The following is a 57,671-nucleotide window of genomic DNA, read 5'->3' as shown; positions in this document are numbered from 1 at the left end:
TATCATCACTGGCGGGATGACATAAGCTAGAATGCCAAATGCAGAAAACAGCGTATCGGCCAGCCATGCACCCACACCACCACCCAAATTATGCACTGGCTCATGCCATGCAGTCTGAGACCAACTGGGATCAGAAGGGTTAAAACTGACAAGTGCGACCAGCAGATAAACCGCTAGGATAACAATGACAAGCAACACAGCTTCTAACAGCCTGCGCCCACTATTCAGTCTCTTTAATTTAATATCTTTATCTTCTGTATATTCCTGGCTCAAGAAAGGCTCTCCAGGTTTCCTGTTAATTTAACGGAACAACGCCGAGATAGCTCAGCGTTGAAACTGTATGCATAAACAGGAGTGTACCTAAGTTTTTCCAGTTTTGCACCTGTACATTTTTGGTAAGATTTTAGCGAGTCTTAATGACCAAACGATTGCTCTGCTTAACTTCTTCCATCACAACATATGTGCGGGTGTCATTAACACCTGGCAAACGCAACAAAGTTTCGCCTAGCAACTTACGATAAGCTGACATGTCTGGTACGCGAGTTTTCAATAGATAGTCGAAATCACCGGAAACTAAGTGGCATTCCTGAATCTCTTCCAATTTTTGTACAGCAGCGTTGAATTGTTCAAAAACATCTGGAGCACCACGGTTTAAGGTAATTTCAACAAATACCAGCAAAGATGCATCCAAATAGTGAGGATTCAGCAATGCCGTGTATCCAGTAATAAACCCTTGGCGTTCCAGACGACGAACACGCTCCAAACACGGGGTTGGAGACAAACCTACCCGTTTAGACAGTTCTACATTAGAAATTCGCCCATCTTTCTGTAGCTCATTTAGGATATTACGATCTATGCGATCAAGATCTTTTCCCGGACGTTTTTTATTATCTATCATTTTGTTGATCTCTCTTTATTTTCCTACACCCATAACATTTTCCCCTATCTCTTGAGTTTGAGTTGGAAAAGATGTCTTAAAGTTAAAGCCTCGCTCTATCAGCGTGCAACTCACAGGCCATTTTTTTAATGCTACACTAGAGGGAATTATCCGCATGTCGATTTTTATAGAAACGAATTTAGCGAGGTGGATAATTATCTCTTACAGTGATGTTTTCGCAAATGCACAGCCGATTGTCAAAGTAAATGAGCAAAAATCAGAACAACCTGTGGAACAAATTTTCAGTTAATCGTTTCGATAGTCTATCATTAATTGAAAACGAGCAAATAAAATCCAAACAGCACTAAAAGGACACTTTTCTCAGGTTAAAATCATTGTTAGTTAATATCTATCGGTAAAATCGTTAGTAACATGAGTCTTTTAACTTTTTTTACCCTCCTATTTCTCCTACAATCGTTCGATATTCGATAGGTGATAAATGGAAATGAGGTATTCATGAGCGCCGCCAAACACCACAAACTCATTATTCTTGGCTCCGGTCCAGCAGGCTATACCGCTGCGGTTTATGCTGCCCGAGCAAATTTAAATCCGGTTCTTATTACCGGGGTTGAAAAAGGCGGTCAATTGACTACAACCACCGAGGTCGAAAACTGGCCAGGCGATCCTGAAGATTTGACCGGCCCAGGGTTAATGGAGCGCATGCACCAACATGCTGAAAAATTCCAAACTGAAATCATTTCTGACCATATTCAAAAAGTTGATCTACAAAACTGGCCTTTACGCCTTTATGGTGATGAACAAGAATATACCTGTGACGCACTGATTATCGCAACAGGTGCTTCTGCCCGTTACTTAGGTTTACCTTCTGAAGAGGCATTCAAAGGGCGTGGTATTTCAGCCTGTGCAACTTGTGATGGTTTCTTTTATCGTAACCAGAAAGTCGCCGTTGTTGGCGGTGGTAATACTGCGGTAGAAGAGGCCTTATATCTGGCAAATATTGCAGCGGAAGTTCATCTAATTCATCGCCGTGATACCTTCCGTTCAGAGAAGATCTTGATTAATCGCCTGATGGATAAAGTCAAAAATGGCAATATCATCCTGCACACCGATCGTATTCTAGATGAAGTACTCGGTGATGATATGGGTGTTACCGGTGTTCGCCTACGCGATACCCAAAGTGGCGCTACAGAAGAATTGGCGGTTACCGGCACCTTCATTGCTATCGGCCATACTCCCAATACCACTATCTTTGAAGGCCAATTAGAACTGGATAATGGTTACATCAAAGTTCAATCCGGTTTACAGGGTAACGCCACTCAGACCTCTATTCCCAGTGTATTCGCCGCCGGTGATGTCATGGATCATACCTACCGACAGGCAATTACGTCCGCCGGTACAGGTTGTATGGCAGCCCTTGACGCAGAACGTTTCCTGGATGGGCTAGCCGCTAAATAAATTCTTTTTCTTTCAAGGCGCTATTTCGGTAGCGCTTTTTAACATGTAACATATCAGCAGGATGTTGACACATAGGATATGTCCAGCCTTTTGGTACACCATTACTCTCACCTGTTAAATTAGAATTTTTCCTTATGGACAAAACAAGACAGTATGAATTGGTTCGCTGGCTGAAACAGCAAAGTGCCCCGGCCCAACGCTGGCTCCGCCTGTCCATGTTATTTGGCTTAATCAATGGATTATTGATTATTGCTCAAGCCTGGCTACTGGCCTCAATTCTGCAAGCTTTAATCATGGATAATCTTCCACGCGAGCACATTACGAACGAATTTTGGTTGCTAGCAGCCACCTTTGTGTTACGAGCTATCATCAGTGCCATTCGGGAACGAATCGGTTTTATCTGTGGCAAAGTCGTGCGTCAGAAAATCCGCGCTATGGTATTGGATAAGCTGGAACAACTTGGCCCAATGTGGGTTAAGGGTAAACCAGCCGGTAGCTGGGCAACCATTATTCTTGAGCAGATAGAAGATATGCAGGATTATTATTCCCGCTATCTGCCACAGATGTCTCTCGCCGTCATAATCCCTATTCTTATTCTGATCACCCTATTCCCTGTTAACTGGGCTGCCGGGCTAATTTTATTCGCTACTGCTCCCCTGATCCCGCTATTTATGGCGCTGGTTGGTTTAGGCGCCGCAGACGCTAATCGGCGTAATTTTGTCGCATTAGGGCGGTTAAGCGGTAATTTTCTTGATAGGTTACGTGGGTTAGAAACGTTGCGCTTGTTTTATCGCGGCAAAGTAGAAATACAACAAATCAACGAATCCACCGAAAACTTCCGTTGCAGAACGATGGAAGTGCTGAGATTAGCGTTCCTTTCCTCTGCGGTGCTGGAGTTCTTTGCAGCCATTTCTATTGCCGTTGTCGCTGTTTATTTCGGTTTCTCCTATTTGGGGGAGCTTAATTTTGGCAGTTACGGGATGGGTGTTACCCTGTTTGCCGGTTTTCTGGTGTTAACCCTCGCCCCAGAATTTTTTCAGCCATTACGCGATCTGGGTACTTATTATCACGCTAAAGCACAGGCGATTGGGGCCGCCGAAGCATTAGTGACTTTATTGAGCAGTGATGGTGAATATGCACCTGCCGGTGGTGATAAAACACTTCCCCCCCAAGATCCGTTGACCATCATTGCTAATAATCTGGAAATTTTGGCCCACGACGGCAACCGGCTTGCTGGCCCGTTGAATTTTACTATAGAGAAAAATCAACGGGTGGCATTAATTGGTCAAAGTGGAGCAGGTAAAAGTTCCCTCTTGAATTTACTGTTAGGGTTCCTGCCCTATCGTGGTTCAATACAAATTAATGGCACCGAACTGTGTGAGTTGGATCAACAGAGATGGCGTAATCAACTGAGCTGGGTTGGACAAAATCCACATCTGCCTGAGCAGACTTTGCTTGATAATATTCGTCTGAACCAACCTAATGCCAATCAACAACAAATCCATCAGGTTATGGAACAAGCATACGTCATCGAATTTATTCACGATTTACCCGATAGGCTGAATACCATCATCGGTGATAATGCAGCACGATTATCCGTTGGTCAGGCCCAACGTATCGCTGTTGCCCGTGCCCTATTGAAACCTTGCCGGTTATTATTACTGGATGAGCCTGGCGCCAGCCTGGATGCGCATAGCGAACAACAGGTGATGGAAACACTCAATCAGGCATCTCATCATCAGACGACCCTGTTAGTTACCCATCAATTGGAAGAAACGCTGGAATATGATCAGATTTGGGTCATGGAAAAGGGGTTGATTATTGAACAGGGAGATTACCAGTCGCTAAGCCAATCTCAAGGGGTATTCACCCGCCTGTTATCCCATCGAAGTAAGGAGCTGTAATTATGCGGGTATTGCTTCCTTTTCTGGCGCTCTATCGCCGTCATTGGTTTCTTATCAGTTTAGGCATGGTTCTGACCATTGTTACACTACTCGCCAGCATAAGTTTACTGACCCTCTCTGGCTGGTTCCTTGCAGGCGCAGCACTAGCAGGTCTTGCCGGTTATACATTCAACTATATGCTACCGGCGGCCGGTGTCCGTGGCTCAGCCATTCTTCGAACTGCCGGGCGCTATGCTGAACGGTTGGTTAGCCATGATGCCACTTTCCGGGTATTGGCACATTTACGGGTTTTTGCCTTTCAGAAAATCTTGCCACTTTCACCGGGAGGAATAGCTCGTTTTCGCCAAGGAGAATTATTAAACCGACTAGTTGCTGATGTTGAAACATTGGATCATCTCTATTTACGGGTGATTTCGCCGATATTATCAGCTCTTATCGTTATCATGGTCCTCACTTTCGGCCTTGGCTTTCTGGATCTCACATTAGCCTATATCCTTGGCGGTATTATGCTGGCTCTGTTGATCCTGCTGCCATCAGTATTTTATAACGCAGGTAAATCCGTTGGCCACAATCTGACTATTCTGCGTGGTCAATACCGCACCCAACTCACAGCGGCATTGCAAGGACAAGCCGAATTGATGGTATTCGGTGCTGCTGGCCGTTTCCGCAAGTCAATGGCTGATATTGAGTCACGTTGGTTAAGACGTCAGCAACAGCAAGCGAATCTAACCGGCTTGTCACAGGCAGTTATGATTTTTGCCACCGGTATGACTGTCACATTGATCTTATGGCTGGCAGCTAACGGCGTGGGGGGAAACAAACAACCGGGGGCATTAATCGCACTGTTCGTCTTCTGTTCTCTTGCCGCATTTGAAACTCTGGGTCCCGTCACTGTTGCATTTCAACATCTAGGACAGGTCATTACCTCTGCAACCCGGGTTTCTCAATTGATGCAACAAGAACCGGAAGTAACCTTTCCTACATCAGGGCCGGAAAGTTCAGCTCAAGCCAGTATTGATATCAAAAATATCAGTTTCACTTATCCTGATCAGCCAATGGCCGTCCTGAAAAATGTTTCTCTCTGCTTGAAAGCAGGGGAACATGTCGCGCTGTTAGGCAAAACCGGTTGTGGTAAATCTACCTTGCTACAATTATTGACCCGGGCCTGGGATATTGATTCAGGCTCAATCTGTCTGAATCAGCATTCTATTACTGCTTATGACGAATCAACTCTGCGCAGTATGATATCGGTTGTTTCACAACGTGTTCATGTGTTCAGTCATACTTTACGACAGAATTTATTACTGGCAAAACCAAATGCAACCGATAATGAACTAGAAATTGTGCTGAAACAGGTAGGTTTAAGCAATCTACTGGAAACCAATGAGGGACTAAACTGCTGGATGGGCGAAGGCGGTCGTCAGTTGTCAGGCGGTGAACAGCGCCGCTTGGGAATTGCCAGAGCGTTACTGCACTCGGCGCCACTGATGTTACTGGATGAACCTACGGAAGGACTCGATGCGGATACTGAACAACAAATTCTATCTCTATTGCATCAGCATTGTCAGCATAAGTCACTGATTATTGTCACCCACCGCCTGTACGGGCTTGACCATATGGACCGTATTTACGTCATGGATGGCGGCACTATTATTGAACAAGGGCAGCATAATGAATTACTAGCTCAGCAAGGTCGCTATTATCAGTTTTATCAGCGACCACATCAGATTCGTCTTAAACCGGGGCAGTAACACATGATGCCAATAATTCAACTGGATGCTGATTCATATGATTTCCCTCACCCGAAAGAAGCATTAACGGAGCCTAACGGCCTACTGGCAGTCGGGGGAGATTTATCCGCTAAGCGATTAAATGCAGCCTACCATCAAGGTATTTTCCCTTGGTTTTTACCCAGTGAAATGCCACTTTGGTGGTCCCCCGATCCGCGTGCGGTAATCATTCCGGGTGAATTGCATATCGGCCGAACCCTACGCCGGTTTCTGCGCAATCCCCCATACCATATTACGGTGAATCATGCTTTTGAACAGGTGGTTCATTTCTGTGCTCAACGGCAGGAAGGAACATGGATAGGCAAGGATATTCAACAAGGTTATAAAAAATTATATCAGATAGGACAAGCGCATTCAGTAGAAGTCTGGCACAATGAGCGGATTGTTGGTGGTTTGTACGGTGTCAGCGTTGGCACACTATTCTGCGGTGAGTCTATGTTCAGCAGAATGGAGAATGCATCCAAATGTGCGTTCATTGCCTTCTATCACCATTTTCTGCGACACGGTGGTGAACTACTGGATTGCCAAGTGCTTAACCATCACACAGCTTCACTGGGTGCAAAAGAGATCCCCAGGGAAGAATTTATTCAGTATCTTTATCAATTCAGAAATCGGTCATTAAAACCTGGTTGCTGGTTACAACAAGTACTGGAATTATAATCAACATTTGACCGATTCATGTTGCTGATAACATAAATATCACTATGCACTATTTGCAAAATAACGGGTTAAAATACAACATTCCTTTACATAATGAGGGTTTTTCGGCATTATCTTGCCCGTTAAAAACGATGGTTATTAAACTTAGAGGATTAGATGGCCAAAGAAGACAATATTGAAATGCAAGGTACTGTGCTAGACACACTACCAAACACTATGTTCCGCGTTGAATTAGAAAACGGGCACGTAGTCACTGCTCACATTTCAGGTAAAATGCGTAAAAACTATATTCGCATCCTGACAGGCGACAAGGTTACAGTTGAGCTGACCCCATATGACCTGAGCAAAGGCCGTATCGTCTTCCGTAGCCGCTGATTCATTACCGTTTTCAGATATTACACCACAGGTAGCAACTTTGTATTTAACAACTTTGTATTCACCTGTGGTGTCGCTCTTCTATTAGTGCACTACATCTTCCGGCTTCTGCTTATAAGCATTGCTGAAATCGTAAGTCAGTATGCGTTTTGCCTTATCCAAGCCGATACTCACCGAACCACCGTGAACTAATGAGCCGAATAGGAGTTCATTTGCCAACGGTTTTTTCAAGCTATCCTGAATAACCCGCGCCATTGGACGAGCACCCATTGCTTTATCATAGCCTTTATCACATAACCATTGACGAGCATCCGCACTGACCTCCAGCGAAACGCCTTTTTCATCCAATTGTGCTTGCAAGGCGACAATGAACTTATCAACTACCTGTTGAATGACTTCAATAGAAAGCGTATTAAACCAGATGATACCATCAAGACGGTTACGGAATTCCGGTGTAAACACTTTCTTAATTTCTTCCATTGCATCGGAGTTGTTATCCTGCTGCTTAAATCCAATGGATTTGCGCTGTGTTTCACGTACACCCGCATTCGTTGTCATGACTAAAATGACGTTACGAAAATCCGCTTTGCGCCCGTTGTTATCAGTCAGAGTACCGTTATCCATGACTTGCAATAACAGGTTAAATACATCTGGATGTGCTTTTTCAATCTCATCAAGCAGCAATACTGAATGAGGATGTTTAATCACAGCATCCGTAAGCAATCCTCCTTGATCAAAACCAACATATCCCGGTGGTGCACCAATTAAACGACTTACTGTATGGCGCTCCATATATTCTGACATATCAAAACGCAATAATTTGATATTCAACACCTTAGCAAGCTGTACGGTGACTTCCGTTTTCCCTACGCCTGTCGGACCTGCAAGTAGGAAAGAACCCACCGGTTTATTATCCTGCCCCAACCCTGCACGACTCATCTTAATAGCTTCGGTCAATGCCGCAATCGCGGTATCCTGACCGAATACCAACATTTTCAGCCGCTCATCCAGCGTTCTTAGGACATCTTTATCACTGGCAGAAACGGTTTTTTCAGGAATCCGGGCAATCCGGGCAACGACGAATTCAATATCCGACACATTAATCGTTTTTTTACGGCGACTAATCGGCACCAGACGAGTACGCGCCCCAGCTTCATCGATCACATCGATCGCCTTATCCGGTAAGTGGCGATCAGTAATGTATTTCACCGATAAATCAACCGCAGCACGGATAGCTTTCGTGGTATAACGTACATCATGGTGCGCCTCATATTTTGGCCGCAACCCTCTAATAATCTGTACTGTCTCTTCGGGTGAAGGCTCAACAATATCAATCTTCTGAAAACGACGCGCTAATGCCCGATCTTTTTCAAAAATATTACTGAATTCATGATAGGTCGTAGAACCAATCACTCTGATACGTCCACTGGATAACAATGGCTTAATCAGATTAGCCGCATCGACCTGCCCCCCTGACGCAGCCCCCGCACCGATAATGGTATGGATTTCATCTATAAATAGAATACTTTTTCTATCCTGCTCAAGGGTTTTTAACAATGCTTTGAAGCGCTTCTCAAAATCGCCACGATATTTAGTTCCCGCTAGCAATGAACCAATATCCAACGAATAAATCGTACAATCTGCCATCACTTCCGGTACATCTTTTTGCACAATCCGCCACGCCAGCCCTTCTGCAATAGCTGTCTTACCAACCCCCGATTCTCCGACCAACAATGGGTTGTTTTTTCGACGGCGGCACAATATCTGAATTGTTCTTTCTAACTCATCCTGGCGGCCAATCAATGGATCAATCTGTCCTCTTTGAGCGAGTTGATTAAGATTAGTTGTAAAATTTTCCAACCGATCCTCTCCTGTAAGCTGCTCTTCTGCTGATTGCGTGCCTGTCTCCTGATGATCCGATTCCGAGTCCTCTTTTTGAGTTCCGTGAGAAATGAAATTAACCACGTCCAGACGACTCACATCATGTTTACGCAGCAAATAAGCCGCTTGAGACTCCTGTTCGCTAAAAACAGCCACCAGCACATTAGCACCAGAAACCTCTGAACGCCCAGAGGATTGAACATGAAATACCGCGCGCTGAAGAACACGTTGGAAGCTCAACGTTGGCTGAGTCTCCCGCTCATCATTTTCAGGTAACAACGGTGTCGTTTGTGAAATAAAATTCTCCAGCTCCTTACGCAATTGAGCCAGATTGACCTTGCAGGCTTCCAATGCTTCACGCGCTGATGAATTACTTAACAACGCCAGCAATAAGTGCTCCACGGTCATAAACTCGTGTCTGTTATCCCGTGCTTTAGCAAAGGCGATATTAAGACTAAGTTCAAGCTCTTGGTTGAGCATAAGCACCTCCCCCTAAAAATCAGTATACCTGGTCAAACTTTTTCCAGCGTACAAAGTAATGGATGCCCATACTCCCTGGCATACATATTTACCTGGGCTGCTTTAGTTTCTGCCACCTCAGCAGTATAAACCCCACAAACAGCCTTCCCTTGATAATGGACATCCAACATTAATTGCGTTGCCCGTTCAATATCATAAGAAAAGAACTTTCGTAATACGTCAACTACAAACTCCATCGGAGTGTAATCATCATTGTTAAGAATGACCTGATACATTGACGGCGGTTGCAGTTTTTGTTGTCGCTCATCCTTAATAGATTCCTTACTTTTCAAATTGTTATGATACTCGCTCATTATTTTCCCAACGGATTAATCTCTAAAACCAGCCACTGCCAGCAAATAAATTATGTTGCCATTTATCTTATCATTATCTGGGCAACTCCTTTTACCACAGACTATTCCCCTATGAAAACTCGGCATAAAAGTGCATGAACGAAACTCATATCGTTATCTATATCAAACTTTAGTCATTCAAAACAACCAGACATTTGTTCTGTGCTTGACGAGAATTTGATTTTTACTACAGTATGTTTTGTGAACAAACATAGATAATGCCACTGTTTACATGTGATTGTTTACGACTGTTATATTAATGGCTCATCTCAACCGAAATCATTAGACGAGGGATGTAAAAGTATGGAGACAGGTACTGTTAAGTGGTTCAATAATGCTAAGGGTTTTGGGTTTATTTGCCCGGCAAGCGGCGGAGAAGATATATTCGCTCATTACTCAACCATTCAGATGGACGGTTACCGGACGCTGAAAGCGGGCCAAAAGGTGAATTTCAGCGTTCACCAAGGACCAAAGGGAAATCATGCCAGTATTATTGTTCCTCTTGAAAACGAACCCAAAGGCTAAATAGCCTGGCCTGTGGGTCATAACCAGGTATTATTTTCATACGCCGCAGGCAATTACCTGCGGCGTCATATTATTTCCGCTTATTCTCTTGCCAACGCTTCGATTGGATCAAGACGAGCAGCATTACGGGCCGGCAGAAACCCAAATATCACCCCAATTGCGGTAGAACAGGCGAAAGCACTGAGTAAAGCAACAGGCTGGAAAACAAAGCTCCAGCCAGGGAGCGCTAATTGAGCGATAAATGCAATCATATAAGAGAGTGCAATGCCCAAAACGCCACCAACCAGACAAACCAAAATAGCTTCTATCAGAAACTGTTGCATCACATCACTGGTTCTTGCGCCTACTGCCATACGGATGCCGATCTCTCTTGTACGTTCAGTTACTGAAACCAACATAATATTCATGACGCCAATACCACCAACTATCAGTGAAATCACCGCCACCATCGTCAAAAACAGTTGTAAAGTATGGGCCGTTTTTTCCGCTGCTTTTACCATCATGTCCACGTTATAGGTGAAAACATCCTTTTTGCCGTGGCGCAAAGTGAGCAATTGAACTATCTTCTTTTCTATATCCTTAGAGTTATAATCATCCTTTATTCTGACAGTAATTGAATCCAGATAATTTCGGTTCATCAGACGGCTGGTCATCGTGCTATGAGGCAACCAGACATGTAATGATTTGCTACTGCCAAATGCAGCTCTCTTATCAGATATCACTCCCACAATTGTGGCCGGCATATTACCCACCAAAATCACCTCCCCAATCACATTTTTCTGGTGAGGAAACAATTTACGCTGAATATTTTTATCAATAACCACAACTTGCCCCTGACGGCGTATCATATCCAATGAGAACCCCATTCCCTGAGCAAAGCGCAGAGCATAAACCTGAAAAAACTCATCACCAACGCCAGTCACTCTTGAAGCAACATCAATGTTCCCTTTACGAAGGCGCATTTGCCCCTCAATTTCTGGTGAAACCGCCAGAATATAGGGCTGCGCTTTAATCGCGTCTGAATCCTCTATTTTTAGCGCTTGCATACTGACCGGATCATCAAGGCCAAAATCTTCTCCCGGATAAATATCAATAGTATTCGTCGCAATCTCTTTAATATCGGATAATACCGATGCCCGAGCCGCATCTCCGATAACCAAAATAGTCACGACAGAAGCAATACCAATGATAATCCCCAACATAGTCAGTAAAGTGCGCATCTTGTTGGCAACCATCGCTCGCCATGCCATAAATAAAGCTTCATTAAACCGCCCAAGGGTCTGGCGTATTGAAGATATTTTTGATGTTGACGACGGGACCTTAGTGACTTTTTTGCTTATTTTCGTACCAGAATCACTCATAATATGACCATCCTTGATCTCGATAATGCGCTGTGCCTGCGCCGCGATTTTCGGATCATGAGTGACAATAATGACGGTATGCCCCTGTTCACACAGTTGTTTGAGGATCGCCATCACCTCTTCGCCGGAATGGCTATCCAACGCTCCCGTTGGTTCGTCGGCTAAAATGACTTGCCCTCCGTTCATCAACGCTCTGGCGATACTAACCCTCTGCTGCTGTCCACCAGAAAGCTGCCCCGGACGATAGCAGGTTCTCTCTTCAAGCCCCAAACGACCAAGTAATTCTATGGCTCTCTGGCGACGTACCGCTTTAGAGGCTCCTGAGTAGATAGCAGGAATTTCCACATTCTGTTCAGCGGTCAAATGAGTTAGCAAATGATAACGCTGAAAAATAAAGCCAAAATGTTCCCGCCTTAGTGCTGCCAATTCATCATCACTCAGTTCAGCAACATTCTGTCCTGCGACCCGGTATTCACCCTGACTGGGTTTATCAAGACAACCAAGAATATTCATCAGTGTCGATTTACCCGAACCTGACGCGCCGATAATGGCAACCATCTCACCGGCATGAATAGACAAGGTGACATCATCCAGTACTTTTACCTGCTGCTCACCAGCGGGATAGCTGCGCTCTATACCTTTCAGCTCAAGTAACGCATCCATTACTCATCCTCGACTTCTTCACTACGACCAGTGATCACCTGCTCATGTTCTTTCAGGCCAGATAGAATCTGTACATTTACATCATTGCGCACACCAATGGTCACTTCTCGTTTCTCTTCTTTATCGCCATTCAAGATATCCACCTCATAGCGAGTTGGCGTAATCTGTTTACCCAGAGCAGAGATCGGGATCATTAACACATCACGATGGGAATCAAGCTGAATTTTCACTTGGGCGGTCATTTGCAAACGCAAAAGTTGCTGAGGATTAGCCACCTCAAAGCGGGCATAGAAGAAAATGGCATCATTAATCTTTTCTGGCGTCGGCAAAATATCTTTCAACACCCCTGGAAAATTTTTATCCGGTGCGCCTAATACAGTAAAAGAAGCTTTCTGGCCCGGTTTCAGGTAAATAACATCGGCCTCTGACACTTCCGCTTTTACCAACATCGTTCCCAGATCAGCCAGTGTCAGAATAGTCGGGGCTTCCTGTGCCGCAATGACTGTTTGCCCCTGAAGGGTTTTGATATTGACAACGATACCATCCATTGGCGCGGTAATCCGGGTATATTGCAAATTAGTCTGAGCAGTATCAAGGCTGGCCTGATTTTTACTGATTTGCGCCAGCAAAGTTTCTACCTTCGCTCTTTTTACTTCAACGTCCGTTTTAGCCTGATCCAATTCCTGGAGTGAGACAGCCTGTACTTTTGCCAGATTGTTCTGACGCTGTAATGTCACCTGCGCCAATTCCAATTGTGCCTTGGCTTCTATCAAATAAGCACTCAATTCTTTGATCGTGGCTTCAACTTCTTTGACCTGGTTTTGCGCAGGTTTAGGATCAATCAATGCCAATAACTGGCCTTCTGTCACCTTATCACCCACTTCAACATACAAATTCTGCAACTGACCACTTACCTGTGCGCCCACATCCACTTTTCTGACCGCGTCCAATTTCCCCGTTGCCAGTACATTTTTTTCCAAATCGCCTTTAATGATAGAGACTGTCTGATATTTAATCGCTTCTGGCCTATACAGAAAATATCCCAGAACCAATGTGATAACGGTCACAATAGCTAACAATACAACCCATCGACGTTTCGAACGAATAAAATTCATTTAAATATCACCATATTAAGCATTGGATTCAGAAAAATAGTAAAAACTTATTTCTTGCAATACCACGAAAACCTGAGATTTCCACTCATTCCAGATAGATACCGTTCCCTTTACGTTTTATATCCACTGAAAGTTATTAATAACACACCCACCTTAAGAATAAAAAATTCTTTGAGCAACAATACATTTCACTCTATCCTGGCTATTCTCTTAATGTAAAAAAATTGTTATCTTTTATTTTTATAGTCTTTACAATCGATTTTTATACTGAATTTGGATAAAAAGACGTTAATCGTTTTAAAGGATGTTAATTATGTACTCTGGGCTGCTGATCATTCTTTTGCCATTAACGTTAGGCTATCTTATCCATTTGAATAATAAAGTATTGTTAAATGCAGTTCATCACCTTCTTAACGCGATGGTCTATATCATCCTGTTTTTAATGGGGATCAGCCTGGCTTTGTTGGACGATTTAGGCCGTAACCTCTTCTCTATCTTTCAATACGCGATAACATTTTTTTTATGTATTTTTACAGCTAATATGCTGGCGTTATTCCTGCTTGAAAAGCGCGATCCTTGGATTATCAGCCCGCATAAACAGGAAAAACCCCCTTCCCGTTTACATATGGTTTTTGAATCACTGAAATTATGTGGCATGCTGATTTTAGGTTTCCTATTTGGGCTCACTGGCTGGTCATGGCTGCACTTCTCCAATCATGCCAGTGAAATCGCCTTAATCGTTTTACTGTTACTCGTCGGTATTCAATTACGTAACAACGGTATGAGCCTGAAACAGATATTGCTAAACCGCCGTGGTGCTATTATTGCGATTATCATTGCTGTCAGCGCGCTTATCGGCGGTACAATTGCGGCACTTATTCTCGGACTTCCAGTGAAAACAGGTTTAGCATTAGCTTCTGGTTACGGCTGGTATTCCCTTTCTGGCATCTTACTTTCCGACGCTTACGGGCCGGTAATCGGCAGTGCCGCATTCTTTAATGATCTGGTACGCGAACTGGTGGCAATTATGCTCATTCCAGTTCTAATCAATCGATATCGCTCAAGCGCTCTAGGATTAAGCGGGGCGACCTCGATGGATTTCACCTTGCCAGTATTACAACGGTGTGGTGGCGTCAGTATTGTTCCAGCAGCAATAGTTCACGGTTTTGTGCTAAGTTTGCTCGCACCCTTACTGATGGCATTCTTTACTTAACCAAAAGTTGAGCCACAATTAATACTTGATGTCATAAATAACGGTTCGGACGCTTCATTCATCATAAGTCGTCCGCTGCCGCTGCTTATCCTAATATGCTTACTCGTTGTGGTCGATCCATCTTTCCACGGCATGGAAATAGAATAAATAATCTTTTGTTGATAAATCACACAAATAGCAGCCAGAACGCGTTAATGATACATGTAATTGAAATATCAATTAATAATATTCTGTACATAAGATATTGCATAATTATGCTAACGAGTTTAGCATCAAACCAAATCACTGACTATTCAGAATTAAAGCATGAGTATTCAATTAAAAAGCATTGATTGCTATTACGGCGTCCAGCAGGCACTGTTTGATATTAATCTTGAGTGTTCTCCAGGGGAAACGATGGTTTTGCTAGGGCCAAGTGGCGCCGGTAAAAGTACGCTGTTGCGAGTATTAAACCTGCTGGAAATACCACGATCCGGCCAGTTGCATATAGCTAATCATCAATTCGATTTCGAACAAACACCAGGAACCAAGGAGATTCGTTCTCTACGCCAGAATGTAGGTATGGTTTTTCAGCAATATCACTTATGGCCTCATCTTACTGTTATGGATAACCTGATCGAAGCACCTTGTCGCGTACTCGGTTTATCCAAGCAACAGGCGCAGGAAAAAGCGGATAAGCTCCTTTCCCGCTTGCGCTTAGAGGATTTCGCTGGCCGATTTCCACAACACTTATCCGGCGGGCAACAGCAACGGGTCGCTATTGCACGAGCATTGATGATGGAACCCCAGGTTTTATTATTTGATGAACCCACAGCAGCGCTGGATCCAGAAATCACAGCACAGGTTGTCAATATCATCCATGAATTATCCGCTACGGGTATTACACAGATTATCGTTACCCATGAAGTGGAAATCGCCCGTAAGGCCGCAAGCCATGTCGTATATATGGAAAACGGCCACATTATAGAACAAGGTGATATCAGCCATTTTACTCAACCACAAACCAAAGCCTTTGCTAATTATCTATCACACTAACTATTAATAGGATATAGCGATGAAAAAACTACTTTTTGCAGTCCTCTTAGGCACAGTAACTTTATCTGCAACCGCCACGGAAAAAGAGACCATTCGTTTTGCCACAGAAGCCACTTACCCTCCGTTTGAGTTCATCGATGCAAATAATAAAATTCAGGGTTTTGATGTCGATTTGGCCAATGCCATCTGTGAGAAAATTAATGCCACATGTACCTTTACTAACCAATCCTTTGACAGCCTGATCCCTAGTCTGAAATTTCGTCGCTTCGACGCTTTAGCCGCCGGTATTGATATCACACCCGAGCGCCGGAAACAGGTTGATTTTACTAACACTTATTACGATAACTCCGCAGTTTTCATCTCCGTTAAAGGCAAAGTCTCCAGTACCGCAGAGCTGAAAGGCAAACTTGTGGGTATTCAGAATGGGACAACTCACCAGAAGTATCTGATGGAACAACGAAAAGAGATTAAAACCGTTCCTTATGACAGCTATCAAAATGCCATTCTGGATCTGAAAAATGGCCGTCTGGACGCCGTTTTCGGTGACACTGCCGTTGTTAACGAGTGGCTGAAAAAGAATGAAAACTTAAGTACCGTAGGTAACAAAGTCACTGACAAAAATTACTTTGGTATCGGCTTAGGTATTGCAGTTCGTAAGGGTAACAAAGATCTACAAGATAAGCTGAATAAAGCACTCGCTGACATCAAACGAGATGGCACTTATGACATCATTTATAAAAAATGGTTTAAATAAGTAGCCGAATCTCTATGAATGAATTCCAATCTCTAACAAGCGCCGCCGGCATCACCGTCGGCCTTGCCGTGTCTGCATTAGTGCTTGGTCTGATTTTAGCTATGCTATTTGCTGCTTGGGAATCAGCCCGTTGGAAACCCTTCGCCATACTTGGCACCTGTTGGGTCACTCTGTTCAGAGGATTGCCAGAAATTTTGGTCGTGCTATTCGTTTACTTCGGCGCATCACAACTTCTCATGACACTGGCTGATGGCTTTGACATTAATCTTATCTTCTGGCACTCCAGAATTCAGATAGATATTCAAGACTTTTATGTCAGCCCATTCCTTTGTGGTGTCATTGCACTTTCCCTACTCTACTCTGCCTATGCATCCCAGACACTCCGTGGTGCGATAAAAGCCATTCCGGCCGGCCAATGGGAAGCCGGTCAAGCATTAGGTCTTGGTCGCGCTGAAATATTTTTCCGCCTGATCATGCCTCAAATGTGGCGACATGCTCTACCAGGGCTCGGTAACCAATGGTTAGTTTTGTTGAAAGATACCGCGCTGGTATCGCTTATCAGTGTGAATGATCTCATGCAGCAAACCAAAAGTATTGCCACACGCACTCAGGAACCCTTTACCTGGTATATGATTGTGGCGCTTATCTATCTGGCTATCACTCTGATCAGTCAGTTTATTCTGAAAAAAATTGAGATGCATACCACTCGCTTTGATCGGAGCACTCCCTGATGCTTGAGTATATTCAACAAATTTTACCGGGTCTGCAAACCAGTCTGAGCCTGACCGTCACAGCGCTTTTTGTTGCTTTCATGATGTCCGTCTTGTTCACTATGGTTCTGACCATGAAACTGCCAGTACTGACACAACTGGTAAAAACCTACATTACTCTGTTTACCGGTACGCCTTTGTTGGTACAGTTCTTTCTGATTTATTACGGGCCTGGGCAGTTTCCATCCATAAAAGCGTACCCGTGGCTTTGGCAATTACTGTCTGAGCCCTGGCTGTGCGCAATGGTAACGCTAGCGCTTAACAGTGCGGCATATTCTACTCTGCTATTCTATGGCGCAGTAAAGGCCATTCCTGCTGGCCAATGGCAATCCTGTCAAGCATTGGGAATGTCTAAAGCACAATCTATGCGAATCTTGTTGCCCTACGCTTTTAAGCGGGCGTTATCTTCCTATTCCAACGAAGTTGTACTAATTTTCAAGAGTACTTCTCTCGCAAGTACCATTACTTTGCTGGAAGTAATGGGATACAGCCAGCTTCTATTTGGCCGCAATTATGATGTGATGGTTTTTATTGCCGCAGGGGTGATTTATCTATGCGTTAACGGCATCCTGACTTTACTAATGCGGATGATTGAACGCCGTGCACTCGCTTTTGAGCGCCATAACTGAACAGGGTTGGGTGTTCTTACTGGAACCCCATCCCCACACATTCTTTCGTTATTCAATCGTAATTTAACTTCAATAACGTTAAAACTTCGTAATGTTCGGTATGAGGAAACATATCAAACAATTGTGTCTTTTCTATACGATAGTTAACCAGTACAGCAATATCTTTCGCCATTGTCTGAGCATTACAGCTTGAATAAAGAATATAATCCGGCGCCATTTTACTGAGATAATCGCACAACACCTTACCAATTCCCCGGCGAGGTGGGTTTACCAAAACCAATTGCGGAATTTTATCTTTTGCTACAGCAAAATGTGTTGAGTCCAAAGCTTGAAACTCGATGTTTTCCAAACCCAGTGTTTTCGCCGAATCGCGGGCACAATCAATGGCTTCTGAGCTGATTTCAATGCCGGTTAAACAGGTATTTTTATCTGCGCAATGCAGACCAAAACCCCCAACACCACAGAATAGATCCCACATGCTACTGATTTTCAGTTCACGAACCCAACGCCCTGCTGTTGCATACAATTCAGAAGCCATTTTCGGGTTAGTCTGGAAAAAGCTATGTGGACGGATGTAAAGAGGAATGCCATTGAACTGTTCTTTCAGCGCCTTTTGTTCAGTAAACAGAATCTCTTTTTCCCCCTCCAAAATCGCCATATGGATTGGCTGAATATTGGCAGAGATCACCGTAAGCTGTGGCAATCGCTCACACAACCGGGGTAAAGCACGCTCCAGTTGAGCAATTTTTGTTTCAGAACGCAGTACAAAACGTAACATCATTTCACCGCTATGACGGCTTTCTGTCAGCAACAAATATTTCAGTTCACCCCGTTTACGAGCAACGTTATACGGCGTCAAGCCGGCACAAGCAATGAACGATTTAACAACATCGAATACAGGCTGAAAATGCGCTGGATAGAGGGGACAATGACACAGATCAACCGCCGTGCCATCACGATGCAACATGCCTAACAATGGGCGTTCTACACTGCCACTGACGACCATTTTAGCTTTATTACGAAAGGCATCTTGTTGGCTGGCAATTGGAGGTAACCATTGCTTCACAATAGCTTGAGGTAATAACTGCTTTAAATTCTGCTGCTTATCTTCTAACTGCTGAGAATAGGGTTTTTCGAGCCACTGACAAGAGTGACAGTGCCCCGCAGAATAATGCGTACATTGCATGGTTGGATGACCGTGTTGAAAATATTAGTGCAAAGTAAAAGTCGGCACCTTAACAGAAGCTTGTGATTCCTCTTCCTCTTCAATGTCACTCTCGATTTCGATATCACGATTAATATACAACAAATTATTACTGTGAATTTCAAAAATCACCCCCGCAATCTGCTCTTCGCTTTGTTGCAAGAAATGAGAAAACTGGGAAAAAGTCAGCCCGGCTGAAACAAGGAAAGATTGACACACCACCAATTTCGGTAGGTTTTCATCCTGAATATCAAGAAAAGCCTTGATTGTCAACGAACTGGCATTAATCTGGCTTAGATTAGCCATCAAAGGAATAATGGCGGTTGGCTTAACTTCAGCCAACGCAGAAAACAAGATTACATTGTCCAACAGATCAATTTTAGCATCAAATAAACCATCAATATTCTGCATATGAGGTAGATGCAGCGCCTGGCATGAATCGCACTCAAAGTAGGAAATTTTGAGCTGATCCAACCACTCACGCAATACTGATAAGTCAGGAATGACAAGTGAACTCATCTAACAACCCCATACAACGGAAAATGAAAAAGCGCTATAGCTTACGAAATAATTCTTTATCGCGCCATCACCAATAACTGATAAATTATTTTTACTTACCGTTATCACTACCTTCTACCTTATTTTTGCTCTCTTTTTTATGATCAACTCCCAAAAAAGAGAGGCCATACACTGCACGCCAAATGATATTAACCGCAGCAGGAACCAAACAACCTATGCCGATGAAAATCATAACAACATGTGCTTCTGGCGTCATTAGTAAATCTGTTAAGATGACAATATCATTAATAGTCAAATATGACAGGATTAAGCATAAAATTCCGACAATTTCTAGCAGGATAACCTGTTTTGGCATATCTGCCAATGAACTCATATTGCCTTGATGACTTTTCATCGCATCCTCTCTTAACAACCTGATGCTACATTATACTACCGGAAACACTGTTACCAAAATTGGTATGATGAATTAAAACAAAAGGCAATTTCTGCTTTTTTTTACCGATCGATACAGGCATAGTAGCTATCAAATAAGCATGAGTAACGCATCAAACCGCATTATTTTAATATAACCAAGAGGAGTTTATATGTTTACTGTGATTTTCGGTCGTCCTGGCTGCCCGTACTGTGTCCGCGCGAAAGAGCTGGCGGAACGACTGAAAGAGCAGCGTGATGACTTTGACTTCCGTTATGTTGATATTCACGCAGAAGGTATCACTAAAGCTGATCTGGAAAAAACAGTTGGTAAACCCGTAGAAACCGTCCCGCAAATTTTTGTTGATGAGAAACATATCGGTGGCTGCACTGACTTCGAAGCGTACGTAAAAGAACACCAATTGCTACAATAATCGAACTTCCCGTTTTACTTTCGCTGCGGTAAAAACCGCCATTGATTATTCGTCACAATGGACTCGGTTGATTTGTGCAAAAAATGTTATTTTCATCAAATTGAAAAAAATCTGTTTTTTTTTCTTATCACGAAGAACTTTTTTGCCAAACCGTAGTCTGAATTAATGCCACTGCTTTTCTTTGATATCCCCATATTGAGGAACCCGATAGTTAATCCATTTTGGTTCAAGACTATCGGGTTTTTTTATTGTCTGAAGAGTATACCGTTCATAAACACATATACCCTATAGATTTCAAGATGCATCGCGACGGCAAGGGAGCGAGTCCTCAGGAGCATAGATAACTATGTGACCGGGGTGAGTGAGTGCAGCCAACAAAGAGGCAACTTGAAAGATGACGGATATAACCGATTCTACAGATGATCAACCTATCAACCACCGATACTATCAACGCGCTGATCTAGATATTATCATCATATATATCAATGAATTGATTAGTTTTTGTCAGGATGACTGCCAGATATTCCCTTGGTGGAAATATAAACCAAAAATAAATAACACCAACAATTAAGATAATTACGCTTTACTCTCAGGTCAGCCAACTTTACCCTCTTGCGTCCGACTGTCGTGATGTACATAAGTGACTATATGTGAGGCCCGATTTGTTAGAACAAATAAATCATGATCTGTTTACCTTTTTCAATGCTACGCCTGAATCATCACCAGCCATGATTGCAATAGCGACGTTTATTGCAAAATACCTGGTTCTTATTTTCCCTCTAATATTGGCTAGTTTCTGGTTCTGGAGTTCAGAGCGTACTCGCCCTTATCATCGGGTTATCGTCAGTAAAACCACCGTTGCCTTCTGTTTTGCTATGCTAACTTCATACTGTATCGGTTTACTCTGCCCTCACGACCGCCCTTTTGCAGAAGGTTTTGGTTATAACTTTCTTCCTCACGCGCCAACAACCTCATTCCCAAGTCATCATGGAACAACCGTCTTCACTTTCGCTTTATCCTTTTTATTCTGGTATAGGATTTGGCCGGGCTTATGCATGATGGCGATTGCACTGGCAATTGCATGGGCCAGAGTCTATTTAGGCGTTCACTGGCCGATGGATATGGTCGGGGCATTTATCGTCAGCCTAATGGGATGCACTTTTGCACAAATAATATGGAGCCTGTCTGGTGAACGTTTACAAAAAAGATTGAACAGTCTGTACCAACATTGCTGCGCTTTTCCTATCCGTAAAGGCTGGATAAAAAGCTAGCAACATAAATGCAACTTAGTGACTTGAGATAAACGAACGCTATTTCAACCAAAGTCTTTTTATTAGAAATTATTGGCTAATTTTACATACCAAAATGGACATGAGTTAACCAGCAGGGTAATATCCTGTACCCTATTTAGCATTTATTTGCGCTTAAATTCAACTCAACGATTTTCATATAAATCAATAAATCTATATAAATCACTATGTAAATAGATATATAACGAAAGAGATTATTAAAACTTGATCAAAGAATGGCTAGCACATCTTTCATTCATATTATTGATGCTATTAATCTATTATTCTGGTTTTATCTATATCTTTCACAAAGATACAAACATTACATAAGAGATATCTATTTTAAAATCTGGTAAAAAAATTGATATTTATCAATTTATTAACCATTTACTCTATTTGCCATTTTCATTCATTAATATGTAAACGAATAGACAAGAAATAACAAAAACATAAGAGAATAATAAGAGTTGAGTCATGGGCAAATTGAGGCTATAATTTGAACTCATTAAAATTTGCAATATTTAGACAACAATTACACTAAATCTCGTAATATGATGACTTTTCGAGATATATTCCGCATTTGAGACTATGATCACGGTACTATTCACTAAAAATCGCTATCTTGCCGCTATCAAAAGTCTGGTCTTAAAATTTCCAGACTTTCTTTCAAAAAAGAAAGTAAAGCGAAAATTTCGGCTTGTTAATTTAAAGTCCAATTTTCGACCAAGATGTTAATGTGGTAATAAAAACGTTTAAATAAACACCAGAGATATTTGAAAAATTTATTTTTTATAAAGAAAGAGTTAGGCCACATGTATTTGCATTTATTGCATACTTGCGGCATTGTAATTTCATTTTTTAATTTACCGCGTTATTCTCGGAGATAACTATGGATATGACTCAAACAGGTACGATAGCATCGCAGGCGACCAGCCCAAGCGATTATAAAACCTGGCGTAAATCAGATACAGTATGGATGCTTGGCCTATATGGTACTGCGATTGGTGCCGGTGTATTATTCTTACCCATCAATGCCGGTATTGGTGGCCTACTACCTCTTTTGGTGATGGCGCTACTAGCTTTCCCAATGACTTTCTTCGCCCACCGCGGGATGTGTCGTTTCGTTCTATCCGGTAAAAACCCTGGCGAAGATATTACCGAAGTCGTAGAAGAACACTTTGGCAGCCTGGCAGGTAAACTTATCACCCTGCTCTACTTCTTCGCTATCTACCCGATTCTCTTAGTTTACAGCGTTGCTATTACCAACACCGTAGACAGCTTTATTGTTCACCAATTACATCTGCCATCACCCCCCCGTGCCCTGCTGGCTCTGATCCTAATCATTGGTGTAATGACCATCATCCGTTTCGGTGAACAGGCTATTGTTAAGGCAATGAGCGTGCTGGTATTCCCATTTGTTGCCGTTTTGATGCTACTGGCGTTTTATCTGATCCCTAACTGGAATACCGCAATCTTCGAAAACATCAGCGTTTCTGCATCGAGTGCAAGTCATGGGCTGCTCATCACTCTATGGCTAGCGATCCCAGTAATGGTGTTCTCCTTCAACCACTCGCCAATTATCTCGGCGTTTGCTGTGGCAAAACGTGGAGAATATGGTGAAAATGCTGAGAAAAAATGCTCCCGCATTCTGGCTTACGCCCATATCATGATGGTTGTAACCGTGATGTTCTTCGTATTCAGCTGCGTATTGAGCCTGTCTCCAGAAAATCTGGCAGAAGCCAAAGCACAAAATATTTCTATTCTGTCTTATCTGGCTAACCACTTTAATACACCAGTGATTGCCTACATCGCTCCGTTTATTGCATTCATAGCAATTACCAAATCTTTCCTTGGCCATTATCTGGGTGCGCGTGAAGGTTTTAATGGTATCGTGGTTAAGACATTGCGTGACCAAGGTAAAACTATTGAGCCTAAAAAGCTGAATCGTATCACGTCCATTTTCATGTTAGTAACGACTTGGATTGTCGCTACTCTGAATCCAAGTATTTTGGAAATGATCGAAAGATTAGGTGGTCCTATTATCGCAATGTTGCTGTTCCTTATGCCAATGTATGCAATCAGCAAAGTTCCTGCAATGCGCAAATATAGCGGCAAGCTGAGTAATCTGTTTATCGTCTTTATGGGGTTAGTTGCTATCTCTGCTGTCCTCTACTCACTGTTTGCATAATAAATATTTGGTTGCTGTTCTCTTCAAGCGGGCAGCAACCGAATAATGACATGAGCTAGCTAGCGGAAAAATTTAAACTACACGACCCACTTCACCCAATCCCCCTGCTGTTCATCATATTGCCATAAATCGTCTTCGTTGAAATATCCCCGTTCGTCTATTGGTACCTCCTGCTGCTCTTCTTCGTCCCATTGTTGCCACAACTTATCTGTCAGGATATAAGGCGTCTTGGTCGCAATCTCTCCAGTAAAAGGAAACCTATTGCCAGTCTCCTCAAGACGGATAAACTTAGCATCGGTAGAAATATTAGAGATAACTACAGCCTCAGTTGCTGAAGGAAAGAGAATATAACCATTAATCAGTGGGAAATATCGTGGCAAACCCGGCTTATACGGTGGTGGAATGATATCAACGGCGTTCCACATAAGAATATAATCTAACCCCTCATCGTTATTAGGCCCCATTGGATAACCTTGGTAAAAATAACGATTATGAATTGAATAATTATCCGTCAATACATATGCAATATAAAAATAGTAACTAATCAGATCGACTTCTTCTGTTCTAAACGTACCGAATATTGAATGTAAAGGAAATGTTCCCATGCCACCAAGGAGACCAAGAACCTCATACTGTTCATCATGACCATATTGATCAATATATTTCCCCGTCTTGATTTTCGACACCTGCATATCTGTCAAAATATTATCTCGTCCATTACTTGGATTGAATCTATATCGACCATAAAGAAAGTGCAGACTATCCTCATAAATGTAAGTAAATTGCTCCTGATTAAGCTTATGGAGAGGATTAGGTTTATCCGTCCACCGTTTGTCATCACCTAAATTATTGCGATTTCCAAAACGGATAGAAAGCGCTAACGGATCAAGATATGACATATAACCACCTTTTCATCATAGAATAATGAGCCTATACGCCCATTAAAAAACGATAATTATTTTCCCAACAACGGTTTAACACTATATTGTCATGCCAATTTATAACTGCCTCTCCAGTATTACCTTAAATGTGTTACTGCTAAAGCACTATACCCGTTATCTTTCAAGTTGTCTCTTTGTTGGCTGCACTCGCTCACCCCGGTCACATAGTTACCTATGCTCCCGGGGATTCACTCCCTTGCCGTCGCGATCCATCTTGAAATCCATAGGGTATATTTCTAATAACATTAATTTATTGATAAATATAAAATTATTCTAATACAATTTAACCTTAATATTGAAATAGTTAGTGACATTTCTATTTTATACACTATTGAGTTTTTTAAATAATAGACGAACACTTCATAAAGAAAAATTTTTTTTATAAAAAACACATACAATATCTCATTCACATTAATATTTATATAAATTTCAAATAAATAAATTAACCATATTTACTTACAACAATCAAAAATATAATTAAAAATTTTAATTATCAAACTAATCATTCAAAATAAATAAATTTTCAATTATATTTTAATTTAATCTAATTATATACGATATAAAAAATCCCAGTTATTTTATATTTATCACATCAACAATTTATTTTCTATTTTTTAATAAAATGACTCTATATATCAGGCAATTACATTATTTTTTCAAATTTATTTGACAACCTATAAATGGCACCTATAGTTATATGTGTTAGAGAAAATGTTATATGCCAATTAAAAACGTTAACTGTCCTATATTTTTAGCGCAAAAAAAATTTCTTATGTAGATTGCTTTTATAGTAGAAGTACCAACCACCTTATATTTCTCAAACGGACGGTTTTCCGTTCTTTATTCTGAGATAATATAGGCTTATTTATCAATTAATTAAATTATATTTTGGAGTTTATATTATGATTAATGACATGCATCCTTCTTTAATTAAAGATAATAATATAGTAGATGACGTAATGCTACGTAGCTGTAAAATCATTGCAATGAAAGTTATGCCAGACAAAGTTATGCAAGTTATGGTGACTGTATTAATGCATGATGGCACATGTGAAGAAATGCTTTTGAAATGGAATCTGCTAGACAATAGAGGCATGGCGATTTATAAAGTCCTGATGGAAGCGCTTTGCGCTAAGAAAGATGTGAAAATAAGCACCGTAGGAAAAGTTGGTCCTCTCGGCTGCGATTACATTAATTGCGTAGAAATCTCTATGTAAAATAATCGCTTGTTGAAATGCTTGAGCCAAATAATAGATTCCTAATAGAAATTCAATCTTACTGAAGCGATCTCATCAATCGCCAAATACAGTACTGTTGTGATAGGAGTTTGGCAAAACATTTCTCTGGTATAATGAAGCTGACTTTTATAACGGCACATTCTACCCTATCTAAGGCAGAGCGTAATATTAACGTTCTGCCTACCATAGTTAAATTTAATAAAAAAACAAACTCATAAAAATAACAGAAAACAAACTTTCAATAAATTAAAATTAATTAACTTAGTTATCTGTTTTACACAAAAATATCAATATATTATTATTAAAATTTAATTTCACTAAAAAAATTTCTTTCAGAAATTATTCTAATAATAGCACATACTATCCATTCAATCTTTAAAAACAGGGTAGGACAACATCTCTTTATTTCACCCCGTAAATACTTAACAACATACGTAATTACATCAATAATATTTACACATTGTAATTGTTAATAAAATATTATACACTTAGGTATTATTAAATCCAAAATAGATTTAAGTAAATTAATTTCAAAGATTGCAATCATATATATCCATGCGAAATACTATAGGATAAGAATAATTTCATAATGTTTTATTTAAATATCAACTAGAAAATTAAAATTTAAATCATTCACCACATACTGCCAGTACGCTTCAATTCCTGCCGCCCCTTCCATACCCATACTCTATTAATAAGAATATCCTGCATAAATAATGCCCACCGGAACAGATTGTAATTTCTCCATTTCAACGGTAGTAAATAAATATCAATATTATTTTTTGATTAGAGTGATGCATTTGATTATTATAACCATTTAGAGGAAATATATTATTGGCGACTTTTTAACAGCATCAATAATTATATAATACAGATAAACTTTTAATATAGATTACAATTACAAATTACCTTATATTTCTTCGGCGGACAAATGACTTCTCCGTACATTTTAGTAAAAATTTCTATTTTTCAATTACGTTAAATTAAAAGGTTAACACGATGAACTATACAAATCCTTCTTCTAATGAAGCGGTAACAGAAAATAAACCTGAACAGACTTCTCCAAACCCTAATTACTATTTCGCTGTTGGTACAGTAACTTCAGTTCAGGCTGCACCTGATCAAAACCAATTGCAAGTGACTGTCACTATGCAATTCCCTAACGGCAAATTTAACTATCTGTTATGGTGGAATGCTCAGGACTACAGAGGTTCAGCACTGTATCATCTTCTTCTGAACGCTTGCAGTAATAACAAACGTGTAAATATAACTTCTTCATCAGCGGTTTCTCCTGGTGGTTACAATTATATCTACAACGCAACATTATTGGCTTCTTAATATAAAGTCATAAATTGCTAAATAGCTCCACCTAATTCCTTATTGTTAAAATAGAAATTGAGTGTAGTATTTCTCTGGTAGAACTAAGCTGATGTTGAGTAAAGCTAAAAATATTTTCTACCAGTTACTCCCTTCTCCAGGCAGAACCTTAATCACAAGGTTCTGCCTGTTCTAACAACACCGCTTTAAATTCACGATAATTAATAAATAATATCTTATTTCAATAATGCTATTTCGGTGTCATTAATCTATATTCAATGAATTTAAAAACCATTTCAAATAGAAAATAAAAACTTACAAGAGTAATAAAAAAAACAATAATAGACCTAAAATTAACTCTAATAAATTTATTAATCATATATTTAACACACCCGATAACAACATATTAAAACAATTGTATTAAATCTATTTCTGAACATTGATATTTTAATTTTTTACAAATTAATTTCCTATCTAATATTACCTATAAAATAATAAAAACCCAATTAAACCCCATTTTCTTGACAAATATCAATAACGCTTACTACTATTAATCTGTATTCTATTCAGAAATGGCTATTTAACAGGATTCTCTACTAGCTATGAACTCCGATATGAAGGTATCTTAACGCCCAGTTCGGTGCGGTCCGTTTTGCGTATAACAAGGCGCTGCACATTAAAAAACACGTTTATAAGCGTTACGGCGTAAATTTAAACCCGCGTAAAGACCTAAATCCTTTGCTGGCAGCGGCAAAAAAATCCCGTCAATATGCCTGGCTTAAAGAATATGATTCTATTGCCTTACAGCAGGCTGTGATTAACCTGAATACCGCATTTGATAACTTCTTTAATCCGAAGTTGAAAGCGCATTTCCCGGCATTTAAAAGTAAGCACGTTTACGGCGGGGAGCAGTCATAACTGAGATCGAATTATGGGCTTACTGGCAAGATAAACCTGAGGGTGTCTTGTTATTCAAAGGCCGGTATAACGGATCTGCTATAAAAAATAGCAAATGTTACTCTCTAGATGGAAAAAAATAAGTGTAAAACGTGCGCGGCAAAATGCCGCGCCCTAAATCAGAAAGAATATAAATCCACCCAACCTGCCACATAAACCTTATATTGACGTCAAATCAACCAAAAATCGCCTTAAACCAACCACTAACTTTCATCACAATCAAATCCCAAATACGGCTAAAAAAGTTACCTTCCTCTACCGCCTCTTTAACCACCAAAGGACGTTGTTCAATGACCTTATCCCCTAATTGGAAGTTAATCACACCAACAACCTGATTTTTCGTCAAAGGCGCTGTTAATGGAGTCTGATTTAATGTGTAACTGGCTTTCAGATTTTTTAACTGCCCACGAGGAATAGTGATCGCCGCATCTTTTTCTACGCCGAGAGCAACATCTGAACGCTTGCCATACCAAACCTTTTCTGAAACAAACGGCTCGCTAACTTTAATAGGTGTTACCGTTTCATAAAAACGGAATCCCCATGCAAGTAATTTTTCACTTTCAGCAAAACGAACCCGATCACTTGGTGCGCCTAACACCACAGAAATCAGCCGCATAGATCCCTCTGTCGCTGAAGCAACCAGATTATAACCGGCACCGCTGGTATATCCTGTTTTCACACCATCGACATTCATATTTTTATTCCACAACAATCGGTTACGGTTAAGCTGTTGGATTTTATTGAAGGTAAATGTTTTCTCTTTATGCAGAGCATACTCATCAGGAACATCACAGATCATCGCCTGACTCAATACCGCCATATCACGAGCAGTACTGAATTGGCCTTCAGCATCCAATCCATGAACCGTACGAAAATGGGTGTTAGTCAACCCAAGCGCTTTTGCATAATTGTTCATCAGACTAACAAATACATCCTGACTGCCCGCCACATAATCAGCCAAAGCGATGCTGGCATCATTACCAGATTGAATAACAACGCCACGATTCAGATCGATCACTTTTACCCTGTCACCGGGTTTAAGAAACATAAGCGAAGAACCTTTCAGTATGGGATTTCCCGTCGCCCAAGCATCTTTTCCCACAGTAACGACATCTTCCGACGTAATTTTTCCTGCTTTTATCGCCTGACCGACAACATAACTGGTCATAATTTTTGTCAGACTGGCTGGATCAAGCCGCTCATCGGGATTACCCTCAGCCAGAATTTTACCGCTGTCATAATCCATTAACACATAAGCTCTAGCGTCCACGGGTGGAACAACAGGTTCATCCGATGCATAAACACGGGCACTTACCATTGATGCCACTATCAGCACCGCAATCACACATTTCATCGTCATCGCCAGACTTTTCTTCATCATCGTTCCCCTTTACTTAATAAGAAAAAATGTCAAATTCTTATTAATATAAAATGTTGTACGACAAGAAACCAACGTAAACAGTGTAAAGATTGTGCCGATCATGGGTTTTCATTTAACCTGATAGAGGTTATTGGTAACAAATAGACGATTTTCTTATCATCCCGATTCAAGGAGAAGCTCATGCTAACCATTTGGGGCCGTAAAAACTCTTCCAATGTAAAAAAAGTGCTCTGGTGTCTGAAAGAACTCGGTGTACCGTATAATCAAGTAGATATTGGCGGTAAATTTGGCAAACTGGATGACCCGCAATATTTGAAAATGAATCCGAATGGAAAAATCCCTTGTTTACAGGAGGGCGATTTTATTTTGTGGGAATCCAACGCAATTGTTCGTTATCTTGCCGCAAAATTTGGTAAAGATATACTTTATCCACAAGATCTACAGGAAAGAGCGAATGCGGATAAATGGATGGATTGGGTTGGTTCACATCTGTTTCCTTATATCAGACAACTCATGATAGGTTTTATTCGCACACCGGAAGCAGAGCGGGATCAAAAACAAATAGAACAAACCCTGGCTGAAATCGAAAAACTGATGAAAGTGCTCGATAACATTCTGGCAGAACAGAAATATCTTTCTGGCGATAAATTTGGCATGGCGGATATTGCATTAGGGCCTATGATTTATCCTTGGCTTAATATTCCAATCAAACGTCCATCTCTGCCAAATATTGAACGCTGGTATCAGTTAATGGCAGAAAGACCAGCGTTCAAAGAAATTGTCATGATTGAGTTAAGTTGAGAAAAATCAGCTCATTGGCATCCATCTGGGATCGGGATATTGATACTTAAATCCTAATTCCTGACAAATACGGCTGCCATCAACAATTCTACTTCCCACCTGAGTTTCCTCTCTGGAAAACTCAGGTGGAACTAAATCAAGCTGATTACTGGCCTTAGGGTAAAATTCAACTTTGGTTGGGTGAACAGGCGCACATAAATTATAAATATGCCCACCGTCAGTCCTCTGAATTAATAAATTAATGGCTGAAATAACATCATCCTGATGAACTAAATTGACCGGCTGATTACCCCCTTTAACTCCCTTTTTCCCCGCCAGAAAACGCCCGGCATGACGACCACTGCCTACCAAACCGGCTAAACGCAAAATATCAACAGAAATATTTGGCAGTTTGTGCAACCAATTCTCTAATTCAACCAATGCCTGAGCGGAAAGTGTTTCAGGGCAAAAAGGCGCATCTTCATTGAGATTGCCAGCAACAAAACCATAAACAGAAGTAGAACTGGTGAAAATAATCCTTGGCACAGAGTACGAAAGAGCCGTATCGACAATTAACTGAACTGCCCTAACATAGTTATAACTGCCACCCGCAGTGTGGCTTGCCGGTAAAGTAATAATCATCACATCAGCTACCATCAGTTGCTCTAAATCATCGAGCGCGCAATTGATCTGAGGTTCCAGTTGTAACAAATAACATTCGATACCAGACATACGTGCTGCCTCTACACCATCCGGCGTCGTTTTACTGCCAACAACCTGCATACCACTACAACTCAATGCTTTGGCTAGTGGCATCCCCAACCAACCCAGACCGATAATGGAAACTTTTTTCATCACCACTCCTGCTATGCCTGATATTACTTTGATTATGCAAACAATCCGAACATTAAGCCACTGTTATTATTGATCCTATATTTCTCCCATAGGAGGGAATATTTCAAGTAAAAACAAAACATTATTATGAGATAAATTTATTGTTAAAAAAATAGATTGCTTTTAAGCCGTCAAATCGTATAGGTTGAATAGCAAGCAAAAAATTTAACCTCTGTTGGTCAGTGAATAAAAGTAACCGGCAGTAAACAGTCCGCAATCATAAACAAAGAGAAACCATTATGATCCGCATTCAATTTAGCCATTACCATCATCATCATCCTGATTAGTCTTTCAGGCGATTGTGTGCTGGAAGACGTTTAGCGGGTCTTCCGGTGGCATGAATGCGATAAAAACCCTCGGAAGGATCCTTCCGAGGGTTTTTTTATGTTTCCGATTTTAAGTGGGGATGAAAATGTTAGATAAATCACATTTACGTATCGCAATGCAGAAATCAGGCCGATTAAGCGAAGATTCACGAGAATTACTGGCTCGCTGTGGCATTAAAATCAATCTGCAACAACAGCGCCTAATTGCATTCGCAGAAAATATGCCCATTGATATCTTGCGGGTACGCGATGACGATATTCCAGGGTTGGTTATGGATGGCGTCGTCGATCTGGGTATTATCGGTGAAAATGTGCTGGAAGAAGCGCTATTAAGCCGTCGCGCTCAAGGAGAAGATCCTCGTTATTTCACTTTACGCCGCCTTGATTTCGGTACTTGTCGCCTTTCACTGGCCGCGCCTCTAGACTACAACTACACTGGCGTCGAATGTTTACAAAATGCCCGTATCGCAACCTCTTACCCTCACCTACTAAAACGTTATCTCGATCAGAAAAAAATCCACTTTAAATCCTGTCTGCTAAATGGCTCAGTTGAAGTTGCTCCCCGCGCCGGGTTAGCCGATGCCATCTGTGATCTGGTTTCAACTGGCGCAACACTGGAAGCGAATGGTCTGCGGGAAGTAGAAATTATCTACCGTTCCAAGGCCTGTCTTATTCAACGTGATGGAGAAATGCCCGCCGATAAACAGCAATTGATTGAGAAACTGTTGACCCGCATTCAAGGGGTAATTCAGGCCCGTGAATCCAAATACATCATGTTGCACGCACCAAGTGCAAAACTTGAAGAAGTGATTGCTCTGCTACCAGGGGCGGAACGTCCAACGATTTTACCGCTGGCGGGGGATCAGAACCGCGTTGCCATGCATATGGTAAGCAGTGAAACACTGTTTTGGGAAACGATGGAGAAGCTTAAATCCCTTGGCGCCAGCTCCATTTTAGTCTTGCCGATTGAAAAAATGATGGAGTAAACGAAAATGACTGACCGTTTCGATACCCTGATCCATTGGCAGGAATGCCATGATGACCAGCAAAACGCTTTACTAACACGCCCTGCTATTTCAGCTTCCGTAGAAATCTCCCATACAGTGGAACACATTCTGCATGCGGTAAAAGAGTATGGCGATCACACTCTGCGTGAATTCAGCCGCCGTTTCGACAAAACGGTTATTAAAAATATCCGTATTTCGCCGGAAAAGATCGCTGCCGCGGAAAACAGCCTGAATGACGACATTAAACAGGCAATGAAACAGGCAATGAATAATATTCGCGTTTTCCACGAAGCGCAGAAGCCTATAAAGATCGAAGTAGAAACCCAACCTGGGGTCTATTGTCAACAAGTAACACGGCCTATCGATTCTGTCGGGCTCTATATCCCCGGAGGTTCTGCACCATTACTTTCTACCGTTTTGATGCTCGGAATACCTGCTCAAATAGCGGGTTGCCATAAAGTTGTACTTTGTTCCCCGCCACCGATTGCCAATGAAATTCTCTATGCAGCCACACTGTGTGGAATTACGGAAATATTCCAGATTGGTGGTGCTCAAGCCGTTGCTGCTATGGCATTTGGAACAGAATCCGTACCCAAAGTAGATAAAATTTTTGGCCCAGGTAACGCTTATGTCACTGAGGCCAAAAGACAAGTTAGTCAGCGCGTAGATGGTGCCGCCATCGATATGCCTGCCGGCCCATCGGAACTGCTTATTATCGCCGATGCGGGAGCAAACCCTATCTTTGTGGCTGCCGATTTACTCTCACAAGCAGAACATGGTCCTGACTCACAAGTGATATTGGTTACACCTGATGAAGCGTTAGCCAGAAAAGTGATAGCGGAAATCGAAAAACAGCTTACCCTGCTTTCCCGCAATCAAATTGCCACCAAGGCATTAGCGCACAGCCGAATTATTGTGACAACAAGCCTGCAACAGTGTGTGGAAATCAGCAACCGCTATGGCCCAGAGCACCTGATTATTCAAACTCGTCAACCAGAACAACTGGTTGAAAAAATCACTAGCGCCGGTTCCATTTTTCTCGGTGACTGGTCGCCGGAATCTGCGGGAGATTACGCATCAGGAACCAATCACGTATTACCAACTTATGGCTACACCTCAACCTATTCCAGCCTTGGTCTGGCAGATTTCTTAAAGCGTATGACAATTCAACAACTGACGCCGCAAGGGCTGCTGAACCTATCTCAGACCATTGAAACACTGGCGCAAGCAGAACAACTGACCGCTCATAAAAACGCTGTCACTTTACGTGTGGCGGCGCTGAATATTGCCGGTCAAGGAGTGAATATGAATAACATTTTTGACGCCAACCGGTTGGCACGAGAAAATATCCGCAAATTAACCCCTTATATGTCTGCTCGTCGCCTTGGCGGCAAGGGTGATGTTTGGTTGAATGCCAATGAATACCCACTAGCCCCTGATTTCCAATGCACTCAGCAAACATTGAACCGCTATCCTGACTGCCAGCCCGCCTCGGTTATCCGCCGTTATGCCGCCTATGCCGGTTTACAACCCGAGCAAGTATTAGCCTGTCGTGGTGCTGATGAATCCATTGAACTTCTAATCCGCGTATTTTGTGAACCCGGACAAGATGTGGTTCTGTTTTGCCCTCCGACTTATGGTATGTACAGTGTCAGCGCTGAAGCTTTTGGTGTCGAACAAAAGAAAATTGCTGCACTAGAAAATTGGCAACTGGATATCGAAGCGATCGAAAATAACCTTGACCGGGTAAAATTGATCTATATCTGTAGCCCTAATAACCCAACAGGAAACTCAATTAATCCTGATTCATTGCGTAAAATTCTGGAACTGACCGCCAATCGCGCAATTGTCACTATCGATGAAGCCTATATTGAATTTTGCCCGGAAAATAGTATCGCAGGCTGGCTAAAAAACTATCCAAATTTAGTCATTTTGCGAACCCTCTCGAAAGCTTTTGCTTTAGCCGGTCTGCGCTGTGGATTTACTCTCGCATCTGTGGATATCATCACTCTGTTGTTAAAAGTGATTGCACCTTACCCGCTTTCCACTCCTGTTGCAGATATTGCAGCACAGGCACTGACAGCAGAAGGCATCGCAATTATGCAAAAACGTGTCGTTGAGATCAGGGAAAACCGCAATGACTTACAACAGGCGCTGAATAAATTAGCCATCGTTGAAAAAGTATTCCCCAGTGAAACCAACTATATATTGGTGAAATTCTATGACGCAGAAACTGTTTTCAGAACATTATGGCATCAGGGCATCATCCTGCGCGACCAGCGCAAACAGCCCGGTTTAGAGGGTTGCCTGCGGATCACCATCGGCAGCCGTAAAGAGTGTGAGCGAGTGGTTGAAGCCATCAGCGCCCTTTCCACTGTAAATGAACAACCAAAGGAGACAGCAAACTGATGAACCAGAAACTCCTTTTTATTGATCGGGATGGTACACTGATCACTGAACCGCCAACAGATTTTCAAGTTGATCGTCTGGATAAACTGGTACTGGAAACCGAGGTTATTCCTGCTCTGCTTGCCCTGCAAAAATCGGGGTTCAAACTGATTATGATCACCAATCAGGATGGTCTTGGCACAGATAGTTTTCCATTAGAACAATTTGAACCGCCACATAACCTGATGATGCAGATTTTCAATTCTCAAGGTATCCATTTTGATGAAGTTTTAATCTGCCCTCACAAACCAGAAGAGAACTGTCATTGCCGTAAGCCAAAAATAAAACTAGTGGAAAAATATCTGGCAGAAAGCATGATGGATACCGCTAACAGCTATGTGATTGGTGACCGGGAAACCGATCTGCAACTGGCAAAAAATATGGGCATTCAGGGGTTACGTTATCATCCGAAAAACCTTAGCTGGTCCGCCATCAGCGAACGACTAACCCGTCAAGACCGTCACGCTCATGTTCAACGTGTCACTAAAGAGACATCCATCAACATTGACGTTTGGCTTGATCATGAAGGTGGCAGCGATATCAATACCGGTGTCGGTTTTTTTGACCATATGTTGGATCAAATTGCTACTCACGGTGGTTTCCGCATGCATGTTCAGGTTAAAGGCGATCTCTGTATTGATGATCACCACACCGTTGAGGATACCGGTCTGGCATTAGGGGAAGCATTGAAACTGGCTTTAGGAGATAAACGGGGTATCTGCCGTTTTGGTTTTGTGTTGCCAATGGATGAATGCCTTGCCCGCTGTGCTCTCGATATCTCCGGTCGCCCTCATCTGGAATATAAAGCTGAATTCAAACACCAGCGGGTAGGTGATCTGAGTACTGAAATGATTGAGCACTTCTTTCGTTCACTCTCTTATGCAATGGCCTGTACACTGCATCTGAAAACGAAAGGCAGCAACGATCATCACAGAGCAGAGAGCCTGTTTAAAGCTTTTGGCCGAACACTACGTCAGGCGATTCGGATAGAAGGCGATACATTGCCTAGCTCCAAAGGGGTTCTGTGATGAAAATCGTCATTCTCGATACTGGCTGCGCTAACTTGTCATCGGTAGCTTATGCTATCCGAAAATTAGGTTATCAACCTGAAATCAGTCAGGAAGTAGCAACGATCCTGGCAGCAGATAAATTACTTTTGCCTGGCGTCGGCACTGCCAGTGCTGCAATGGATCAATTGAAACAACGGGAACTTATATCGTTAATTAAAGTACTCAGCCAACCTGTGTTAGGTATTTGCCTTGGCATGCAGCTATTCGCTGCCACCAGCGAAGAAAGCGATAATGTTACAGGTGATAATATCTCCCTACTCGAAGTTATTGCTTCCCCCGTCCAAAAAATGGCTAATCACGGGCTTCCATTGCCACACATGGGCTGGAATCAAGTTCTGCCAAAAGCCGGACACCCGCTATTCCGTGGTATTGAAGACAATGCCTATTTTTATTTTGTCCATAGCTACGCGATCCCACTGAATGCCTACACCATTGCGCAAACTGAATATGGCAATACTTTCAGCAGCGCAATCGCCAAAGATAACTTCTTTGGCGTGCAGTTTCACCCTGAACGTTCCGGTGCTGCCGGAGCCAGACTATTAAAGAATTTTCTGGAGATGTAAGCACAATGATCATACCCGCATTAGATTTGATTGATGGCAAAGTAGTACGGTTACATCAGGGGGATTATGCTCGGCAACGGGATTATCAACACGATCCTCTGTCCCACTTCCAACAATATGAACAACAGGGAGCAAAACGGCTTCATCTGGTCGATCTAACCGGCGCTAAAGATCCATCCGCCCGCCAGATCCCTCTACTGCGCAAATTACTTGCCGCGGTTTCTATACCTGTTCAGGTTGGCGGCGGCATCCGTACAGAAGAAGATGTGAAAACATTGCTTGATGCAGGCGCCAACCGAATAGTGCTCGGCTCTATCGCCATAAAGCAACCGGCACTAGTTACCCAATGGTTTAAACGTTATGGCGCGGAAAATATTGTGCTGGCGCTGGATGTCCGTATCAATGATACCGGCATAAAACAGGTTGCCATTAATGGCTGGCAGGAGAATTCCTCTGTCACTCTGGAACAGGTTATTGAGCAATATCTGCCTTGCGGGTTGAAATATGTACTGTGTACAGATATCTCCCGCGACGGCACTCTCATCGGCTCAAATGTCGAATTATATCGGGCAATTTGCCAATGTTATCCACTAATCGCGTTTCAGGCTTCGGGGGGCATCGGCACGTTAAATGATATCGCTTCTCTGCCTGCCAGCGGTGTAGCCGGGGTTATTATTGGTCGCGCATTACTTGATGAGAAATTTACCCTGACGGAGGCAATTCAATGCTGGCAAAACGCATAATCCCTTGCCTTGATGTTCGTGACGGGCAAGTAGTTAAAGGCATTCAATTTCGTCATCACGAAATTATCGGCGATATTGTGCCACTCGCTCAACGTTATGCAACAGAAGGCGCAGATGAACTGGTTTTCTACGATATCACTGCTTCATCTGATGGACGGGTAGTCGATAAAAGTTGGGTTGCCAAAGTTGCGGAAGTGATCGATATTCCTTTTTGCGTTGCCGGTGGCATTAAAACCGTCGAAGATGCAGGGCAAATTCTCTCATTTGGGGCAGATAAAATCTCTATCAACTCCCCTGCACTGGCCGATCCAACCTTAATTACCCGTCTGGCCGACCGTTATGGCGTTCAATGCATTGTCGTAGGGATTGACACTTGGTTTGATGAAGGCACTGGTCGCTATCAAGTTTATCAGTTTACCGGTGACGAAAAACGCACAACAGCCACCCAATGGCAAACCCTCAATTGGGTAAAAGAAGCGCAACGACGTGGCGCAGGTGAAATCGTACTCAATATGATGAATCAGGATGGTGTCCGCAATGGCTACGATCTGACTCAACTAAAACAGGTACGGGACGTTTGTCACGTTCCTCTCATTGCCTCTGGCGGCGCAGGCGCACCAGAACACTTTCTTGATGCCTTTAAACAGGCAAATGTCGATGGTGCATTAGCAGCATCTGTATTCCATAAACAGATTATTAATATTGGTGAATTAAAACAGTACCTTTCACAACACGGCGTGGAGATAAGAACTTGCTGACCGCACAACAAATCGAAAAACTGGATTGGGAAAAAGTCGCTTATATGATGCCGGTTATTGTGCAACATGCTATATCCGGCGATGTCCTAATGATGGGCTATATGAATAAAGAAGCACTGAATGTCACTATCAGTTCAGGTAAAATCACCTTGTTTTCCCGCAGTAAACAACGTCTATGGACTAAAGGTGAAAACTCCGGCCATTTTCTTAATTTGGTCAATATCTATCCTGATTGTGACAATGATGCCCTGTTAGCACTCGCAGATCCAATTGGTCCTACCTGCCACTTTGGTACATACAGTTGCTTTGCTCCGGCACAAACTGAATGGGGATTTCTCTATCAGCTTGAAAAATTACTGGCAAGTCGCAAAACAGCCGACCCTGACCACTCATATACAGCGAAGTTATATGCCAGCGGTACTAAACGAATCGCTCAGAAAGTAGGTGAAGAAGGGTTGGAAACTGCTTTGGCAGCGGCAGTTAATAATAAAGAGGAACTAACGAATGAAGCAGCAGATCTGATGTATCACCTAATGGTTCTACTACAGGATCAAGAGCTGGATCTTAGCTGTGTTATTCGTCGATTACGACAAAGATGAGTCAGGGGTCTGGTTGATTTCAGATCCTGAGCGATCTCTGACTTCGACAGACAGAGCATTTTTACGTTTTCATTTTTTCGACAAGAATCTCATTAGGCGTTTTACCTTTCAAGTCACCGTGTGGTCTGTAATAGTTGTAAAACGCCCCCCATTCAGCCAATTTGGCTGCTAAATCTACGTCCTCTTTAAATATGCATAATTGGTAAAACTCTTGTTTATCGGTGAGATGGGAATGTTCAACTTTCCCATTCAGATTGAGACTAACTGGTCTGAGATACACATGTTCAAGCCCGGCCCTAAGTCTTCACAATGCCAATGGAGTTTAGACTGAAACTCATGATCATTACCCGTACGGATCATTTTGATTCTGAAAGGAAATTTTTAGACGACATAATTAATAAAATCAATGGCACATGCTTAGTTATGTTTTTTATAGACTTTTAGTACCCCAATACGCATTACATCATCAATGGTTGTGCATTGGAATCTGCGTACCTTATTTCCATTCTTATCTTTGAAATTGAGGCTCTGTGAGGGCCTATTCAGGCCGTAACGATATAGAACACTGTAGATTCCTGATAGGGAGACTTTCAAGCCATGATATCGAGCTAAGCAACAAACTATTTTGTCAAAAAAAATGTACAGCATAAAATTTCACCTTATATAATATGTAAAACAAGAAAAACAGGGTTTCCGGGCACGGTTTGCCATTAATTGACCCTTTTTCTAACTTCCTGTTCTATTTTCCTGTTCATATTAACCTCAACTAACACATATCAAATATACATAAAACTGTCAGTCTAAGTCTAAAAAGTCATAAGGGTATTTCTTCAAATCCACTCCATCCATTGGAATAAGGATATTCATTGAATTATTCAATCTTTAAGCTTCCTATAATCAGAGTATTTAGTACCTCATAGATTCCACAATAGAACTTATAGCCACGGTAGGAATTTTAGAACTATTGTTTAGTGTCCATATTGTTTTCGATTACTGTACTTATAATTAAAACTTAACCTTGAGTGCCCTTACAATTGCGTCATTATCATCTTGATTACGTGACTGCTCCCCGCCGTAAAGAGGGTGTCGCAAAAGGTCAGCATTGAAAATAACCCCACAGAAATTTATTGCCTGTTATTGGGACTGGCAACCCATGACAGGCTAAAAATAGCCCATAATATCAGGGCAACTGCCCTTGATAAGTTATACGCTATGGCATGCAAGGTAAATTCCACTCTGACTGCCGATAAACCTCTACGCCGAAAGCGTTCCAGTCCCTGGATCCCACGTAAAGCGGAAAATACCGGTTCTACCATGACTTTTCTCTGACTCAATATCCGTTTTGACTCCAGTTTGGTCATACGTGAACGCCGTTTATCCCGCGCTTTATCTTCCGGGTAACGTTTAATTTTTCTGCCCTTTTTCGCCTGCGTACATTTTTCTTTTTTCGGGCAATCGGCACAGTTTGCTCCCGTATAAACTCGATGCCCACGGCTCTTTTCGGAAGGTTTTACTGTACTGACAGGAAGCAACCTGTCATTGGCCGGGCAGATATAAAGGTCTTTCTCCGCATGATAAATAAACCGCGATTTTGGGTAGATTTTTCTTAGGCTCTGATGCTCATTGCCTTCCGGGCAGAACAACAGAATGTGATGTTTTTGCGTCTCAGCAATCACCTCGTCATGGAAATAACCGGCATCCAATAACAGCTTGTCCGGGTGACGCCCCGATAGATTGAAATTCTGTGCCAATAACGCGGCTATCACTTGGGTTTCACTGGAGGGGTCTACCGTTTGAGCGACAATAATACGTCTGCTGTTGACCAAAACAGACGGTTTATAAGAAGTTGAAAATCCTCTTCCCCGCTTGAGTTTCTGGACGACGGCATCGGGTTCGGTTGGATTGATACGCAGTTGGCTGGCCTCCTTCCCCTTTTTTTCCCGATTTTCTTGTCGGTGCCGTAAGACGTCGGCTCCCTGTTCCAATTGTTTCCTGCGTTTCTCTATCTGCACTGTGGCAGACATTGCCGTGAGGGCATTTTTTTCGCGTGAAATCGCTTCCTGAGTTAAAAGGTGGTAATGAGAACAGGCCGCCTCTATCACTGTCCCGTCACCGGCCAGACACGAAACCCCCGAATGGCTACGGTGCAAAATGGAGAAGGTCAGTGCTTCAAAAAACGGCCCGGTCAGGACAGATTGGTGCTGATAAATGAAACGCCCCAGACTGGCGTGATCGGGCGTAATTCCCTGACTGACAAAAATACAGCCTAAATCGAAACGCGCAAGTCGTTCAAGTTCTCTGAGCGAGCAGTGACCTTTCATGATCCCATAAAGTAGGATCCCCATCATGGAACGGGGAGAATAAGGGGCTCTGCCTGTCGAAGCATAATGGCGTTCAAAGGGAGCCCAATCTTGCTCATCAAGAATGTCAGCCACAATAAATGCGCTACGCTCCCCCATTTGCCTGAGATAATCAGAAAGGGAAAGAGAACCCGCTAAGACAGGTAAGTGCTGAGCGGTGACAAACTGACGTCCAGTATGAATAGAAGGTTCCCGTTTTCGAATGAATAAGGTCATAAAAGATCTGCGCTTAAAAGAAGTACGCAGATCTTAACGGATAACACGCGCCTTTTGCGACACCCTCGCACTGGGCGAGGGTTTACGGCGGGTCTTGCTAAAGTGATTCTAACGCCTTCATCAGGGTACACTTTAGCTATAATATTTTCATTCCTTAAAAGTTTTTCAAGTAAAGCTGTTTTCTTAGGCTCATGAATCCATAGGAAATTTGTTTGACTGTGTAGTACATTCCAACCTTGGTTACGAAGATAACTGAATATTCTCCGGCGTTCAGATGCTATATATCTAACTCTATACATTAGTTCTTCTGTTGCTTCCAATGATGCTAAAGCCGCAGCATTTGATAAAGAATTAACTGAAAAGGGTAATTGTAAACTGTTTACTCTATAAGCAATATCAGGGTGGGCAATACCATAACCAATTCTCATGCCAGCTAATCCATAGGCTTTTGAAAAAGAACGGATAACAATGAGATTAGGAAATTTTTCTATCCAACGTACCGAAACAGGTAGAGGGAAGTCAGTTACATATTCTATATAGGCTTCATCTAATATGATGAAAGTTCTCTTAGGGATCCTAGTTATAAAGGAATATAAAATGTCGGATTGAATAAACTCTCCTGTAGGATTATGTGGATTGCATAATATGATAACATCAGTCTGCTTTGCTTTATTTATTAGAGCGTCAAGATCTTGGGTTCCGTCTTGTCGAAGTGGAATTGTAGAAGTATACGCTCCCACTATGTTAGATATTAAAGGGTAAGCTTCAAAGTTTCTCCACGAATAGGTAATGTTGAAATTAGCTTTGGATAGTGTTTGTAATGATGTTAATGCAATGCCAGCAGCCCCGGCACCAATCATGATCATGTCAGAAGGCACTCCAAGCTTAAGTGATAAGTTGTTTCTGAGTGACTCGGGAAACAATTCTGGATAACGGTTTATTTTATCCAGCTCTATACTTATGCTTTCGATTATATTAGGTAACGGCATAAATGGGTTTTCATTTTGGAATAAATGATGCATGTTCCACTCTATTTTATAATTACATGAAAAAGTTATCTTCTGAATTGCTTAACATTATCTTTTTTCTAAAAATAGTGTCTTCAATAGGTAAACAACATAGAGATAAATATATTTTTTAAAATAAGTTAATCTATGCTAAATATACTCTGACTGAGAAATAACGCTAACTAATATCAAAGCCAAAATTGAATACCGTGTTGTCTCATGTTTATTATTAATTTTTTATATTATCCTTTAACCACTTACCTAAACTTTTTGCCTGTTGAATGGCTGGATAGATTGCATTGACTAACGGGATACTGCTATGAGAGCTTATTCCTAACAACCAGATATTTTCAAAAACCTGTTTTCTTGAATGATATACCCTAAAATTTTTATCTAAATAAGGTTCTGCCATAGGCTCTAAAGTTACAGTATTTAAATCTAAGCTACTATTTGAAAGAGAGTATTTCGGATATTCTCTACCAGTTGCAAAAATAATGGTTTCGTATTGACATTTTTCATTTCCCCATTCGACTTCCCACTGTGCATTATAGTTTAAGTTGACAATTACAGGTACCCCCTGATGCAAATGAATTTTCTCTGCCTTTAATGCTTCTAATAACTTTTTGGCATTTTCAAGAGAACATGCTCCCATATACCGTGAGATAATATTATTACATGAATGCAGAGCTTTTTGTTGCGTGATACTATCTTTTCCAGCCATCAACTCATTGATAATATCAATAAGTTCAACCATAATATCTTGCCAATAGATATTGCCTTTTCTTGCTAACTGAACCTCCTCTTCTAGCCTTTCAATTGGATTGCTTTTTTTTGAAATCTGTAAAGATAGAGGCAAGTCAGTTAATTTTGAAATGGCTTTTATGACAACCTTTGTAATACTCTGGGGTAATTTATTACTTTTAAAATCAAGCTTAGCTACTTCATCAATATCAATTAGTTCAGCTTCAGCAGGAAGAGTATGAGTTCTTACAGCAGGTAGTTCTCCAGAAGGAGAAGCCATCGTCACCCGATGATTTTCTTCAGCTAGCGTAATAGCTGTTTCTATTGCGCTAAGTTTTGTACCTATAATTAAAACCTGGGATTCCGGTGACACTAGGGTAGTAATATTTTTAACAGGATACGGAGAAGTAAAAATTCCTTGATGGTTAGCAAATTCTTTTGCAAATTCTGGAATGATACTGCGTGAGTAACCGGTACATACAATAACGGCATCTGCGGTTATGATATTTTCACCCGCAGAATAGATACAATATTTCCTCTCATTGGATATCAATTCAATTCTGGTTGCATGTCGCCGTATGTATATTGTTTTGACGCCGTTAGCTTCTGCATTCTTTGAATATTCTTTAAACCTAGTTTTGACATATTCAGAAACTAACCTTCGGGGAACAAAATCTTTGGGTTCTATCTGCATACCTCTATCATTTAAGAATGAAGTAAAGTCATGTAAATTCTCTGGTACTACGCTAATACTTCCTGCTGATGTATTACAAATCATATCTGGTTCTGCTGAGTCAAATGCCTCACTTTCACCAATTGAAGTTGGGGCTATTATGTAAATATTTTCAGCAATATTGTAGCAAATTAATGAAATATAGGCGGCGACGCCTGTTATGCCGCCGCCTATAATAGCTATATTACGAATTGAATCTTTCATGAGAATCGCCAATAGGTATTATATTTTAGTTTTTTATAGAAAATTTTTTACACAAGCTACCCAATCTTTCGGGTTTTCTATCTGTACGGCGTGACCACTCATAATTTCAGCATATTTGCTACCCTTTATACTCTGATGAACCCTCTCGACTTGATAAAGAGGAATGAGAGTATCAAATGTCAAACCTATGACTAATGTAGGTTTATCTATATGGGATAACAAATCGCAGATATCTATATCTAATCCAAGCTTAATTCTTTTATCAATATCTTTTGCTGAGGGTTTATTACAAATTTGTTTTATTTTTTCATCTCCCAAAGACATAAGAAATTCAGGGCTCAATACATGTGAAAGGCTAAATGCCATAGCATTATCAGGGCTATTCATTTCTAGTTTTAACCAAGTCTGAAAGATAAATTGATGCCGAGGATCTTGACTGGTTGCCCACGGTGCTGTTAATACCAGCTTCCTTACCAACTCAGGATATCGGGCAGCAACAACGGCCGCAACGACCGCGCCTATTGAGGTACCTACTATATCAACAGGGGCTTTTGAACTGTCTTTGATTATCTCTGCAACTTGCTCTGCTAATCTTTCAACGGTTATTTCTCCCTGCGGGAGAGTGGATTTGCCACATCCTGCATAGTCAGGGATGATAACGGTTCTTTCCTCGCTGAATTCACTCACTATATGACCAAAGCTGCTCTCGCCGTCACTATTGGTGCCATGCAAAAAGAGAATCCCGGTCCCCTCCCCTTTAGTATAGTAATGGACGACAGAATGGGGTAATTTGATAATTTTGCTATTTTTAATCATAGTTACTCTCCATAAACCTAATTAATTATCATTCAGCTGCTATAATGGATGAAGTGCGTTCTTTCCGATCTGACCTTACCTTCTTCATAGCTGGCTTTTCTATAAAATAATATAATAATGAAGCAAGGATAAGAGAAATCAATGCTGCAATTAACAGTAACAGTATAGATTCAACTGTATCAAAGCTTCTCTTTTCCCCCAAGAATTTATGACCATACATCAGAACAAGTCGATGTACCAGATAAAAAGCAAAAGACATTTCTCCCAGAAGGATCATTATCTTACACTTTAATAGTGTATTCTTGCCTCGTAGATCGGCAACAGCAAACGAAGCAATCAATATCGCAATAGGTACAATTGTGGTAGCGGCATATCGATATAGTTCTGGCATATATAAAGAAACAGAATATCCTATCAAGAATAATATAATAGTGTAAGTTTTTTCGTGCCATACCCAATCACCATTTTTAACTAATTGAGAAAGAAGTATTCCTAATATGAACTCTAGCATCCTGGTTAGAGGGAAGAGATATGTAAACCAATAAGAATATATTGGTGCATTTCTCCAAGGTAATAGTTGAGTTTTTGGTAATAGATTGGCGATCAATGGAATAGCCATAATCAACAAAATAACAAATATGGCCACCCACCATAGATTATTATTTTGTAGTTTCTTTATTAATTTGTACCAAAAAGGGAAAGTCAAATAAAATAACATTTCACAAGATAATGACCAACTGACACCATTCAAGCTGATAAAAACATAAGGATCAGGAAACCAAGTATGGCAGGGCTAACGCATGATCATTTTTTATCCATAAGATGACGAATCAACCGTACAAAATAAGCCACGTTTTATTCTTGTTGCAATCTTATCTGTTTGCCGTTATTTATCCACAACTTCCCGTAATAATGGCCTTATTTATGACTCAGAAAGCCCTGTTTGACTACCTTGAAGCCTTACCTGACCCACGTCAACAAGCAAAATGTTCTCATGTGCTATCTGAGGTCATTTTTATGACACTCTGTGCCATGATGTGTGGTTTTGATACCGGGTCCGAAATTGCGCTCTTTGCTCAGGAACGTGAAAAATGGTTTAAGCGTTGGTTAATCCTGGCAAATGAGGTTCCCTCACATGACACCTTTAACCGGATTTTTGCCATTATGCCAGCCAGTACCCTGCAATCATTGTTTCAGGAATGGGTGAGTTATATTTTGAAAAAGGAATACAAAATATAAAAATACGAATTATACTTATAATTGTCGTTACGACACTAAAAATGCTCAATAACACTATTTATAGGGGAAATTATATGTTACTTGAAGAAATTCTTGGACTCGTCGATACAGATATAGGAGCAAGTGATTCAGATATAGATATAGCTGGATACTGGCGTAATGAACTTGGTTCTACAATACATATTAAAAAGAAGATTAAAGAAACTAATAGTTTTGGAGGTACATATTCCAGTACGGTAGGCACAGACCACCACTCTCATGACGGTATAATAACAGGACATCTGCACGGAGATCTCATTGTTTTTGTGGTAAGATGGGATTCAGCGGCAGTATCTGCATGGGTTGGTCAAGTGCAAAAAAATAAAAACAACGAAAGACACAAAATCACCACTCTATGGATGATGGCCAGTAAGAGTAACGGATGGACACCAATAAATGTAGGAGCAGATACTTTCTTTTATATACCACCTCAACCTCAGCCTGATAATCTGAAATAAGAATTAAATTCATCTTTTTATTTACACCCCCGCCTTCGTGTGGGGGTTTATTATTTTCCATATAGAGAAACCTGTTCTATGTCCCCAAAAACTCATTTTTCAGTCCCCACCAAAATATTTGATTATCAACCTCAACATGAATATATCGAGTAGTAATATATGATCGGGTATAAGCATCAGAAAAATTATAGTAACTTTCACTAACTTGGAATCCTATATAAGAGTGAGAAATAGACAGATAAGATTTATTGAAATGATTAAGAGGTTCTGCGCACTCATCGCCGAATCATCTTTCAGAACACATCAGAATAATTGATGCCATGATAAATTATCATACCGTTCTCACCATGATTTAGAATGTCCCATATTTTACCAATATATATGATTTATTTTGTCTGTTTTTTGCACAAAAACAGGGCGTTATTTAACTACTCGCAATACTGCCATCTATAATCGTCATTTTGGTTATTTATTGATACGTGAATATACCCGATTTTTGCCATATTGGATCCTGTTGAATGCTTTAACAGGCTGCTTTGACAAAGAATACTGTCAGTTAACGGGTTACAGAAAACCTTATTTTTATGTAAAAACTAAGAGCCTATCCCAATAGGATTTTATTCCAGACGATGATCCCGCATACAAAATGCAACATAGCCTCATAGTTTTCGGTCTTCTTTTCCCATCGGGCCAGTACCCGACGAAAGCGATTCATCCAGCTATGAGTCCTCTCAACAACCCATCGGTGAGCTTTGAAATCCGGGCTTTTGCACGCATCTGATTCTTCCTTGCGAGATTGTATGTGCGGCCCGTAGCGCCGACTTTGTAGATAACCTTTCAGCCATTCTGCCTCATATCCCTTATCCAGACACACTCTGAGCTTTTTACCGCGTCTACCTGTTTGGAGGGCATCAAGTGTCTCTGCAACCAGTTTGATATCGTGAGTATTTGCCGCGCCGACAACGAGAGAAAGAGGAAGTCCTTGAGCATCGGTCATGAGGCTGCGTTTTACCCCCTGTTTCCCCTCTGTCCGTGGGGTTACGACCTGTTTTTTTGTCCCCGCCAGAGGGGATTTGGTCATGCAGCCATCCAGTGATAACCATGACCCGTCGATGGCGTCGAGCAGAGCTTGACGAACATATCCCTGTGGCATTCAGGGCATTCCACTGGCAGCCAGTTCTCAGTACAAAGAAGATAGCATTCATAGCGACACGGTTATCAACACGTCTGCGGTGCGGGCCAAAAGGGTGATGAGTTTTATGTTTGGGGATAAGTGGTACCCTTTTTCCCCAAAGTTCATCACTCATCCGCTGTAGCGAGCCGCGTAAATTGAAAAAGCGCGTCATGTAAATTGATAAAATTTACGCGGCTCGCTACATTCGTTATTACTGGTCACACGCATCAAGCGTATAACTGTGTAATTAATGGTAAGCCCGTCACCTCTGCACAGGCTAATGGCACGTTAATAACTAGCTTGGATCTAAAACTGGACAAATCCACTCAGGATATTGTGGATTTTAAAGTGGAAAATATTTGGGTTGATAACCATAAATATGAAAAAGATCCAGAAGTGACTAAAGTATTGGATACATATGAAAAAATAGCCGCGCCATTGGCAAACCGGGTTATTGGTAAGTTGGATAGCGATCTAAATAGGAAAACTAATCGTGCTGGTGAATCTTCACTGGGTAAAGTAGTCGCAGATGCCCATTTGTATACTGCTGCACTTAAAGAGAATGGTGGCGCCCAAATTGCATTTATTAACAGCGGCGGTATTCGTGCTGACATGACCGGTGGTGAAGTAACTTACAATGCTATCTACGCTGTTCAGCCATTCTCTAATGTATTATTAACCAAGACACTAACGGGTGAACAAATTAAACGTCTGCTGGAACAACAATGGGATCGTCCACGTTCGCAAATTTTGGCGGTTTCTAATGGTTTTGAATATCACTGGGATAGCGCCAAACCGGTAGATGATCGTGTTATTACTCGCTCAATGAAAATCAACGGTAAGCCCATTGAATTAAATGGAAAATACCGTGTGGTTGCTAATGAATTTCTGGCAACAGGGAGAAATAACTTCTCTGTGTTTAACGAGGGTATTGATCCCGTATATAGCGTGCCAGATGTTGATGCTGTAATGAAATATTTCGCTGAAAAATCTCCCATTGCTTATCCTAAACAAGATCGCATCGTTAATGTGAACGAAGAATAATTAATGACTTATTCAGATCAATCCGGTAACCGGATGGTACTTTTTTGGGTCACTTTAAGTATCGGGGATCTATTTAGTCAATCGTCCATTGAAACCCGTAACGTGCTACGAGGTCGCCTGACAATATAAACATTGTGCACGAAAAATGACTATCAAGCGACGTATACATCTACGTCGCCTTTTATTGACTGCTCCCCGCCCAATTGGGCATAGGTATCTACACGAATGAAATGAAAGCTGACAAATCACATGGCCGCTTTAAAGATCGAAACAATTTCTTCATGGGTAGCTTGAGTGGGATTAGTCAAACAACATATATCTTTCAAGGCATTAGTTGCCAACATGGGTAAATCTTCCAGTTTGACATTCAATTCCGCTAAACCCGACGGAATACCAATATCTTTTAACAATTTACGAATTTCAGCAATACATGCCTCAGCCCCTTGCTGATCATTCATAGCGCTTACATCTACCCCCATCGCAGCGGCAATATCTTTCAAACGACCCGAAACTGCTTTAGCGTTGAACTCTTGAACGTGTGGTAATAAAACAGCATTACATACACCGTGTGGTAAATCATAAGTACCACCCAATTGGTGAGACATGGCGTGAACATATCCCAGTAATGCACTATTAAACGCCATCCCCGCCAAGAATTGTGCATAGGCCATGTTTTCACGTGCTTCTATATTGCTCCCATCTGCGACTGCCTGGCGTAAAGAGTGACTAATCATCGAGATTGCTTTCAGTGCACAAGCATCCGTTATTGGATTAGCCCCGACAGAAACATAAGCTTCAACCGCATGAGTCATTGCATCCATTCCAGTTGCGGCGGTTAACCCTTTCGGCATTCCAACCATTAATTCTGGATCATTCACAGACAAAACAGGTGTTATTTTCTTATCAGCAATGGCCATTTTAATATGGCTCTCAGTATCGGTAATGACACAGAAACGTGACATTTCTGACGCAGTACCCGCAGTAGTATTAACTGAGATTAATGGCAAATGCGGTTTAGATGAACGACCAATACCTACATAATCCCGGATATCTCCCCCATTAGCAGCGACCAACACAATAGCTTTTGCACAATCATGTGGCGAACCACCCCCTAAAGAAATAACGCAATCGCTATTATGCTGACGCAGAATATCCAAACCTTCCTCAACGTTAACTGTCGTCGGATTCGGATTGGTACCATCATAAACCGTACTCTCAATATCAACATCAGATAATAGAGATTGAACTTTTGCCACTACTCCAATTTCATTTAAAACATGATCCGTCACAATCAATGCTCGCTTGTAACCATCACCTTTCATCGCATTTACCGCTTCAACCAAACAACCGGCACCAAACATATTTACCGATGTCATAAAAAAAGTTGTAGTCATCATTGATAATTCCTTATATTAAAATAGTTCTAGAATGAAAATATATAAAAAGTAAAATTTGAAAAATCACCTAATGGAACTAAAAATCATTATCTTACAACAAACATAAATAATAGCTCTATTTAAACCACACAATTCAAAAAATATAAATATATCTCGGTAGAGTTAGATAATGCTTATTAAAATAGATATTTGATAATTTTCCATCTTGGTAATATATGCCATTGGCAATATAATAAATACAATAATCGAGAAGATTAATATACCCGTCATCTTTCAAGTTGCCTCTTTGTTGGCTACACTCACTCACCCCGGTCACATAGTTTGCTATGCTCCCGGGGATTCGCTCCCTTGCCGTCGCGATGCATCTTGAAATCCATAGGGTATATATCAATTCACAAAGTTATTACTTAGGAGTTTATTTTGTCCTCTAACGAAATATTTAACCGCCTGACCACATTACTGGATAATCATCATGCCAGCTATCGGGTGATAGAACATTCAACCGCCGGACATTCTGAAGAAGTTGCAAAAATCCGTGGTACACAACTTGGACAAGGGGCAAAAGGGTTAGTTTGCCATGTTAAAGGGGAAGGATTCCGCCAATATGTACTCGCTGTACTGCCTGCGGATCAACAAGCAGACCTCTCTTCACTGGCAAAACAGATCGGTGGCAACCGCGCCTCACTGGCAAGTCCTAAAGAAGTTTTTGAACTGACTCAATGTGTATTTGGTGCTATTCCACCTTTTAGTTTTCATCCAGATCTGAAACTGGTTGCAGACCCTTTATTATTTGAACGTTTTGATGAACTGGCTTTTAATGCCGGTAGCCTTGAACGCTCAGTGATTCTTAACACCCAAGATTACCATCGAATTGCACAACCTGAATTGGTGAGTTTTCGTCGGGTAGAATAAATACCATCGCGAAAAATGATATTTGCCAAATAGCCTATAAAAATAGGCTATTTAAGATAATATTTTAAACATATTCATTTAAAATAGTAACTATCCCGCCCCAATAAGTTTATATCATTAGATAAAGTCATTATTATTGCTACATTATATAAACATTAAACAGAGAGGTATAATTATCAAATACCATGAATATCTAATTATTCACTATTGAGCCATATACAAAAAATTATCAATTACATTAGGGGATAATTCCCTACCCAAATAAAGGTGTTTCTTGATAGGAATTTTCAATTATTTTTAATTTCAGAACCTTTATTTCATATATCGGTATAAAATGACATGTCAATTATATTAATGTTGTATTGACAACAATTTAATATGCCTATTCATTATATTTTATTAAATACAAAAACCCACACTCATTGTATTCTCATATCTCTTTCAACAAGAAAGATGACGTTTTTTTAAAATAAAGTTTAAGGAATAGAGAAATATGACTAATAAGCTAGTTACAGGTGCAACTTTTTTCGATAGAAAATACTTTCTGGGTGAAGCGCACCATTATCCAGAAAACGACATCATTATTCCATTGCCTTATGATCTTAACGATAGATTCCGTTCAGTAAGAATTGGAACGCTATCAAAAGTTTATGCATGGCGTCATCAGAGCGATTGGGAACCAGGTCAACGCTATCGTGAATGGGAATATGATCATCCAGATATTGATAGAGAAATTAGAGGATTATCTAAGTTTAAAGTGGCATCAAAAGATACCTGCTTGGTTGCATTAAGACTTATTGATGATACTTGTTCAGGTATTAAATTCTCAATGTTCACGAATACACATTGCGTGGGCCCAGTTGAAACAACAACTGATGATGATTATGCACTGGTTGGTATATTGCCATTTGAGACCGAGTTAGTCACTGCCATTGCAATAAGAAATACCAGTACTGGAGTATATATCAATAACGGATCATTCTATTTCTATCGTGATGCAAATGGTGTTGTTACTATTGATGAGAAAGCTAATTTCCCTAAAAATCTCAGAATAGTTAATGTAGGTGGCAATCGTTTTGATATTCATATTATCAGTACCGATTTTTCTCACTAATCCGGTAATAATGTAACGATAATTAACCGTCGTTTTCAGACAGGCTACGTTCTGAAAATTTAAGCAACACCGTTGCGGAATATCATCAAAAACCGCAACGGTGTATTCATAAATCAGCAAAAATTTCGTGGTTATAAATAATTTTTTATTTATCATGATATACCCTATGGATTTCAAGATTATCGCGACGGCAAGGGAGCGAATCCCCGGAAGCATAGCGAACGATGTGATCAGGGTGAGAGAGTGCAGCCAACAAATCCTTAACCATTAACTAGCCATTCATTGTTATTTATCCTTTTTCTATAAAAATTTATAGTCAAATAGTCACTTAACCTTTAAAAAAACATTAAATTAAGATCCACAAGAAATAATTTTCACAAGCTATTTCTTTTGAGATAAATACTTCCCTAATGATTAATTTTAAAAATTATATAAAAACCCAACCATTCCATTATTACATATCTTATTTTAGGTATTTTCATAATATTATTAATAAAAAACAATCTTATAGTATCTATTCAAAACACCAAGCATGAAAAATATTCACAATCCAATTGAATACTAAATTTAAGATACAAAATTCACTAAAAATATCAAATTTTCACATTTCAATCAGTCAATTTGACTATACTAATATAATTATAAAAATATTATTCGGTATTTTTTAAACAACTTTACTTTATGTATTTTTCTGCTAATTTTAACATTAACCCATAGAATATTATTCTTCTATTGACTGGATATATTGCATCTAAAGATGAGGAATAAATGAATTATCAGTGGGAAATATTACACAGAAAAAATCCAATTTTCACAAATAGTATAAACGAGTAAATACTATATATTTCACATTAATACAATCAGGTATATATCCTATGGATTTCAAAATGCATCGCGACGGCAAGGGAGTGAATCCCCGGGAGCATAGATAACGATGTGACCGGGGTGAGCGAGTGCAGCCAACAAAGAGGCAACTTGAAAGATGACGGGTATACTTCCAGAAAAGCATTACATACGGGTTTATTAACGGAAAATTTTTTTTGGCAACCTATATATTACTTACATTAACTTTGAGGAGTAGAAAAAATGACAAAAGAATTAATTACAGGCGTCACGTTTTTCGAAGAGAAAAACTATCAGGGTAAGTCACATGATTACCCAGAGCTTGATAAAATTATATCGCTTCCTTCCAATCTTAACGATAAATTTCATTCAGTAAAAATTGGAAAGTTATCAAAAGTCCATGCGTGGCGTCACTATAATGATCCAGAGAGTAAATATTATGAATGGGTAGTCGACAATCCAGATATCGATAAAGAAATTAGAGGGTTATCGAAATTCAGAATTATACAGAAAGATACAAAACTGGTTGCACTAAGAATCATTGATGATACTCATTCAGATACAAAATTCTCTATGATCATTAAGATATTTAATGGAGAAGAAGAGGAAACAATCGACGTTAACGCAACAACAGATGATAATTATACTGTCGTTAACGAACTACTGGTACAGAAAGAGATAGTCACTTCAATTTATGTAAGAAATGTCAACACCGGAGAATATATTGGTAACGGGTCATTCTATTTTTCTTATGATGCTATTGGCATTGCAACTATTGATGAAGGACTCAATTTTCCTAAGAACTTGAAATTGGTCCATGTAGGAAATAATCGTTTTGATTTTCACATTACCAGTACTGATCCTATTGCTTAATCCGGGATTAATGTGACAATCATCACTCTCAGATAAGTCATATTCTGAAATTTAAGCTACGCCGTTGCGGTATATTTCAAGATGCATCGCGACGGCAAGGGAGCGAATCCCCGGGAGCATAGGTAACTATGTGACCGGGGTGAGTGAGTGCAGCCAACAAAGAGGCAACTTGAAAGATAACGGGTATATTTGTTAAAAAACCGCAACGACGTGTCCCAAACGATCGCGGAAACTGAGACCACATCACATCTAATGTGGCCTCTCCACGCTCCTAGTCAATCGATAACAATCGGGCTTACTCCATCCATTCAGTATGGAAAACACCTTCTTTATCAGTACGCTTATAGGTATGAGCACCAAAATAATCACGTTGAGCCTGAATTAAATTGGCGGGCAATACAGCAGAACGATAACTATCGTAGTAAGAAATAGCAGCGGAGAACGTAGGGGTTGGGATACCATTCTGCACCCCATACGAGACGACATCACGCAGTGCCTGCTGATATTCATCAGCAATTTTCTTAAAGTAAGGCGCCAACAACAGGTTAGCAATATCCGCATTTTCGTTATACGCGTCAGTAATTTTTTGCAGGAATTGAGCACGAATAATACAACCCGCCCGGAAAATCCCGGCAATCTCACCGTAATTAAGATCCCACTGGTACTCATCAGATGCCGCTTTCAATTGCTGAAAACCCTGAGCATAAGAAACGATTTTACCCAAATAAAGCGCACGGCGAACTTTCTCAATAAATTCGGCCTTATCACCTTTAAATGGCTGTGCTTCAGGTCCGCTCAAAACTTTAGCCGCAGCAACGCGCTGATCTTTTAAAGAAGAGATATAACGTGCAAATACCGATTCTGTGATCAATGTCACTGGAATACCTAAATCCAGAGAGCTCTGGCTAGTCCACTTACCCGTACCTTTATTTGCTGCTTCATCTAAAATCACATCAACCAAATATTGGCCTGTTTCATCTTTCTTATGGAAAATATCAGCCGTGATTTCAATCAAATAACTGCTTAACTCGCCGTTATTCCAGTCAGTGAAAATCTCAGATAGTTCTTCATTGCTCAGATTTAGGGCATTTTTCAGTAAGGAATAGGCTTCCGCGATGAGCTGCATATCACCGTATTCAATGCCATTGTGAACCATTTTCACATAATGGCCGGCGCCATCTGGGCCAATATAGACCACACAAGGTTCACCTTCCGCTTTAGCTGCAATTTCGTGCAAAATTGGCGCCACTAATTCATACGCCTCTTTCTGGCCGCCAGGCATAATAGATGGGCCTTTCAATGCCCCCTCTTCACCACCGGAAACCCCGGTACCGATAAAATTAAACCCTTGGGCTGAAAGCTCGCGATTACGACGGATAGTATCCTGAAAATAGGTATTACCGCCATCAATCAAAATGTCACCTTTATCCAGATGTGGAGTCAGTGAAGCAATCGTTTTATCGGTTGCTTCGCCAGCCTTAACCATGAGCAGAATACGGCGCGGTTTTTCCAGTGAATCGACAAATTCTTCGACAGTGTAACTTGGAACTAATTTCTTCCCCGGATTTTCGGCAATCACTTCGTCAGTTTTATCACTTGAACGGTTAAATATAGATACGGAATAACCACGGCTCTCAATATTTAGTGCCAAGTTACGCCCCATCACCGCCATACCGACAACACCAATCTGCTGCTTGGACATGAATAACTCCTGTCTGATGATAATCCTGCTCACCAATAATAATTAGTGTGCAATTTGTTAATGTGATCACATGTTAACTCAGGATGAGTCCTAATGGATAGTTATTGGTGCCATCGATACCACTACACATCATTTTTTGGAAAAAACTTCCTCAGATGAAAAATCAACTATTGAAATTTGATGAGTCAATGCCCATTATTCATTATTCGGCATGAGCCGTCATATTAAAAGGTAAAACAAACTGTATGGAATGGATCGCTGATCCGACGATATGGGCTGGACTAGTTACTCTTATCGTTCTAGAAATTGTCCTCGGAATTGACAACTTGGTCTTTATTGCCATTCTGGCAGATAAACTTCCTGAAAAACAAAGAGACAAAGCAAGAATTACAGGTCTAAGTTGTGCGTTACTGATGCGTATCGTGCTGCTTTTTAGTCTTTCCTGGCTGATAACGCTAACTCATCCATTAATTACGCTTTGGGAACATCCGTTTAGTGCCCGTGACCTGATTATGCTGTTAGGCGGTCTTTTCTTACTGTTCAAAGCGACGATGGAGCTTAATGAACGGCTGGAAGGCAAAGATGCCCACTCAGGACAACAACGCAAAACATCTAAATTTTGGACGGTTGTCGTTCAGATAATTGTCCTTGATGCTGTATTTTCACTGGATTCCGTGGTTACTGCTGTTGGTATGGTAGACAACATCGGTATCATGATCGCGGCAGTCACCATTGCGATGTTCCTGATGATACTGGCAAGTAAGCCGTTAACTACCTTTGTCAATGCTCACCCGACTATCGTCATTCTCTGTCTGAGCTTCTTGTTAATGATTGGTTTCAGTCTGGTCGCCGAAGGTTTTGGTTATCGCATCCCCAAAGGTTACTTGTACGCCGCTATCGGCTTCTCCATTATGATTGAATCCTTAAACCAATTTGCTCAATTTAACCGCCGCAGATTTCTTACTGCTTCCCGTTCACTACGTGAAAGAACAGCAGAAGCCGTTTTACGCATCCTTAGTGGTAAGCATGAAAATGCAGAATTAGATAATCATACATCTAATCTGATTTCTGATAATCAGGAAGTGTTTGATCTACAAGAACGTCAAATGATTGCCAGAGTTCTCGGCATGGCGCAGCGTAACGTTAACAGTATCATGACTTCCCGTCACGACGTGGAATACCTTGATATTCATGCACCAACTGAAAATCTGACGCAAATACTGAGTAAAAGTCCTCACACACGCATTGTGGTAACTGATGAAAATATCAGTGACGAACCATTAGGTGTTGTCCATGTTATTGATTTATTAAATCAACAACTCAACCAACAGCCTTTTGATTTACATTCGCTGATAAAACAGCCTCTGATTTTCCCTGAACAGCTTTCACTACTCCAGGCATTGGAGCAGTTCCGCCAGGCACAGACTCACTTCGCGTTTGTTGTCGATGAATTTGGTTCTGTGGAAGGTGTGGTAACTTTGACCGACGTAATGGAAACTATCGCGGGTAATTTACCGGTAGATGGCGAAGAAACTGATGCCCGCCATGATATTCAAGCGACTGAACATGGTGGTTGGATCGCCAATGGTTATATGCCGCTGGATGATTTGATCCTTTATGTCCCTTTGCAACTGGATGAAAAACGTGAATATCAGACCTTAGCCGGTTTGTTAATGGAACATTCACAACATATTCCACGACAAGGTGAGCAATTACAGATTGATAATTACCTGTTTGAACCGTTGGAAGTGACCAGTCACCGAATTAATAAGGTAAAAATTACCCCTCTGGTGTCAGAGGAAGAAAATAGAGAATAACCCAGTGTTATTGAT

Annotated in this window: 52 protein-coding genes, 4 pseudogenes and 1 other annotated feature (1 of these 57 running past the window's edge); of the genes and pseudogenes, 35 read left to right on the top strand and 21 right to left on the bottom strand. The window is 41.0% G+C overall.

The window, feature by feature from the left end; translation table 11 throughout:
• Nucleotides 1-273, bottom strand: partial view of a DNA translocase FtsK 4TM domain-containing protein gene (locus LG003_RS14135; protein ID WP_262981008.1) — the beginning only. It extends 3,072 nt beyond the left edge of the window; only the first 273 of its 3,345 coding nucleotides appear in the window; the start codon lies at nt 271-273; its stop codon lies beyond the left edge, outside the window.
• A 130-nt stretch (nt 274-403) separates the two neighbouring features.
• On the bottom strand, nt 404-898 hold the full coding sequence (gene lrp, locus LG003_RS14130) for a leucine-responsive transcriptional regulator Lrp (RefSeq protein WP_011145896.1): 495 nt from the start codon (nt 896-898) through the stop codon (nt 404-406).
• Nucleotides 899-1,393: 495 nt separating this feature from the next.
• Between lrp and trxB the strand changes: the two genes are divergently transcribed.
• From trxB to infA, 5 genes are all read left to right on the top strand, one after another.
• Nucleotides 1,394-2,353: a thioredoxin-disulfide reductase gene (gene trxB / locus LG003_RS14125; RefSeq protein ID WP_262981007.1), complete on the top strand. Its 960-nt coding sequence runs from the start codon at nt 1,394-1,396 to the stop codon at nt 2,351-2,353.
• 134 nt (nt 2,354-2,487) lie between these two features.
• Nucleotides 2,488-4,257 carry a heme ABC transporter permease/ATP-binding protein CydD gene (cydD, locus tag LG003_RS14120; RefSeq protein WP_262981006.1) on the top strand — a complete coding sequence of 590 codons (1,770 nt, stop codon included), beginning with the start codon at nt 2,488-2,490 and terminating at the stop codon, nt 4,255-4,257.
• Between the two features lie 2 nt (nt 4,258-4,259).
• Nucleotides 4,260-6,008, top strand: coding sequence for a heme ABC transporter ATP-binding protein/permease CydC (cydC, locus tag LG003_RS14115; RefSeq protein ID WP_262981005.1), 1,749 nt, complete (start codon nt 4,260-4,262; stop codon nt 6,006-6,008).
• 6 nt (nt 6,009-6,014) lie between these two features.
• Nucleotides 6,015-6,707, top strand: a complete 693-nt coding sequence (aat, locus tag LG003_RS14110) for a leucyl/phenylalanyl-tRNA--protein transferase (RefSeq protein WP_112879011.1) — start codon at nt 6,015-6,017, stop codon at nt 6,705-6,707.
• A 156-nt stretch (nt 6,708-6,863) separates the two neighbouring features.
• The gene (gene infA, locus LG003_RS14105; RefSeq protein ID WP_002211347.1) at nt 6,864-7,082 is read left to right on the top strand and encodes a translation initiation factor IF-1; all 219 of its coding nucleotides are present in this window, start codon (nt 6,864-6,866) and stop codon (nt 7,080-7,082) included.
• Between the two features lie 84 nt (nt 7,083-7,166).
• Here infA and clpA read toward each other — a convergent pair whose 3' ends face one another.
• Together clpA and clpS are read right to left on the bottom strand one after the other, a co-directional pair.
• On the bottom strand, nt 7,167-9,443 hold the full coding sequence (clpA, locus tag LG003_RS14100; RefSeq protein ID WP_112878985.1) for an ATP-dependent Clp protease ATP-binding subunit ClpA: 2,277 nt from the start codon (nt 9,441-9,443) through the stop codon (nt 7,167-7,169).
• 32 nt (nt 9,444-9,475) lie between these two features.
• A complete protein-coding gene (gene clpS, locus LG003_RS14095; protein WP_112878986.1) occupies nt 9,476-9,796 on the bottom strand; it encodes an ATP-dependent Clp protease adapter ClpS in 321 nt (106 codons plus the stop codon).
• A gap of 342 nt (nt 9,797-10,138) precedes the next feature.
• On the opposite strand from clpS, the gene cspD reads away from it, so the two are divergent.
• Entirely contained in the window at nt 10,139-10,360 is a 222-nt protein-coding gene (cspD, locus tag LG003_RS14090) for a cold shock-like protein CspD (protein WP_036814644.1), read from the top strand.
• Nucleotides 10,361-10,440: 80 nt separating this feature from the next.
• Here cspD and macB read toward each other — a convergent pair whose 3' ends face one another.
• On the bottom strand, nt 10,441-12,384 hold the full coding sequence (gene macB / locus LG003_RS14085; protein WP_262981004.1) for a macrolide ABC transporter ATP-binding protein/permease MacB: 1,944 nt from the start codon (nt 12,382-12,384) through the stop codon (nt 10,441-10,443).
• Nucleotides 12,384-13,499, bottom strand: coding sequence for a macrolide transporter subunit MacA (macA, locus tag LG003_RS14080; RefSeq protein ID WP_112878988.1), 1,116 nt, complete (start codon nt 13,497-13,499; stop codon nt 12,384-12,386). The genes macB and macA overlap by 1 nt, the downstream gene beginning before the upstream one ends.
• 313 nt (nt 13,500-13,812) lie before the next feature.
• On the opposite strand from macA, the gene LG003_RS14075 reads away from it, so the two are divergent.
• The 5 genes from LG003_RS14075 to artM all read left to right on the top strand — a co-directional run bounded on the left by LG003_RS14075 (nt 13,813) and on the right by artM (nt 17,900).
• On the top strand, nt 13,813-14,712 hold the full coding sequence (locus tag LG003_RS14075) for a lysine exporter LysO family protein (RefSeq protein ID WP_112878989.1): 900 nt from the start codon (nt 13,813-13,815) through the stop codon (nt 14,710-14,712).
• Between the two features lie 306 nt (nt 14,713-15,018).
• The gene (gene artP / locus LG003_RS14070) at nt 15,019-15,747 is read left to right on the top strand and encodes an arginine ABC transporter ATP-binding protein ArtP (protein WP_262981003.1); all 729 of its coding nucleotides are present in this window, start codon (nt 15,019-15,021) and stop codon (nt 15,745-15,747) included.
• Nucleotides 15,748-15,766: 19 nt separating this feature from the next.
• Entirely contained in the window at nt 15,767-16,501 is a 735-nt protein-coding gene (gene artJ, locus LG003_RS14065) for an arginine ABC transporter substrate-binding protein (RefSeq protein ID WP_262981002.1), read from the top strand.
• A 14-nt stretch (nt 16,502-16,515) separates the two neighbouring features.
• A complete protein-coding gene (gene artQ, locus LG003_RS14060; protein ID WP_262981001.1) occupies nt 16,516-17,232 on the top strand; it encodes an arginine ABC transporter permease ArtQ in 717 nt (238 codons plus the stop codon).
• Nucleotides 17,232-17,900, top strand: a complete 669-nt coding sequence (gene artM, locus LG003_RS14055; protein ID WP_112878993.1) for an arginine ABC transporter permease ArtM — start codon at nt 17,232-17,234, stop codon at nt 17,898-17,900. The genes artQ and artM overlap by 1 nt, the downstream gene beginning before the upstream one ends.
• A 52-nt stretch (nt 17,901-17,952) precedes the next feature.
• Here the strand turns inward: artM and rlmC are convergent, their stop codons facing one another.
• The 3 genes from rlmC to LG003_RS14040 form a co-directional block, all read right to left on the bottom strand.
• The gene (gene rlmC, locus LG003_RS14050; protein ID WP_262981000.1) at nt 17,953-19,086 is read right to left on the bottom strand and encodes a 23S rRNA (uracil(747)-C(5))-methyltransferase RlmC; all 1,134 of its coding nucleotides are present in this window, start codon (nt 19,084-19,086) and stop codon (nt 17,953-17,955) included.
• Nucleotides 19,087-19,110: 24 nt separating this feature from the next.
• Nucleotides 19,111-19,623, bottom strand: coding sequence for a type III secretion system chaperone family protein (locus tag LG003_RS14045; protein ID WP_112878995.1), 513 nt, complete (start codon nt 19,621-19,623; stop codon nt 19,111-19,113).
• A gap of 91 nt (nt 19,624-19,714) precedes the next feature.
• Nucleotides 19,715-20,017, bottom strand: a complete 303-nt coding sequence (locus LG003_RS14040) for a YbjC family protein (RefSeq protein WP_112878996.1) — start codon at nt 20,015-20,017, stop codon at nt 19,715-19,717.
• A 190-nt stretch (nt 20,018-20,207) separates the two neighbouring features.
• Here LG003_RS14040 and LG003_RS14035 point away from each other — a divergent pair, with 190 nt between their 5' ends.
• The 3 genes from LG003_RS14035 (at nt 20,208) to LG003_RS14025 (ending at nt 23,945) form a co-directional block, all read left to right on the top strand.
• Nucleotides 20,208-20,468, top strand: a complete 261-nt coding sequence (locus tag LG003_RS14035) for a GrxA family glutaredoxin (RefSeq protein ID WP_011145878.1) — start codon at nt 20,208-20,210, stop codon at nt 20,466-20,468.
• 662 nt (nt 20,469-21,130) lie between these two features.
• Entirely contained in the window at nt 21,131-21,739 is a 609-nt protein-coding gene (gene ybjG / locus LG003_RS14030) for an undecaprenyl-diphosphate phosphatase (protein ID WP_112879012.1), read from the top strand.
• A gap of 907 nt (nt 21,740-22,646) precedes the next feature.
• Nucleotides 22,647-23,945, top strand: coding sequence for an HAAAP family serine/threonine permease (locus LG003_RS14025; RefSeq protein ID WP_112878997.1), 1,299 nt, complete (start codon nt 22,647-22,649; stop codon nt 23,943-23,945).
• Nucleotides 23,946-24,022: 77 nt separating this feature from the next.
• On the opposite strand, the gene LG003_RS14020 is transcribed toward LG003_RS14025, so the two are convergent.
• Entirely contained in the window at nt 24,023-24,844 is an 822-nt protein-coding gene (locus tag LG003_RS14020) for a hypothetical protein (protein ID WP_112878998.1), read from the bottom strand.
• A 944-nt stretch (nt 24,845-25,788) separates the two neighbouring features.
• Here LG003_RS14020 and LG003_RS14015 point away from each other — a divergent pair.
• From LG003_RS14015 to LG003_RS14005, 3 genes and pseudogenes are all read left to right on the top strand, one after another.
• Nucleotides 25,789-26,103, top strand: a complete 315-nt coding sequence (locus LG003_RS14015; protein ID WP_112878999.1) for a Cro/Cl family transcriptional regulator — start codon at nt 25,789-25,791, stop codon at nt 26,101-26,103.
• 1,020 nt (nt 26,104-27,123) lie between these two features.
• A complete protein-coding gene (locus tag LG003_RS14010; protein WP_112879000.1) occupies nt 27,124-27,462 on the top strand; it encodes a hypothetical protein in 339 nt (112 codons plus the stop codon).
• Nucleotides 27,463-28,062: 600 nt separating this feature from the next.
• Nucleotides 28,063-28,359, top strand: a pseudogene (locus LG003_RS14005) (helix-turn-helix domain-containing protein); the annotation flags it as partial.
• Nucleotides 28,360-28,573: 214 nt separating this feature from the next.
• On the opposite strand, the gene LG003_RS14000 reads toward LG003_RS14005, so the two are convergent.
• On the bottom strand, nt 28,574-29,779 hold the full coding sequence (locus LG003_RS14000) for a serine hydrolase (protein ID WP_262980999.1): 1,206 nt from the start codon (nt 29,777-29,779) through the stop codon (nt 28,574-28,576).
• A 180-nt stretch (nt 29,780-29,959) separates the two neighbouring features.
• Between LG003_RS14000 and LG003_RS13995 the strand changes: the two genes are divergently transcribed.
• A complete protein-coding gene (locus tag LG003_RS13995; RefSeq protein WP_262980998.1) occupies nt 29,960-30,580 on the top strand; it encodes a glutathione S-transferase family protein in 621 nt (206 codons plus the stop codon).
• Nucleotides 30,581-30,586: 6 nt separating this feature from the next.
• Here LG003_RS13995 and LG003_RS13990 read toward each other — a convergent pair whose 3' ends face one another.
• Nucleotides 30,587-31,414 carry an SDR family oxidoreductase gene (locus LG003_RS13990; RefSeq protein ID WP_262980997.1) on the bottom strand — a complete coding sequence of 276 codons (828 nt, stop codon included), beginning with the start codon at nt 31,412-31,414 and terminating at the stop codon, nt 30,587-30,589.
• Between the two features lie 278 nt (nt 31,415-31,692).
• Between LG003_RS13990 and hisL the strand changes: the two genes are divergently transcribed.
• The 9 genes and pseudogenes from hisL to hisIE all read left to right on the top strand — a co-directional run bounded on the left by hisL (nt 31,693) and on the right by hisIE (nt 38,967).
• Nucleotides 31,693-31,740 (top strand): his operon leader peptide, encoded by a 48-nt coding sequence (gene hisL / locus LG003_RS23500; RefSeq protein ID WP_109791964.1) that lies wholly within the window; start codon nt 31,693-31,695, stop codon nt 31,738-31,740.
• Nucleotides 31,716-31,839: a sequence feature (His leader region), on the top strand. It overlaps the preceding gene by 25 nt.
• Nucleotides 31,840-31,865: 26 nt before the next feature.
• Nucleotides 31,866-32,765: an ATP phosphoribosyltransferase gene (gene hisG / locus LG003_RS13985; protein WP_113042202.1), complete on the top strand. Its 900-nt coding sequence runs from the start codon at nt 31,866-31,868 to the stop codon at nt 32,763-32,765.
• Nucleotides 32,766-32,771: 6 nt separating this feature from the next.
• A pseudogene (hisD, locus tag LG003_RS13980) lies at nt 32,772-34,091 on the top strand (histidinol dehydrogenase); the annotation flags it as partial.
• Nucleotides 34,092-35,195 carry a histidinol-phosphate transaminase gene (gene hisC / locus LG003_RS13975; protein WP_255566990.1) on the top strand — a complete coding sequence of 368 codons (1,104 nt, stop codon included), beginning with the start codon at nt 34,092-34,094 and terminating at the stop codon, nt 35,193-35,195.
• Entirely contained in the window at nt 35,195-36,262 is a 1,068-nt protein-coding gene (hisB, locus tag LG003_RS13970; protein ID WP_262980996.1) for a bifunctional histidinol-phosphatase/imidazoleglycerol-phosphate dehydratase HisB, read from the top strand. Before hisC ends, hisB begins: the two co-directional genes overlap by 1 nt.
• A complete protein-coding gene (gene hisH / locus LG003_RS13965) occupies nt 36,262-36,867 on the top strand; it encodes an imidazole glycerol phosphate synthase subunit HisH (RefSeq protein WP_262980995.1) in 606 nt (201 codons plus the stop codon). The genes hisB and hisH overlap by 1 nt, the downstream gene beginning before the upstream one ends.
• Before the next feature lie 5 nt (nt 36,868-36,872).
• Nucleotides 36,873-37,610: a 1-(5-phosphoribosyl)-5-[(5-phosphoribosylamino)methylideneamino]imidazole-4-carboxamide isomerase gene (gene hisA, locus LG003_RS13960; protein WP_112879007.1), complete on the top strand. Its 738-nt coding sequence runs from the start codon at nt 36,873-36,875 to the stop codon at nt 37,608-37,610.
• Complete coding sequence (gene hisF / locus LG003_RS13955) at nt 37,592-38,368, top strand: imidazole glycerol phosphate synthase subunit HisF (protein ID WP_112879008.1); 777 nt, start codon at nt 37,592-37,594, stop codon at nt 38,366-38,368. Before hisA ends, hisF begins: the two co-directional genes overlap by 19 nt.
• Entirely contained in the window at nt 38,362-38,967 is a 606-nt protein-coding gene (gene hisIE, locus LG003_RS13950) for a bifunctional phosphoribosyl-AMP cyclohydrolase/phosphoribosyl-ATP diphosphatase HisIE (protein WP_112879009.1), read from the top strand. Before hisF ends, hisIE begins: the two co-directional genes overlap by 7 nt.
• A gap of 61 nt (nt 38,968-39,028) precedes the next feature.
• Here hisIE and LG003_RS13945 read toward each other — a convergent pair whose 3' ends face one another.
• The 6 genes from LG003_RS13945 to LG003_RS13920 all read right to left on the bottom strand — a co-directional run bounded on the left by LG003_RS13945 (nt 39,029) and on the right by LG003_RS13920 (nt 45,795).
• Complete coding sequence (locus LG003_RS13945; RefSeq protein WP_112879010.1) at nt 39,029-39,247, bottom strand: integrase core domain-containing protein; 219 nt, start codon at nt 39,245-39,247, stop codon at nt 39,029-39,031.
• Nucleotides 39,248-40,091: 844 nt separating this feature from the next.
• Nucleotides 40,092-41,543: a transposase gene (locus tag LG003_RS13940; RefSeq protein ID WP_262980994.1), complete on the bottom strand. Its 1,452-nt coding sequence runs from the start codon at nt 41,541-41,543 to the stop codon at nt 40,092-40,094.
• Entirely contained in the window at nt 41,540-42,565 is a 1,026-nt protein-coding gene (locus tag LG003_RS13935) for an aminotransferase class I/II-fold pyridoxal phosphate-dependent enzyme (RefSeq protein ID WP_262980993.1), read from the bottom strand. The genes LG003_RS13940 and LG003_RS13935 overlap by 4 nt, the downstream gene beginning before the upstream one ends.
• A 214-nt stretch (nt 42,566-42,779) precedes the next feature.
• Nucleotides 42,780-44,228: an FAD/NAD(P)-binding protein gene (locus LG003_RS13930; RefSeq protein WP_262980992.1), complete on the bottom strand. Its 1,449-nt coding sequence runs from the start codon at nt 44,226-44,228 to the stop codon at nt 42,780-42,782.
• Nucleotides 44,229-44,261: 33 nt separating this feature from the next.
• Complete coding sequence (locus tag LG003_RS13925; RefSeq protein ID WP_112876105.1) at nt 44,262-45,044, bottom strand: alpha/beta fold hydrolase; 783 nt, start codon at nt 45,042-45,044, stop codon at nt 44,262-44,264.
• 28 nt (nt 45,045-45,072) lie between these two features.
• On the bottom strand, nt 45,073-45,795 hold the full coding sequence (locus LG003_RS13920) for an acyltransferase family protein (protein WP_390894143.1): 723 nt from the start codon (nt 45,793-45,795) through the stop codon (nt 45,073-45,075).
• A 173-nt stretch (nt 45,796-45,968) separates the two neighbouring features.
• Here LG003_RS13920 and LG003_RS13915 point away from each other — a divergent pair.
• Together LG003_RS13915 and LG003_RS13910 are read left to right on the top strand one after the other, a co-directional pair.
• Nucleotides 45,969-46,262 (top strand): annotated as a pseudogene (locus LG003_RS13915) (transposase family protein); the annotation flags it as partial.
• A gap of 95 nt (nt 46,263-46,357) precedes the next feature.
• Nucleotides 46,358-46,780, top strand: coding sequence for an avidin/streptavidin family protein (locus LG003_RS13910; protein ID WP_262980991.1), 423 nt, complete (start codon nt 46,358-46,360; stop codon nt 46,778-46,780).
• A 601-nt stretch (nt 46,781-47,381) separates the two neighbouring features.
• Here the strand turns inward: LG003_RS13910 and LG003_RS13905 are convergent.
• A pseudogene (locus tag LG003_RS13905) lies at nt 47,382-48,087 on the bottom strand (IS5 family transposase).
• A 44-nt stretch (nt 48,088-48,131) separates the two neighbouring features.
• On the opposite strand from LG003_RS13905, the gene LG003_RS13900 reads away from it, so the two are divergent.
• On the top strand, nt 48,132-48,998 hold the full coding sequence (locus LG003_RS13900; RefSeq protein ID WP_262980990.1) for a bifunctional metallophosphatase/5'-nucleotidase: 867 nt from the start codon (nt 48,132-48,134) through the stop codon (nt 48,996-48,998).
• Nucleotides 48,999-49,001: 3 nt separating this feature from the next.
• A complete protein-coding gene (locus LG003_RS13895; RefSeq protein ID WP_255566831.1) occupies nt 49,002-49,127 on the top strand; it encodes a hypothetical protein in 126 nt (41 codons plus the stop codon).
• 116 nt (nt 49,128-49,243) lie between these two features.
• Here the strand turns inward: LG003_RS13895 and yiaY are convergent, their stop codons facing one another.
• Nucleotides 49,244-50,395, bottom strand: a complete 1,152-nt coding sequence (yiaY, locus tag LG003_RS13890) for an L-threonine dehydrogenase (RefSeq protein WP_112876109.1) — start codon at nt 50,393-50,395, stop codon at nt 49,244-49,246.
• Between the two features lie 420 nt (nt 50,396-50,815).
• On the opposite strand from yiaY, the gene LG003_RS13885 reads away from it, so the two are divergent.
• The 3 genes from LG003_RS13885 to LG003_RS13875 all read left to right on the top strand — a co-directional run bounded on the left by LG003_RS13885 (nt 50,816) and on the right by LG003_RS13875 (nt 54,137).
• Complete coding sequence (locus tag LG003_RS13885; RefSeq protein ID WP_112876110.1) at nt 50,816-51,307, top strand: YbaK/prolyl-tRNA synthetase associated domain-containing protein; 492 nt, start codon at nt 50,816-50,818, stop codon at nt 51,305-51,307.
• A gap of 493 nt (nt 51,308-51,800) precedes the next feature.
• Complete coding sequence (locus tag LG003_RS13880) at nt 51,801-52,421, top strand: beta/gamma crystallin domain-containing protein (RefSeq protein ID WP_112876111.1); 621 nt, start codon at nt 51,801-51,803, stop codon at nt 52,419-52,421.
• 1,086 nt (nt 52,422-53,507) lie between these two features.
• Entirely contained in the window at nt 53,508-54,137 is a 630-nt protein-coding gene (locus LG003_RS13875) for a beta/gamma crystallin domain-containing protein (RefSeq protein ID WP_262980989.1), read from the top strand.
• Nucleotides 54,138-54,432: 295 nt separating this feature from the next.
• On the opposite strand, the gene gndA is transcribed toward LG003_RS13875, so the two are convergent.
• A complete protein-coding gene (gndA, locus tag LG003_RS13870; RefSeq protein WP_112876113.1) occupies nt 54,433-55,839 on the bottom strand; it encodes an NADP-dependent phosphogluconate dehydrogenase in 1,407 nt (468 codons plus the stop codon).
• 245 nt (nt 55,840-56,084) lie between these two features.
• Between gndA and LG003_RS13865 the strand changes: the two genes are divergently transcribed.
• The gene (locus tag LG003_RS13865) at nt 56,085-57,656 is read left to right on the top strand and encodes a TerC family protein (protein WP_112876114.1); all 1,572 of its coding nucleotides are present in this window, start codon (nt 56,085-56,087) and stop codon (nt 57,654-57,656) included.
• The last annotated feature ends 15 nt before the right edge of the window (nt 57,657-57,671 follow it).

Source organism: Photorhabdus kleinii (genome assembly GCF_025384885.1).
In the GTDB taxonomy this organism is placed as follows: Bacteria; Pseudomonadota; Gammaproteobacteria; order Enterobacterales; family Enterobacteriaceae; genus Photorhabdus; species Photorhabdus kayaii.
The sequence above is the reverse complement of the archived record's forward strand: the minus strand, read 5'-3'. Positions and strand labels throughout refer to the sequence as shown.

What these genes read in the sequence shown, in the direction of transcription:
- LG003_RS14000 (WP_262980999.1), bottom strand. Translation starts at nt 29,779, where the DNA reads ATGATGAAGAAAAGTCTGGCGATGACGATGAAATGTGTGATTGCGGTG.
- LG003_RS13875 (WP_262980989.1), top strand. Translation starts at nt 53,508, where the DNA reads ATGACAAAAGAATTAATTACAGGCGTCACGTTTTTCGAAGAGAAAAAC.
- LG003_RS13895 (WP_255566831.1), top strand. Translation starts at nt 49,002, where the DNA reads ATGACTTATTCAGATCAATCCGGTAACCGGATGGTACTTTTTTGGGTC.
- LG003_RS14040 (WP_112878996.1), bottom strand. Translation starts at nt 20,017, where the DNA reads ATGAAAAGTCATCAAGGCAATATGAGTTCATTGGCAGATATGCCAAAA.
- hisG (WP_113042202.1), top strand. Translation starts at nt 31,866, where the DNA reads ATGTTAGATAAATCACATTTACGTATCGCAATGCAGAAATCAGGCCGA.
- artP (WP_262981003.1), top strand. Translation starts at nt 15,019, where the DNA reads ATGAGTATTCAATTAAAAAGCATTGATTGCTATTACGGCGTCCAGCAG.
- LG003_RS13930 (WP_262980992.1), bottom strand. Translation starts at nt 44,228, where the DNA reads ATGAAAGATTCAATTCGTAATATAGCTATTATAGGCGGCGGCATAACA.
- LG003_RS14045 (WP_112878995.1), bottom strand. Translation starts at nt 19,623, where the DNA reads ATGAGTTCACTTGTCATTCCTGACTTATCAGTATTGCGTGAGTGGTTG.
- LG003_RS14020 (WP_112878998.1), bottom strand. Translation starts at nt 24,844, where the DNA reads ATGTCATATCTTGATCCGTTAGCGCTTTCTATCCGTTTTGGAAATCGC.
- hisA (WP_112879007.1), top strand. Translation starts at nt 36,873, where the DNA reads ATGATCATACCCGCATTAGATTTGATTGATGGCAAAGTAGTACGGTTA.
- hisC (WP_255566990.1), top strand. Translation starts at nt 34,092, where the DNA reads ATGAATAACATTTTTGACGCCAACCGGTTGGCACGAGAAAATATCCGC.
- hisF (WP_112879008.1), top strand. Translation starts at nt 37,592, where the DNA reads ATGCTGGCAAAACGCATAATCCCTTGCCTTGATGTTCGTGACGGGCAA.
- artJ (WP_262981002.1), top strand. Translation starts at nt 15,767, where the DNA reads ATGAAAAAACTACTTTTTGCAGTCCTCTTAGGCACAGTAACTTTATCT.
- cydD (WP_262981006.1), top strand. Translation starts at nt 2,488, where the DNA reads ATGGACAAAACAAGACAGTATGAATTGGTTCGCTGGCTGAAACAGCAA.
- lrp (WP_011145896.1), bottom strand. Translation starts at nt 898, where the DNA reads ATGATAGATAATAAAAAACGTCCGGGAAAAGATCTTGATCGCATAGAT.
- LG003_RS13995 (WP_262980998.1), top strand. Translation starts at nt 29,960, where the DNA reads ATGCTAACCATTTGGGGCCGTAAAAACTCTTCCAATGTAAAAAAAGTG.
- LG003_RS13940 (WP_262980994.1), bottom strand. Translation starts at nt 41,543, where the DNA reads ATGACCTTATTCATTCGAAAACGGGAACCTTCTATTCATACTGGACGT.
- trxB (WP_262981007.1), top strand. Translation starts at nt 1,394, where the DNA reads ATGAGCGCCGCCAAACACCACAAACTCATTATTCTTGGCTCCGGTCCA.
- LG003_RS14035 (WP_011145878.1), top strand. Translation starts at nt 20,208, where the DNA reads ATGTTTACTGTGATTTTCGGTCGTCCTGGCTGCCCGTACTGTGTCCGC.
- LG003_RS13935 (WP_262980993.1), bottom strand. Translation starts at nt 42,565, where the DNA reads ATGCATCATTTATTCCAAAATGAAAACCCATTTATGCCGTTACCTAAT.
- infA (WP_002211347.1), top strand. Translation starts at nt 6,864, where the DNA reads ATGGCCAAAGAAGACAATATTGAAATGCAAGGTACTGTGCTAGACACA.
- hisB (WP_262980996.1), top strand. Translation starts at nt 35,195, where the DNA reads ATGAACCAGAAACTCCTTTTTATTGATCGGGATGGTACACTGATCACT.
- LG003_RS13910 (WP_262980991.1), top strand. Translation starts at nt 46,358, where the DNA reads ATGTTACTTGAAGAAATTCTTGGACTCGTCGATACAGATATAGGAGCA.
- macA (WP_112878988.1), bottom strand. Translation starts at nt 13,499, where the DNA reads ATGAATTTTATTCGTTCGAAACGTCGATGGGTTGTATTGTTAGCTATT.
- clpS (WP_112878986.1), bottom strand. Translation starts at nt 9,796, where the DNA reads ATGAGCGAGTATCATAACAATTTGAAAAGTAAGGAATCTATTAAGGAT.
- gndA (WP_112876113.1), bottom strand. Translation starts at nt 55,839, where the DNA reads ATGTCCAAGCAGCAGATTGGTGTTGTCGGTATGGCGGTGATGGGGCGT.
- clpA (WP_112878985.1), bottom strand. Translation starts at nt 9,443, where the DNA reads ATGCTCAACCAAGAGCTTGAACTTAGTCTTAATATCGCCTTTGCTAAA.
- artM (WP_112878993.1), top strand. Translation starts at nt 17,232, where the DNA reads ATGCTTGAGTATATTCAACAAATTTTACCGGGTCTGCAAACCAGTCTG.
- aat (WP_112879011.1), top strand. Translation starts at nt 6,015, where the DNA reads ATGCCAATAATTCAACTGGATGCTGATTCATATGATTTCCCTCACCCG.
- cspD (WP_036814644.1), top strand. Translation starts at nt 10,139, where the DNA reads ATGGAGACAGGTACTGTTAAGTGGTTCAATAATGCTAAGGGTTTTGGG.
- LG003_RS13990 (WP_262980997.1), bottom strand. Translation starts at nt 31,414, where the DNA reads ATGAAAAAAGTTTCCATTATCGGTCTGGGTTGGTTGGGGATGCCACTA.
- LG003_RS13880 (WP_112876111.1), top strand. Translation starts at nt 51,801, where the DNA reads ATGACTAATAAGCTAGTTACAGGTGCAACTTTTTTCGATAGAAAATAC.
- LG003_RS14025 (WP_112878997.1), top strand. Translation starts at nt 22,647, where the DNA reads ATGGATATGACTCAAACAGGTACGATAGCATCGCAGGCGACCAGCCCA.
- yiaY (WP_112876109.1), bottom strand. Translation starts at nt 50,395, where the DNA reads ATGATGACTACAACTTTTTTTATGACATCGGTAAATATGTTTGGTGCC.
- cydC (WP_262981005.1), top strand. Translation starts at nt 4,260, where the DNA reads ATGCGGGTATTGCTTCCTTTTCTGGCGCTCTATCGCCGTCATTGGTTT.
- LG003_RS14075 (WP_112878989.1), top strand. Translation starts at nt 13,813, where the DNA reads ATGTACTCTGGGCTGCTGATCATTCTTTTGCCATTAACGTTAGGCTAT.
- LG003_RS14010 (WP_112879000.1), top strand. Translation starts at nt 27,124, where the DNA reads ATGAACTATACAAATCCTTCTTCTAATGAAGCGGTAACAGAAAATAAA.
- rlmC (WP_262981000.1), bottom strand. Translation starts at nt 19,086, where the DNA reads ATGCAATGTACGCATTATTCTGCGGGGCACTGTCACTCTTGTCAGTGG.
- hisH (WP_262980995.1), top strand. Translation starts at nt 36,262, where the DNA reads ATGAAAATCGTCATTCTCGATACTGGCTGCGCTAACTTGTCATCGGTA.
- macB (WP_262981004.1), bottom strand. Translation starts at nt 12,384, where the DNA reads ATGGATGCGTTACTTGAGCTGAAAGGTATAGAGCGCAGCTATCCCGCT.
- artQ (WP_262981001.1), top strand. Translation starts at nt 16,516, where the DNA reads ATGAATGAATTCCAATCTCTAACAAGCGCCGCCGGCATCACCGTCGGC.
- LG003_RS13865 (WP_112876114.1), top strand. Translation starts at nt 56,085, where the DNA reads ATGGAATGGATCGCTGATCCGACGATATGGGCTGGACTAGTTACTCTT.
- LG003_RS13925 (WP_112876105.1), bottom strand. Translation starts at nt 45,044, where the DNA reads ATGATTAAAAATAGCAAAATTATCAAATTACCCCATTCTGTCGTCCAT.
- LG003_RS14015 (WP_112878999.1), top strand. Translation starts at nt 25,789, where the DNA reads ATGATTAATGACATGCATCCTTCTTTAATTAAAGATAATAATATAGTA.